The organism is Pandoraea oxalativorans, assembly GCF_000972785.3.
In the GTDB taxonomy this organism is placed as follows: Bacteria; Pseudomonadota; Gammaproteobacteria; order Burkholderiales; family Burkholderiaceae; genus Pandoraea; species Pandoraea oxalativorans.
In genome coordinates this window covers 2,124,958-2,182,628 of sequence record NZ_CP011253.3, presented here as the reverse complement: position 1 = coordinate 2,182,628, position 57,671 = coordinate 2,124,958, and the positions used below count along the sequence as shown (strand labels likewise).

The following is a 57,671-nucleotide window of genomic DNA, read 5'->3' as shown; positions in this document are numbered from 1 at the left end:
CGAGTGGCTGATGAACATCAACTTCTGGGGCGTGGTGCATGGCACACAGGCGTTTCTCCCCTACCTCACCGCGTCCGGCGACGGTCACATCGTCAACACATCGAGTCTCTTCGGCATCATCGCCATGCCGACGCAATCGGCCTACAACGCCAGCAAGTTCGCCGTGCGCGGCTTCACCGAAGCGCTGCGTATGGAGCTGGAACTGGCGGGCGCCCCCGTGTCATGCACGTGCGTGCATCCGGGGGGCGTGGCCACCAATATCGTGACGGCGTCGCGCATCGACGACAGCATTGCCGCGTTCACCGGCATCGACGCGCAAACGCATCGCCGCCGCGCCAACAAGCTGATCGACGTGACGAGTGCCGACGCGGCGGCGCGTCAGATACTCGCCGGGGTCCAGCGCAATGCGCGACGCGTACTCGTAGGCGCCGACGCACGCCGCGTCGACAAGCTTGCGCGCCTGCTCGGCGCAAGTTACCAGGCGATGGTCGTCTGGTTCTACCGGCGCTCGGCCATGTCGGGCAAACGGTCCGCGGACGCTGCAAGCGCGCGAACCGCTGCGACCGAATCATCCACACACTGAAGATTGACGGCCGGAGGATTTCGTCATGACGGCAAACACGACCGTTTCCGATATAGCCAGCGCGTCCCGCATCCGGAAGGATCCGGACGTCATCATTGTGGGCGCGGGACTCTCGGGCATCGCCGCCGCGCATTATCTGCGCGAGCGTTGCCCCGGCACCCGATTCGCGATGCTCGAAGCGCGTCAGTCGCTGGGCGGCACGTGGGATCTGTTCCGCTACCCCGGCGTGCGCTCCGACTCCGACATGTACACGCTCGGCTTCAGTTTTCGTCCGTGGGCGAGCGATCAGACTATCGCCGAGGGCGGCAAGATTCTCGACTATCTCAAGGAGACGGCCCACGCAGAAGGTCTCGACGACGCGATCCGCTATGGACATAAGGTGAGCGAAGCGCGCTGGGATTCCGGCATCGCCCGATGGACGCTCGACGTCGAGCGCACGCACGAGGACGGTCGTTGCGACACCGAAACGCTCACGTGCCGCTTCCTCTTCATGTGCAGCGGCTACTACGCATACGACGCCGGTCACGCCCCTACCTGGCCCGGTATGGAGACGTTCGGCGGCACCGTGGTCCACCCGCAGCATTGGCCCGCCGATCTCGACTATCGCGACAAGCGCATCGTCGTCATCGGCAGCGGCGCGACGGCCGTCACCCTACTCCCGAGCATGGCGACGTGTGCGTCGCACGTCACGATGTTGCAGCGCTCGCCGAGCTACATCCTGTCGATGCCGCAGCGCGATGGCATTGCCGAGCGTCTGCGCAAATGGCTGCCTGCAGGTGTCGCGCACCGGCTCGTGCGCACGAAGAACGTGCTGATCACACTCGGCTTCTACAATGCAGCGCGACGCTGGCCGAACGCCATCCGCCGCATATTGATCAAGCGCGCGGCTCAGCAAGCGCAGGGGCATGCGGACGTCGAGCGCGATCTCACCCCGCGCTACAACCCGTGGGATCAGCGGCTGTGCCTCGCACCGAATGGCGACATCTTCAAGGCGCTGCGCAGCGGGCGTGCCGACATCGTCACCGACGAAATCGCGGCGTTCACCCCTTCCGGTCTCGCGCTCAAGAGCGGCAAGACGCTCGACGCCGACATCGTGGTGACGGCAACCGGCCTGCGTGTGCAACTGATGGGCGGTGCGCGCCTGCGGGTCGACGGACAGCCCGTGACGCTCTCCGACACCGTCGCCTACAAGGGGATGATGTACAGCGGCGTGCCGAATCTCGCGTCGATCTTCGGCTATACGAATGCCTCGTGGACGCTCAAGGCAGAGCTGATCGCACAGTACGTCTGCCGTCTCATCAACCACATGAATGCGCATGACGCCGACACGTGCGTGCCCCATCTGCGCGACGGCGAACATGGCGAACTGCCCGCTATCGGCCTGACGTCCGGGTACATTCAACGCGCCGCCGGTGCGCTGCCCCGGCAAGGCGGACGCGAGCCGTGGGTGTTCTATCAGAACTATCTGCGCGACTTGCGACTGATGCGCTGGGGCAGTGTCGACGACGGGGCGATGCGTTTCGAGCGTCGCGCGACACAGACGGCACAGACCGCACAGACGACGGAGGCTGCCCGAGCGACAGGCAGCATGGCGAAGCAGGCTTGCGCGTCGCCTGCTTCGCCGGGTGACGTCAACGCTGTGGCAACACCGGCCTATCCGGATCGCTAAGCGCCGCCCGACCGCGGTCCACGCAACGCTGCGACGTGTCGTCGCATCGTCGGACCTCGCAACCCCTTGTTAGGATGCGTTTTGAGGCGCATGTTTTGCGCATCCCTCTTTGCCTGCCCTTCGGCCCGACACCATGCTCATCGTCTACTTGCTCGCCTGCCTCGTCATCGCCTTCGCCGCTGTGGTGCTCGTGCTAATGCGTTTCACACGTCGCGTCGCCCAACGCGCCGAAGCGGCCGTGCCGCCGGATGGGCAGTTTCTCGACATCGACGGCGAGCGCCTGCATTACGTCGATTTCGGGCACGGCCCCGCCATCGTGTTCATTCACGGGCTCTGCGGGCAGTTGCGCAACTTCGCTTATTTGCCGCTGGCCGCGCTGGCGCGCACGCATCGCGTGGTGCTCGTCGACCGGCCCGGCGCCGGCTACTCCACACGTGGACCGCAACACGACGCCGCCATCGCGTGGCAAGCGAACGTCGTCGCGCAGCTGATCGACACGCTCGCGCTGGATCGACCACTGGTGGTCGGCCATTCGCTGGGCGGAGCGGTATCGCTGGCGCTCGCGCTCGACCATCCGCAACGCGTGGGCGCGCTCGCATTGATCGCGCCGCTGACGCAGCCAGTGTCCGACGTGCCTGCGCCCTTCCGTGGCCTCGCCATTCGCAGTGCGTGGTGGCGCCGCTGGGTCGGACGCACGCTCGCCGTCCCCATCGGCATGATGACGGGGCGCACGACGCTCGCGTATGTCTTCGGCCCTGAAAACGCGCCCGAAGACTTTCTCATTCGCGGCGGCGGCGTGCTGGGCTATCGTCCCGGCAATTTCGAAGCAGGCAGCGTCGACATCCTCGCGGCGGAGCGGGACATGCCCGGGCTGGCCGCGAGATACGACGAGTTGACGGTGCCCGTCGATATTCTTTACGGTCGCAGCGACCGCGTTCTCGACTACCGCCAGCACGGCGAGACCCTGCCGGTGGCGAGCCCACGTGCGCAACTGACGCTCGTCGACGGCGGCCACATGCTCCCTGTCACGCAGCCCGAGCTGACCGCCCAGTGGCTGAGCGAGGTCGCGGCGCGCATGCCGTCTGCACACAACTATCGCCCCCGCCACGATGTGACGAGGGTGTCGACGCACGCCGCGAACGACGCCGCCTGATCGTCGCGAAAGCATCGCGATGCCCGTCCCGATTTCTCCGCTTCGATGACGTAACACACAGCGCGCCGCAAGTTCGGGATCGCCCCGCCTGCGGCGTCGCGATTCCGATGGCACACTAGGGACTTTCCGATATCGCGCGCCCTCGGTGCGCACGTCTCATGGCAGATCGTCCCGAAGCGCAATCGTCTCCGCCCGACGGCCAGCATCCTTCTTCTGCCCAGCCGCCCTCACGGCGCTCGCCAACGTCCCTGCGAATGGCGGCGAGTCTCGTCGTACTACGCGAGCGTCCGAGCGGTCTGGAAGTGCTGCTGCTACGGCGCGCCGTCCGGGCTGGGGATTTCAGCTCCGACGCCTATGTCTTTCCCGGTGGTGTCGTCGATGCGGCCGATCGGCAAGGGCACGCAGTGTGCATCGGGCTGGACGACGCCACGGCGAGCGAACGTCTCCTACTGAGCGAGCATGGCCTCGACTACTACGTCGCGGCCGTACGCGAATGCTTCGAGGAAACGGGGGTGCTGTTCGCGGTCGATGCTGGGGGGCGACCCATCGCTACCTCTGCGCTCGACGACATGCGCGCGCAACGTGACGCGCTGCACGACGGCAAGATCGATATCGCGTCGTTGTGCCGTGCGTCCAACGTTCGGCTCACGCCCGACCGACTGCACTATCTAAGTCACTGGGTCACGCCGCTCGCGTTGCCGAAGCGTTTCGACACGCGCTTCTTCCTGGCGATGCTCCCCGAAGGCCAATCGGTCGAAGTCGATCAGATCGAGACGGCGGCACACCGTTGGATGCGTCCACACTATGCGTTGAAGCACGCGGACCAACTCCGTCTGTTACCGCCCACACGCAAACTGGTTCAGTGGCTCGAAAGTATGGGCACTGCCGTGCGGGCGATGGCGACGGCATCGTCGCTGGCCGCGAGGCGCGAAATCCCGCGTATTCAGCCCCGCCTCGCCAACGGCAAACGCGGCCGCTGGCCCGTCACGCCGGACGAACCTGCGTGGGCTGAACTCGCGCTCACCGACCCACAGGAGCAAGGCGCCGGCAGCTACGACATCGTGCCGGGAAACGTCGTGACGCTTATGCCTGGCGTGCTTCGCGTCACCGCGTCGAATCCCGGGATGATGACTGGCCCCGGCACCAACACGTATCTGATTGGCGGCGGGCCGCAGAACGAATGGGCGGTCATCGACCCCGGCCCCGAGGATCCCGTGCACACCGAGACGATCCTGCGTGCAGCGCCGGGTGCCATCCGACAGATTTTCGTCACGCATACGCATCGCGACCATTCGCCGGGTGCGCGGCTACTGAAGGCGAAGACCGGTGCTGTGACGTATGGCATGCAAGCGCGTCATGACGAAGGGCAGGACACGGCATTCGTGCCGGACATTGCCCTTGCCGACGATGATGAAGTGACACTGCCGGATGGGCGCATGCTGCGCGCCATTCATACGCCGGGGCATGCGGCGAATCATCTGTGCTATTCGCTTGACGACGCAAAGCTGGTCTTCACCGGCGATCACGTGATGCAAGGCTCGACGGTGGTCATCAACCCGCCGGATGGACACATGGCGACCTATCTGGCATCGCTGGAAAAGCTGGCGGCGTTAGCGCCGCAGTGGCTCGCGCCGGGGCATGGCTTCGTGATGGATCGTCCGGCGCAGCGCATCGCGCGGCTGGTGGCACATCGGCTTGCGCGCGAAGCGAGCACGCTGGCGGCGCTCGCGGACGTCGGTCCGGCGAGCATCGACATACTCACACCGGTGGTCTATGCGGACGTGCCAGCGACGCGGCACGGTGTCGCGCGACGGTCGCTGCGCGCGCACCTCGATAAGCTCGCGGAGGACGGCCGTGCGGTCGTCTCGGCGGACGGGGTATGGCGTTTGCGTGGCGAGACCGAGGCTGGCTAAGGGCGCGCGATTCGCCGACAACGGGCGCTCGCTACACGATGGCGTTGCGCGCCGCAGCTAACCCCTCGGCACGCGAATGCCCGATGCGTGCGAAATGCCCGGAACGGTCACGCGTCCCCGTCACCCAGCAGTTCGTCGACGATGCGCTCACCGGCCTTGCGTCCGGCCATTTCGGCGTCGAGCCGATTGTCGCGATGACCGTCGGGAGAGCGCACTTCCGGCCCTTCCGGCTTGTCGTGTCGCAGCACTTGCACCAGATAGTCCCACGGCCCCGCGTACTCGTTCTGAAACGCCCGAACGCGGATTCGATAGCCTGCGCGGTAATCGTAGACCTGCTCATGCGATGCGTAGCTCATGAAGGACTCCGTGTTTCCGGTTAGCGAGATGCCGCCTGACTGGCGACAAGGTGCTGCAACGTTCCGTCCGAATATCAAACGCTCACTGCGTGCCGACTTCGATTGGTTCGACGTTCGCACCCTGCGCAATCGCCTTGGCGGCGAGGTCGACGATTTCGTCTTCGAAGTCGACGAACTGATCGAATAGCGCTTCGCCCCCGGCATCGATGCCTGACAGGCGATTGAGCGCCGCGCGACGAATCCGGCACGTCCAGACGCGGCCGTCGACATGCACATTGAAACGCACGGACTCGCCGTCACTCCCCAGGCCGAGGCCACCGTGCAAAAAGGTACTCATTGCTGCCTCCACACTGTCCTGAAAGTCGAAAACGCCCTGCATTGCCAAAAATCGTAGCACGTTCGTATTTCATAGGGGACGTCGTGGCGTTACGCAAAGCGCACATTCCGAATCGTTCGTGACATAAAAAAAGGTTCATCGCGCAATAGCGTGGAGGGATTTGACAAGTTTTCGTACTCTTGATGGCAGGAATTTGCCATCAGGAGTGCGTGGAGATGCTGGATCGCAAGCTGCTGGAGTCGCTGGGAGGCTGGCAGGGCTATGCCGTCGAACGCGTGGAGTGGCCCGAGGGCACAGGGCGCACGCTGTCGATCTATTTGAAGCCAACCGCCAAGGTGATGCTGTGCGAGCAGTGCGGCGCACGATGTCGCCAGGTCCATGAGACCACGGTGCGCCGGGTGCGAGATCTGCCGTTATTTGAGTACCGGGTTGTTCTTCATGTTCCACGCCGGCGCTTGTTGTGTGAGCAATGCGGTGGCCCGCGCCTGGAGCGGCTTACTTGGCTGGGTCGCTACCAGCGGGTGACGGATCGGCTTGCGGCGGCCTGCAGCCAATTGCTGCAATCGAGCAACGTGCAGGCGGTGGCGAGGTTCTTCGAGCTGGGTTGGCATACCGTCAAGACGCTGGACAAGGCCCGGCTCCGAGCGTCAGTGCGCGAACCGGATTGGTCCAGGATCGAGTATTTAGCGATGGACGAGTTCGCCCTGCATAAAGGGCATCGGTACGCGACGGTAGTCGTCGATCCGATCAGCAGGCAGGTGCTGTGGATCGGCCCAGGACGCTCACGCGAGACGGCTCGGGCGTTCTTCGAGCAATTGCCGCGTGGGGTCGCCCAACGCATCAAGGCCGTAGCCATCGACATGACTACGGCCTACGAGTTAGAAATCCAGGCCCACTGCCCACGGGCGGAGATCGTCTATGACTTGTTCCATGTCGTGGCCAAGTACGGACGAGAGGTCATTGATCGGGTGCGCGTGGATCAGGCCAACCAACTGCGCCAGGACCGTCCCGCGCGCCGGGTCATCAAATCGAGCCGCTGGCTGTTATTGCGCAACCGCGACAAGCTAGACCGGCAGCAGGCCGTCCGGCTCGACGAATTGCTGCAAGCCAACCAGCCGCTGCTGACGGTCTATGTCCTGAGGGACGAACTCAAGCGGCTCTGGTTCTACCGAAGACCTGCCTGGGCAAAACAAGCCTGGCACCACTGGTGCGAGCAGGCCGAGCAAAGCGGAATAGCCCCCTTGAACACCTTCGCTCAGCGTCTGAAAGGCTATCTGCATGGCATCCTGGCCAGATGCCGACATCGTCTAAACACCAGCATCGTTGAGGGCATTAACAACACTATCAAGGTCATTAAGCGGCGCGCCTACGGCTACCGAGACCAGGAATACTTCTTCCTCAAAATCCGCGCCGCCTTCCCCGGTAATGCTCAATGAACCTAAAAAAAGCCCGCCTGAGGGAGGCGAGCGTAAAAACCGGAACGCATGGGGCACCATGGGCACCGGGAAGACAGGGTCATGAAACATGACGAATCCATTATGGACGGCGCTGACCGACCCCGCGGCACCCTTCGAGCACGGAATTAGATGTAGATCAAACTTTGACGTCGCAATCGGTTCTGTAACAATTTTCGATCGATTTTGCGATACTACGCCATCGATTTGAACGGACATCCCAAATCGCCTGCCATCGAGGACATTGGGAGAATCCGGAGAGTTTTCAGGCTGGTTCACCACTCTATCGCCGGGCGTACACCGCCCGGGCAGGAGAATGATGCCGTGAGATCGCACAAAGAAACCCTGAAGCAAGCGCAGTCGAGGTTGCCAGAATCACATGCGATCTCTCGGGAGACGCCCTCCCACGGGCATCTTCCCGCCGACAATCGCTCGCAAGCGGGGCCTTCGGCGTCGATGCAGACGCTGGTCGATGCCAGTCCGCGCATGGTCGCGCAACGGCAGCGGATGCAGACATTATTCGGCGAGCAGGACACGTCGTCGGAACATCAGCCTGTACAGCGCGCGGCCTCGGCATCGGATCGAGCTGACGGTTTGCCAGTCGGACTCAAACAGGGCATCGAATCCCTATCCGGCCAGCGCATGGATCACGTGCGCGTGCATTACAACTCGTCCCGACCGGCGCAGATGCAGGCCCACGCGTATGCGCAAGATAGCGACATTCACCTTGCGCCCGGCCAGGAACAGCATTTACCGCACGAGGCATGGCACGTCGTGCAGCAGGCTCAGGGCCGCGTAAAACCCACGATGCAGATGGCCGACGGCCAATCGCTGAACGACGACGTCGGCCTGGAAGCTGAAGCGGACGCGATGGGAAGCCGTGCCGCAGCCGTCGGTCTCTCCGGTGCGTCGTCCTCTCTATCGGCGAACGTCGAGCATCCCGCCACTTCCGAGGGGGCTAGTGACGGCGCCCCGCGGCAACTCTCTATCGCCCGCCCCGATTCGGCAACGTCAGCGCTTGTTCAGCGCGTCAAGATCAAGAGCACCGAAGAGCCCAAGACCTTCGTTCCCACGAGCTACGCCACACTGATGGGAATTGAGGACTTCTCTCAAGCACTGCCAGTCACAAACTATCAACGTCGGTTCCCGGAGCCCGACGCCCTGAAAACACTGATCGATGAGACCTGGAAAGATCGCGAATTCCACAACATCAAGGCACTGACGGCCGCGATTAATGCCGAGATCCGTGGCGCTAAGGCCGAGGCGCGGGAAAAGCGCAATGAAGATGAGGCGCCGAAGATTCAGGAGAAGGTGACGAGGTATCAGTCGGCGACGTCGGAGGATGCGTGGGAAGGTGACTGGGAGGCCTTTGCGGCGGAAATGATTCCGCTGAGCAAATCGCTCGCAGGCATTGTCGAGGCTAGAAAGGCCTTGCTGATCTGCTACCGATTGGCGCTTGTTGCGAAATTTAATCGCGATATTGCCCGTGCGTTCATCCGTCGGGTCGTAGACATAGGACAAGCCTTCAAGACCCGGCAGCCATACGACTGGCACGGCATTGCCGCGACGCTCAGCATGATCACCAGCGATCTGCAAGGTACGCCGAAGGACTACAGCCCATTTGGCGGACCGCGCTTTGACGCTTTCTACGGCGTCTCAAAGCAAGGGGGGATTCCGCTGTCCTTCCTGGGCATTACGTCTGAGCTTGACGCCATCCTTAACGTTCACCCCGACGAACTTGCCGAAGGTGAGATGGTCTTCAGCGGCTCGAAGTACACCGATGCGGATAACGCCGAAATGAACAAGGATGTCGACGTGTCGTATATCGACGGTGCGGGGGTGCTGCATCTGATCGAGAACGGCAAAGACATGAATACGCTGAAAAACAAGACCTCGGGCAAGCAGGACCAGAAGACGATTTACAAGTACCTTTCGCAAAAATCGACGTCGCTGGTGCACACCGCGAAAGCACCGCTGACGCCCACGCAAGCATCTCGCAATCAGATTACCGGTGTGCGGTGGTGGTACTCGATCCCGCCTGAGGCTTTGAATTTGCACGACCTTTCGTCGGAAGACAAGGCGACGCTCGCGGCGGTGGCTGCCGCCGGAGCGGGATTGCGTAGCGGCGATATCCGCCTGACGCGGGACCAACTTTTCGGACTCAGCCGATCCTGAGCGATTCAAAGGTTCTTGCGGTACATGACGAAGCCCGGCTTCTCGGCGACGTCGTCGTAAAGCCGCATGGCGGTGAGGTTCGTTTCGTGCGTGTGCCAGTACACCCGCGACGAATTGGATGCCTTCGCGTGTGCGTAGACGGCTTCGATCAGCGCGCGGCCTACCCCTTGCCCGCGCGCCGCTTCGACGGTGAACAAATCTTGTAGGTAGCAGATCGGCCCTTCCATCGTCGTGCTGCGGTGATAGAGGAAGTGAACGAGACCGAGCATGTGTTGGCCACGTTTGGCGATGATCGCGTGCATGGGCTCATACCCATCGAAGAAGCGTGACCAGGTTGTGCGCGTAATGTGCTCCGGAAGCGCCGTTGCATCGAAGCGGCCGTAGAAGCGGTTGTAGCCATCCCACAGCGGCCGCCATGCGTCGAAATCTTCCCGCTTAATGGCGCGGACTTCAAGCGTCGAATCGGTCATGCCTAGTCTCCATTTGTCGGCTGATTCAAGCCGTCAAGCGTAAGGGACTCATGGTTTCCGTGTTAGTCCCAGGCAAGCCAAAAACTGTGGAGCCAGAGGTTGGGAGACGTCGGACCAATGCTGTACTCGTCACCAAACAACTGCCAGTCGATACGCGACAGCTCGTGTACATGTGAGGGCATTTATTGCACGACGAATTGGCATGATGTCTCCGCCGAAGAGGTAGCGGTCGTCCCTACAAGTTGCTCCAACCTCACCTCGTAGCGGTACTGCGATACCCCATCGATCTGGACCGTCTGGCTGCACTCTCCCTGCCAAGCCCCCTGGTACATTCGAACATTCTTGAAAGTATGCGAACCAGAGGGAAGATTCACGGAAACACTTTGGCCGTTTCCAAGAACTCCGACAGCAGATCCATCAACGAATACCTGATTCGAAACCGCCGACCCTCGCTCTCCCGCAGGACGGAACAACGTGACTTGGGAATCGCCTGACGCGGGTCTAGGTCCGGTGGTCGACTTATCTCCATTTCCATCCACTCGGCGACACACGCGGCAACTAATTTCGCTGACGGTTGAGCGAGTGATCGGCTTTTGTCCGAAAACCCTGTCCTCGCCCCGGTTTCCTTGACTCAGAATTGTGAAATACGGTGTCCCGTCAACGTAGTAGTCGACCTTCGAGCAGATGGGGGCACTGGACGTGAATTTAATGTCCGCCCCATAACTTCCTTTCGTCGATTCGGTAGGACTGAGGCTCACTGACACAGCGCATGTGCCGACAATTTGTTGACAGTCGCAGTTGGTGCCCTGCCCAAAGGCAATCGTCGACACGGCCAATAGGCTCCCCCCGATAAGTCCTCGCATTCGATCGCCCCCCGCCTGTGTTTTCGCAGATTCTACGACGCAGCAACCGGCCTTCACATCATCAAATTGAAGGACACGAATACTGTTTTCTTATACAGAATTTATGCTAGTTCACCGCCCTCACCAGCGCCACAAGGGAGGCCGCCATGCAAGACCCACGCGCAACCAGATTTATCGTCGCCACATTCCGCACGGAGTCCGGCGACGAGTTGCAGCCCATTGAGATACGGCCAGCCAGCGCGTGCGTCGGCGCGGTGCGGGTTGCGCATTCGATGTTGGAACAATGGCGTGCAGAGCGTGATAGTGCGCAACGTCGTGCGCAGCCAGGTGATCCGTTCTTGTCTATGGTCGGTGAAACAGAAGCAGGACTTCCGCACGATGGGCGCGGCTGGATGGGTAATGCCCCCTGAAATCCACCGCTAGGAGAAGTAGAATTTTCTCGTTAAGAGGGAGTTCTGCAGATGAAGAAGTCGAGATTCACGGACAGCCAGATACTGGAGGCGCTCAAGCGCGCGGAGGCTGGGCTGGCGGTGCCGGAGCTGTGCCGAGAACTGGGCATCAGTTCGGCAACGTTTTATAAGTGGCGCTCGAAGTACGGCGGCATGGACGCGTCGATGATGTCGCGCATGAAGGAGCTGGAGGCGGAGAATACCCGGCTTCGCAAGATGTACATCGAGGAGAAGCTCAAGGCTGAGATTGCCTCGGAGGCCCTGCAAAAAAAGTTCTGAAGCCATCTCGTCGGCGCGAGATGGCAAAGCAAGTTGTGCAACAGCGGCGCGTGTCAATTCGTGTGGCGTGCGCGGTGCTCGGCATCAGCGAGTCGTGCTACCGGTACGCGGCGAAGTTGAACACGGAGAACGAAGAGATTGCCGACTGGCTACTGCGTATTACGGGCTGCCATCGCAACTGGGGTTTTCTGCTGTGCTACTTCTACCTGCGTAATGTGAAGGGATTCGGCTGGAACCACAAGCGCATTTACCGGATTTACCGGGAGCTGGAGCTGAACCTGCGCATCAAGCCGAAAAAGCGGCTGGTGCGCGAAACGCCGCAGCCGCTATCGGTACCGGAGGCCATCAATGAAGTGTGGTCGATGGACTTCATGCATGACCAACTGGTTGACGGGCGCAGTATCCGGACGCTGAACGTGATTGATGATTTCAACCGCGAGGCGCTGGGCATCGAGGTGGATTTCTCGTTGCCATCCGAGCGGGTGATTCGCACGCTGAAGCAGCATATGGAATGGCGAGGCAAGCCGAAGGTCATCCGGTGCGACAACGGCCCGGAATATTTGAGTGCGGCCATCGTGACATGGACGCAGAAGCAAGGCATCCGGCTGGAATACATCGAGCCGGGCAAGCCGCAGCAGAATGCGTATATCGAACGGTTCAACCGGACTGCGCGATACGAATGGCTGTCGCAGTACCTGTGGGAGGACCTGGAGCAGGTTCGCGAAGCGGCGGCCGACTGGATGTGGATTTACAATCACGAGCGCCCGAATATGGCATTGGGCGGTTTTACCCCGAAGCAGCGGCTTGCCATGGTCGCTTAGTTTCTACTTCTGCTGACCGTGGAAAACGGGGGCATTACCCTATAGCCGACTTGGCGCTTCAACTCACGAAGCATCCGGCATACTTCTCGTGGCTCGACATCCACCCCACTGCCATCACTTCGATGCTCGAACAGCGCGCCGCAGACGCGTACGATTTCGCAGCACACACGACCCCGTCGACAACGCATCGACGCTACGATCGTCGCAAAACGAAGGTCGCAGGCTACCGAATAAATTCCGAATTTGGGATTTTCGTTCCGAATTTCGCTTTGTGGAACGAAGAGTGTGCGCGTAACGCTTTGAACTACAAGGGGATTTTGGGGTGACCGATGGGACTCGAACCCACGACGACTGGAATCACAATCCAGGACTCTACCAACTGAGCTACGGCCACCGCCGTGATCAGCGCCTTGACTTGCTCGCTGAACAGAAACAAGATTATAGCGACGTTTTTATCGCGTTGCCAACTCTTTTTTCGTTTCTTCGAAATATTTCTTCTCTCACGTGCATGATCGATGCGCGACATCGTCATCTCACGCGGCGAACGCTCGTTACCGAACGTCGCCATTCACACGCCACATGTCACGCAGCAACGATCGAATGCGCTTCGTCACGCTCCGAGAATGCACCTGCACGCGACTGAGCGCGTGCTTCTTCGAATGCGCTCACGCCAGCCTTCAAACGCTTCGGATCCGACAATACGCGACGCCATCCCCGTGCGCCCGGCATGCCACGATATAAGCCCAGCGCGTGACGCGTGATCGCGCCGAGATACTGCCCCTTCTCCACTTGCGACGCCGCGTATTCGATCAACGCATCTTCCACTGCTTCACGCGACTTCACCGGCGACGCGTCGCCATAAAAGCGCGCGTCGACCTCAGCCAGTACATAGGGGTTGTGATACGCCTCGCGGCCCAACATCACGCCATCGACGTGCTGCAAGTGCAGTTCGACTTCATCAAGTGTTTTGACGCCACCGTTGATCAGGATTTCAAGCTGCGGGAACGCTTGCTTGAGACGGTAGGCATAGTCGTACTTCAGCGGGGGAATTTCGCGGTTCTCTTTCGGACTCAGGCCTTTGAGAATCGCGTTACGTGCGTGGACGATGAATGTCGAGCATCCGGCTTCCGCGATTTTGCCCATGAAGTCCTCGACGAACGAGAACGACTCGACGTCGTCAATGCCAATGCGATGCTTGACCGTCACCGGCACTTGCACCACGTCGCGCATTGCCTTCACGCAATCCGCGACCAATGTCGGCTCAGCCATCAGACACGCACCGAATGCGCCGCGCTGTACGCGCTCCGAAGGGCAACCGCAATTCAGGTTGATCTCGTCGTACCCCCACTGCTCGCCCAACTTCGCCGCGCGCGCCAGATCCTGCGGCTCGCTCCCGCCCAATTGCAACGCGACGGGATGCTCCACAGCATCGAAATCGAGATGACGCGCGACGTGGCCGTGCAACAGCGCACCGGTCGTCACCATCTCGGTGTACAGCCACGTGTGTCGCGAAAGCTGACGGTGAAAGACACGACAGTGCCTGTCCGTCCAATCCATCATCGGCGCGACGCTAACGCGGCGGGGAGGTAAATTCATTGAAAATCTCTTACAAAACAGTCGATTACAGCAAAAAGCGTAGTGCCGAATTTCCCAATTTTAGACGCCATTTAGGCTCGTTTCAGCACCCAAGTGCTACGGTGTAGCACCGAAAAAAGCCGTGTAGCACCGACGAAAACCTATGGGAACAATCTCAGTACGGGAACGAAAGGACAAAAGTATAGGGTATACGGCTCAGATCCGCCTGAAGCGCGGCGGACGGGTGGCCTACACCGAGGCGAAGACGTTTGACCGCAAGCAGGCTGCGGCTGCGTGGATCGTTAAGAGGGAGAAGGAGTTGGCGAGGCCGGGAGGAATAGAAGCTGCGGCGCAGGTCGACCCACTATTTAGTGAGGTGATTGAGAAGTACGTCCGCGAATCGATCAAGAAGATCGGGCGGACGAAGGCTCAGGTGCTGAACGCCGTCGCGCGAGCGCCCATCGGGGAAAAGCGCTGTAGCGAACTCGGCAGCACTGACTACGTAGACTTTGCCAAAAGCCTCGACGTCCTTCCGCAGACCGCGAGTAACTATATGTCCCACATCGGGGCCGTTGTGAACGTAGCTCGTCCTGCGTGGGGCTATCCGCTGTCTGAGCAAGCATTGAAAGATGCGCGGCGGGTTCTCTCACATCTAGGCCACACCGGCAAGTCGGCGAAAAGGGAACGACGCGTGAGTTTTGCCGAGTTAGATCTGCTGCTCGAACATTGAGCTATTGTCGAATCTGGTGTACGGAGTGCTTTGGGAAATATGAGAAGGCGGTGGCGGTTTAGCTGAGAATGTTGCTTGTCGAAGGCACACCGAGCAAAGCCGGCGCGAGCCGGCCCCGACCACCATGAAGAAGATTATGAAAGAAACGAACGGCAGAAAAGCACAAACGAAGAGCGCGCTCGATGAACTGATCCAGCAAGGCGCGCGGCAGATCATCGAGCAGGCAGTCGAAGCGGAACTGGCGAGCATGCTTGAACAGTACAGCAACGTGAGGTCGATCGACGGTCGGCGTGCCGTGGTGCGCAACGGCTACCTACCAGAGCGCGAAGTCGTCACGGCCATCGGTCCGGTGCCGGTTCGGGTACCGAAGGTGCGTGATCGCTCGGGTTCGGGCATCCGCTTCAATTCGGCGGTCGTGCCGCCGTACGTTCGCAAATCCGCACGCGTGTCGGCCGCACTACCGTGGCTGTACCTGCGAGGCATCTCGACGGGCGACATGAGCGAAGCCATGGGCATCATGCTGGGCGGCCAGGTCAGCGGCCTGTCGCCAAATGTGGTGAGTCGTCTGAAGGCGCAATGGGCCGATGAGCATGCTCAGTGGAATCAGCGTGAGTTGTCGTTGGCGCGCTGGGTGTACTGGTGGGCTGACGGCATTCACACCGGCGTGCGCAGCGACGATTCCGACGGCCAGTGCCTGTTGGTGATCATTGGTGTCAAACCGGACGGAACGAAAGAGCGTGTGGCGATCAGTGACGGGTATCGGGAATCGAAGGCGTCGTGGGCCGAACTGCTGCTCGATCTGAAAAAGCGCGGTCTGCAGTCAGGGCCGCTGCTGGCTTGCGGAGATGGTGCGATGGGATTCTGGGCAGCGATGGAAGAAGTGTTCCCGCAGACCAAGCATCAGCGCTGCTGGTTCCACAAGATGGGCAACGTGCTCAACGCGCTGCCGAAATCGCAGCAGGCCCGCGCCAAAAAGGCGATGCAGGACATTTGGATGGCCGCCACGCGTGCCGAAGCGCTGGTTGCCTTCAATCACTTCGTTGATACCCACTCGGCAAAGTATCCGAAGGTGGTCGAAAAGCTGACGCAAGATCGCGACGAGCTGCTGGCATTTTACGATTTCCCGGCCGAACACTGGCAGCATCTGCGCACGACGAATCCGATTGAATCGACCTTCGCGACGGTGCGTCACCGCACCAAGCGCACGCGTAACTGCGTCTCGCGCGCGACGTTCCTCGGCCTGGCATTCAAGCTGATCGAGTCGGCCGAAGACTCGTGGCGGCGCATCCGCGCCCCCGAAAAGATCGCGACGATGCTTGACGGGATGACGTTCAAGGATGGAGAGCCGGTGACCGACAGCACACCGGCTCAGCAGCCCCTGGCCGCCTAATCTTGCTCACGCCCCGTACACCAGATTTGACTTTAACTCTCGAACATTTCGCGGGCATCCGCAATCGTTATCCAAATAGCGTGCCAATGCAATACATAGTGCCCTTCGCGATCTTCTCGACCCGACGCCAAGAAGAGATCGTGACGATCAAGTGGTCGAACTTGGACAGGGACGGCTCACGGATATTGGTACGGGACATGAAACACCCTGGACAAAAGATCGGCAACGACATCTGGTGCGACCTTCCGTCGGAAGCGATACGCATTCTGTCGGTGATACCGCGACGCGAAGGCGAAGGCGAAGGCGAAGACCGAATCTTCCCCCACACCACCGATGCGGTAGGCGCAGCGTTCACACGGGCATGCCAGTTTCTACAAATTCAGGATTTAAGATTTCACGACCTGCGCCACGAAGGCACCAGTTGGCTCTTCGAGCAAGGCCTGTCCATACCTCGCGTGGCAGCCGTAACCGGCCACCGAAGTTGGACAAGCCTAAAGAGGTATACGCATATCCGCGAGACCGGCAATCGATTCGCTGACTGGCCGTGGCATACGAGGCTAGGTCCGGTAACTCCGTGAATCGATATGCATCATCAAAGTTCTCGCAATCCATAATCAGTGAATCGCCCCGGCTTTCGAGGAGGCCGGTTGGTTTAAGTTAACGCAGGCGCTTCAGCAGTATTTCTGAGTTGCCTGTAGTAGTTTGCCTCAGCCTCGGCTGGCGGGATATAGCCCAGCGGTTCCATCAGCCGATGATGGTTGTACCAGGCTACCCATTCCAGGGTGGCGAGCTCGACGGATTCCTTCGTTTTCCAAGGCGCTCGCCGGTGAATCAGTTCCGTTTTGTATAGACCGTTGATCGTTTCCGCCAGGGCGTTGTCATAGCTGTCGCCGCGGCTGCCGACCGATGGCTCAATGCCCGCTTGGGCAAGTCGCTCGGTGTACCGAATGGAAACATATTGCGATCCCCTGACGCCCTTCTAAAGGTCAAGAGGTAAATTGGGTCTGCGCGATCTGGCGGTAACGTTGCCGGATGGCGTAGAAGACCTCTCGTGCGATATAGCGCTTGAGGCATCGAATCGCTTCAAGCTTTGAGTGGCCCTCGCTGACGCGTTTGGCGACATAGGCTTTTGTGCGATCGTCGGTTCGCAATCGACCGATGGCGATAATGTGCAGGGCGCTGTTGGCCGCGCGATCTCCACCGCGATTCAGTCGATGTCGTGTCACCTTGCCAGAAGACGCCGGGACGGGACTCACTCCACAGAGGGCGGCGAAGCTGGCCTCTGACTGAAGCCGGTCGCTGTTGTCGCCAGCGGTCAGTAGCAGTTGCGAAGCGGACTCATAGCCAATTGAATACCGGGAGACCAGATCGGGGGCGAGTTCATCGACCAGAGCCGCGATCATGACATCGAGGTCGGCGATCTCGTCGTGCAACTCGAGATACCGACGCCCCAGTGATTTTAATGCAATCCGGTTGGCAGAGATCAGGCTCCGATAGTCAGACAGATCGGGACGCCACGCGGCCAATGTTCGAATAAGCTGCATCCGTGTCATCTTGCGCAGCGATTCGCGTAACTCGTCAGGCGCGCTGATGATGGTACTGTGAATTAGTTGCAATGCAACGCGCCTCGCGGAGATGGCGGTCTTCCGGCAGACTTTCAGAACGCGCAGCGATTCAATCATGCCGTCGCGTGTCTTGGGCGTGACTGTACGCACACCAGCAAAGGCAGCATGCGCCGCGTTGCAAGCGTCCAGCGTGTCGTCCTTGCCGCGTTTGCGCCGGTCGCTCCTGTCGGGTGCCGTGACCTCAAGCACCGTTACGTGGGCCAGTTGAAGGTAGCGAAGCAAGCCCGCTCCGTAGGAGCCGGTGCATTCGACGCCAACCCGGGCAAGCTCTCCGAATGAGCGCATCCAGAGCAGCATCTGTTTGTAGCCATGCCGCGTGGTAGGGAAGCATTCACTGCCGAGCAGACGATCGTGTTCGTCAACGACAGCTGCAACATGCACGTCCTTATGGGTATCCACGCCGCCCACAACGTTGCGATATCCAGAAATAGCCGGTTCTTCTTTCATGAGCCTTGCTCCGGTTGCCGATGAGATTGAGGCGATTTCACCGGCATCGAGTACCTGGACAAGACAGTAAAGCGACAGAGCGTCAGGCCCTTCTTGAGTCACACGTATCGACGAGGCGAAACCTCGCCGCTCGGCGGTTCCGGACGATCGACAGGTCAGGGGAAAGACACTACGTCGATCGGAATGTGGGTCAGGTCGCCCGGAACGCTTTACGGCACCAAAAGTCGCCGGACAGCCCTCATTGAAAGCCGCGAGAAGCCCGGAAACATCTGATACCCGTATTCTTACTGTCGGAGTGATGGATCAGCGTCCCGTCGTCGCCCGGTTGGCGGGCATACAGCGCTTGTTCAAGCGCATCGAGTACGAAGTCGGTGCGCATGGTACGACTCACCCGCCAGCCAACGATGCGTCGTGCAAACACGTCGATGACGAACGCCACGTACAGCCAGCCCTGCCACGTCGAAACGTAGGTGAAATCGGAAACCCAGAGCTGATTCGGCCGGTCGGCTTTGAATTGGCGATTGACCCGGTCCAGCGGGCGAGGTGCCGAGACATCGGGAATCGTTGTGCGAACCCGTTTGCCGCGCACCGCGCCTTGCAATCCCAGCCGCTGCATCAGTCGCTCGACCGTGCAGCGGGCCACCCGAATTTGCTCCCGGTTCATCTGCCTCCAGACCTTGTCTGCGCCGTAGACCCGCATGTTGGCGTGCCAGACACGCTGGATTTCCGGGCACAGCACGTCGTCACGCTTGACTCGGGCGCAGCGCTTGGATGGATCGCGAAGCTGGGCAGCATGGCGCCAGTAACCCGACGGGGCAATCCGCAAAACCTTGCAGATCGACTCGACCCCGAAGGTGTCGCGATGCTGATCGATGAAGGCTTTCAGGACTTGATACGGCGGTCGAGCTCCGCCTGGGCGAAAAACGCGCTGGCCAGTTTGAGAATCTCGTTGGTCTTGCGCAATTCCTTGTTCTCGCGCTCCAGCGCCTTCAGGCGATCACGCTCGCTCGCGCTCAGGCCGGCACGTTCGCCGTTATCGATCTCGTCGCGCTTGACCCAATCGTTCAGCGTTTGCGGCGTGCAGCCGATCATCGGCGCAATCGACTCGACCGCCGCCCACAGCGACGGATGCTCGCTACGCTGCTCGCGCACCAGGCGCACTGCGCGCTCCCGGACTTCCGGGGAAAACTTGCTCGATCTCTTGTTCATGGCTCCATTCTCTCAAGAGTTGGAGCCTTGTATCTTCGTCTTCGTGATGGTTAGCTACCGTCACATGAGGTGAAGTGAGCATGTTTGGAGCCTGAAGGCTTGGACCTTGCTGTGGAGATAATGCCCTTCGCCTCGCCCTCACCAGCACAGACACTGAACGGTAGCCAAGGGCGTGGACCCTGTATGTACAAGGCAAGTGGGTGAGTTGGTATTGATTCCTCGATTAAGGATCAAATTGATGTTCTACCTCGGTATTGATGTTGCCAAAGCCAAGCTGGATTGCTGCCTGCTGGACATGACAAACGGCAAGCGTAGTACGAAGGTTGTTGCCAATAGCCGCGCCGGCCTAACCGATCTGTTGGGCTGGTTGGGCAAGAGACACACCGAGCCGAGCCACGTACATGTCGCGCTCGAAGGTACCGGCGTCTATCACGAGATGGCCGCGTGTGGCCTGCACGATGCCGGGCTCTCCGTGTCTGTCGTTAATCCTGCGCAGGTGCGTGCTTTTGCGACGGGAATGGGCGTGCGCACGAAGAACGACATGGTAGACAGCCACGTGTTAGCGCGCTTTGCGATGCACGCACAGCCAATGCGCTGGAGTCCTCCAGCGCCCGAGGCTCGCATACTTCAAGCACTGATGGCGCGCCGTGAAGCGCTTGCACAAGATCTTCAGCGTGAGCGCAACCGGCATGAGAAAGCGGAAATCACGGCTCCAACGGCGCTAGTCCTGCATTCGATTCTCGAGACGATCGAGTTTTTGGAGCGCCATTTAGCCAGCCTGCAACGCGAGATCGATGATCACATTGCTGCCCATCCGGGCCTTAAAGCAAACTTGATGCTGCTGCAAAGTATCCCGGCAGTTGGCCCTCAGGTAGGCCGCACGCTGCTTGCCATCATGCACGCGCGCCACTTCGATTCTGCAGAACAACTTGCGGCGTATCTCGGCCTGGTGCCGGTGCAGAGGCAGTCGGGATCGTCGATCCAGGGCCCTTCACGTTTATCGAAGGCCGGGCCGCCCAAGGTACGGGCAACTCTCTACATGGCGGCCGTCGTCGCTAAACGCTATAACCCCCACATCAAGGCATTGTGTGAACGCTTGGCAGCGCGTGGCAAATCCACCATGTCTATACTCGGCGCTGCAATGCGTAAGCTTGTGCATCTGTGTTTCGGCGTTCTGAAGACACGACAGCCTTATCGGGCGAACTACGTCGCAATCGCTTGACGGGCAAGACGGTATCTCCACAAAATCCGGGGCGGTTCAGACAGCCAACTTATCTAAGATTTCGCTCCCGAACGGATACGATATAGCAACGAGATCCCTCTGGAGCATATTTCGTTACCGCTCGGAAACGAAATCAGAAAAATCGCACTCATATCACGATTTCGTTCCCGACCAGGTACGAAATTGCTCAACTTTGGAGTTTTAAGAGTTTCTTGTTCCCGCTCGGATACGACGCGGCGGCACTGGTTTGCTTAGGCTCGCTCTCAAATTTCCGAGAATTGGCTGCCGCTCACCTGCGCGCCGGACGGGAGTTACGCATGCGGCGACATCCCGGTACGAAAGCGATTCCCACAGCACACACTGCTCGAAGTGCCCGCCGTCGCATGCCCGCCCCATGCATCGCGGGCAGCATTACTCCGCATCGACTGATAGCATGCGGACCGCCGTAAGAACTCGAAGATACGAATGGAGCGAACCATGTACGCGACACCAGCGCGGAAGAAACTTGCAGCTAGCTCAGCGAAAGCGCGCACCATTCCTAAGACTCGCTTCAAACATCGCAGCACTCCGCATCAACGTCGCCCACAGGCTTCTAGCGGGTTGATAAAAGTGGCCTCCGCTCTCGCCGGAACAGTTTCAGTAAGCCTCGCGGTAGCGACTATGACACCCAGCGTAACCACTACGGTGATTGCCACGATCGCGGGACTCGTCGCTAGCGGGCTGCTGGTCAAACGGTACGGATAAAGTCGCCTGTGCGCACAAGTCAGCGGAGCCTTTTGGCTCCGTTTCCGTTTCTGCGCGCATTGCGACAACGCACCCCGTCGACCGAGTTAAAGTCAAATCTGGTGTACGGGGCGTGAGCAAGATTAGGCGGCCAGGGGCTGCTGAGCCGGTGTGCTGTCGGTCACCGGCTCTCCATCCTTGAACGTCATCCCGTCAAGCATCGTCGCGATCTTTTCGGGGGCGCGGATGCGCCGCCACGAGTCTTCGGCCGACTCGATCAGCTTGAATGCCAGGCCGAGGAACGTCGCGCGCGAGACGCAGTTACGCGTGCGCTTGGTGCGGTGACGCACCGTCGCGAAGGTCGATTCAATCGGATTCGTCGTGCGCAGATGCTGCCAGTGTTCGGCCGGGAAATCGTAAAATGCCAGCAGCTCGTCGCGATCTTGCGTCAGCTTTTCGACCACCTTCGGATACTTTGCCGAGTGGGTATCAACGAAGTGATTGAAGGCAACCAGCGCTTCGGCACGCGTGGCGGCCATCCAAATGTCCTGCATCGCCTTTTTGGCGCGGGCCTGCTGCGATTTCGGCAGCGCGTTGAGCACGTTGCCCATCTTGTGGAACCAGCAGCGCTGATGCTTGGTCTGCGGGAACACTTCTTCCATCGCTGCCCAGAATCCCATCGCACCATCTCCGCAAGCCAGCAGCGGCCCTGACTGCAGACCGCGCTTTTTCAGATCGAGCAGCAGTTCGGCCCACGACGCCTTCGATTCCCGATACCCGTCACTGATCGCCACACGCTCTTTCGTTCCGTCCGGTTTGACACCAATGATCACCAACAGGCACTGGCCGTCGGAATCGTCGCTGCGCACGCCGGTGTGAATGCCGTCAGCCCACCAGTACACCCAGCGCGCCAACGACAACTCACGCTGATTCCACTGAGCATGCTCATCGGCCCATTGCGCCTTCAGACGACTCACCACATTTGGCGACAGGCCGCTGACCTGGCCGCCCAGCATGATGCCCATGGCTTCGCTCATGTCGCCCGTCGAGATGCCTCGCAGGTACAGCCACGGTAGTGCGGCCGACACGCGTGCGGATTTGCGAACGTACGGCGGCACGACCGCCGAATTGAAGCGGATGCCCGAACCCGAGCGATCACGCACCTTCGGTACCCGAACCGGCACCGGACCGATGGCCGTGACGACTTCGCGCTCTGGTAGGTAGCCGTTGCGCACCACGGCACGCCGACCGTCGATCGACCTCACGTTGCTGTACTGTTCAAGCATGCTCGCCAGTTCCGCTTCGACTGCCTGCTCGATGATCTGCCGCGCGCCTTGCTGGATCAGTTCATCGAGCGCGCTCTTCGTTTGTGCTTTTCTGCCGTTCGTTTCTTTCATAATCTTCTTCATGGTGGTCGGGGCCGGCTCGCGCCGGCTTTGCTCGGTGTGCCTTCGACAAGCAACATTCTCAGCTAAACCGCCACCGCCTTCTCATATTTCCCAAAGCACCCCGTACACCAGATTCGACAATAGCTCTGGTCCGTCGACCAAGGAGAATCCCTATTGAGGCATCGGAATGATCTGAATCTCAACGAGTGACCTAGAATGCGACTCCGAACGCGTGGTGCCCATAACGTCGGCTCGATAATCTTGTTCCCGTCGCGCTCCAAACGCGACCGGGTTTAGCGACCCGAATGATGAATACCAGGGCACACAGCCGCAGAACATTGCGGCTTTCGTGTGCGATTTGCCACGCACATCCAATCTATGGGTGGGCCTGGATTGGGACACCTTCGGGTGTGCCGCTTTAGCCTGGTACATCAGCGGTTCGCTAACCTAGTCCAGTGCCCGCCCACCCCTGCGCAATGCAGCGGGTGGCGGGAATCTCAGATTGGCTAGTTAGAGGTGCCCAGCATGACGCTTCATCTTCCCGCAGCTTCCTTGGTCCACGCGTCCGTCGACAAACTCAACACACTCTCCGAACGCATCCTCGCGCTCACGACCTGTACGACCACGGACACCGGCAACGAAATACCTCATCGGTTCCTCGTCGCGATCTTCGAAGAGCTTGGCGAAATGACTGTAGAACTCGTCTGTGAGTGCCACAAGTTGAAAGCTGACTGCCTCGACGCATAGTCTTCCCAGCAGTTCACCTGACTCTGCCAACGGCATGGCCCCCCACATATTTCGGCCGCCCTTACTGCATCGCGCAGCCCTCAAGCGCGCGAGCCGTTTCAATTTCATGCCAAGCCTTTCGCCATGCACATCATCGGCCGCCGGGACCACAGGCACCGAGGGAAGCACGCCCACCGTCCGACCTGCTAGCCTTCCGACAGGTTTTTTCGCACGACACGTCGACGCACCGGGAGTACACTTTCGCCTTCCGTCGATAACAAATTAACTATTCGGCAACTGGAGACGCCACCATGGCACCGAAGGATCTCTTGCAGGCTCTGATCGTCGTACTCGCCTGGGGCGTGAACTTCGTTGTCATCAAAGTCGGCCTGCATGGCGTGCCGCCCATGCTGTTGGGCGCCCTCCGATTTCTGCTCGCCGCATTCCCCGCCATCTTCTTTATCAAGCGCCCGCAAGTGCCGCTGAAATGGCTCATCGCATACGGCGCCACCATTTCGTTTGGCCAGTTCGCGCTGCTGTTTACAGCGATGTACGTCGGCATGCCGGCAGGGCTGGCGTCGCTCGTGTTGCAAGCTCAAGCCTTCTTCACCCTGGGGCTTGCCGTCATTTGTCTGGGAGAGCGCTTCCGCGCGCAAAACGTCGTCGGCCTGCTGATCGCAGCCGTCGGCCTCGCGGTCATCGGCATGCAAGGGGGTGGCGCCATGACACTCGTCGGTTTCGTACTCACCCTGTGCGCGTCGCTTAGCTGGGCGACCGGCAACGTCATCACGAAAAGGATCGGCAACGTCGATCTGGTCGGACTCGTCGTCTGGGCAAGCCTGATTCCACCGATCCCGTTTGCACTGCTGTCCTACTGGTTCGAAGGCCCCGAGCAGATTTCGAATTCATTGATCCACATCTCGGGATCGTCGATCTTCGCCATCGCCTATCTCTCCTTCATCGCCACACTCGTGGGCTACACGTTGTGGGGCCGCCTGATGACCCGCTACCCCGCCAGTCAGGTTGCACCGTTCTCGTTGCTCGTGCCGATCATCGGGCTGGCGTCGGCGGCATTGCTGCTCGACGAACAACTCACCGTCCCACAGATTGCGGGCGCGGTACTCGTCATGGCTGGCCTCGCCGTCAACGTCTTCGGCGCACGCATCAAACAACGTCTGTTGCCTTCCGCTCGCTGAGCCCGTATGACGACGACGGCGGCGGCGCAAGCGGCCGCTGCGTGGCCGCTTGCTCGCCGCGTCCTCACCGCCTTCTCACGCCCCCTCTTGCCGCCGCTTCGTCGCTTGCTCGTGGCGGCCACACCGCCACCTGAGACTGCTTCCCGCGCCACCCCTTACGCCCCTCCCTGCCTCGCATCACGGCACAATCGCGCCTACGCAGCGCTCACCCACCTTCGGTACCAATGAATGACGGGCTCGTCCCCGTCTGACGCCGGAACATCGCAATGAACGCGGATGGCGTGCTGTAGCCCAGGTCGTCGGCAATGCGTTGCACAGGCTTGCCCGCTTCGATCTGCGACAGCGCGACGACCAGCCTCAGACGCTGTCGCCACTCATTGAACGAAATTCCCAGACACGACTGAAAGCGGCGAGAGACGGTTCGCTCCGTCGCGCCGAAACTCTCCGCCCAGTCAGCCAAAGAACGCCGATCGCTCGGGTTCAATTGAAGCGCGTCGGTGATCGACTTCACCAGCGGATCGTCCGAGACAGGCAAATAGCTATCGCGCCGCGGCGCCTTTCGCAGTTGGTCCATGAGCACATGCGCAAGACGCAGGTCGTCGTCACCCTGCGGGGTCATGACGTCACGGGACAGAAAGTCCGAGAAAATCGCGCGTATCAGCGGGCTCAATACCAGCGTGCACGCAGCGTCCGGCATTTCCCGACACCACTCGCGATCGATATAGATCGTGACGAATTTGACGCTGTCCCGGTTATGACACCGATGCGATGCGTCTGCAGGTATCCACGTTGCATAGTGAGGCGGCGATAGAAAACGTTTCCCCTCGACACTCACCTCCATCACCCCGGTCAAGGCAAAGCCGACCTTTGCCCACGGTTGACGTCGCGCCTCGAAGACCTCGCCGCCCTCGAACGTCGCAGTTCGAAATGAGATGGGGGCCGGGGCCACCAAAGCGCCAGCCGCTCGCTCAGGCATCGTCTGTCCGGTTCGCTTCATAATTGTCTGAAAGTCGTTATATAACGATTAAACGATATTCGCTATTCTAGCCTCACTCTGCTTTCGAGGCGTTTCGATGAACCCCGGATATCTCTTTTTGTGTCTGCTCGCCGTGTGCATCTGGGCAGGCAATGCCATCGTCGTGAAGCTCGCCGCCGGCGCCATTCCGCCGGGGGTGATTGCGTTCGATCGGTGGTTCGTGGCGTTCGTCGCGCTGACACCCTTTGTCGCGACGCACGTCTGGCGACATCGCTCGACGATTCGCACCCATCTCCCGAAACTCGCGCTCATGGGATTGCTCGGCATGGCGGCATGCCAGGGCATCGCGTACTACGCCGCAGGCTTTACCTCGGCCACGAACATCGGGATCTTGTTGTCGCTGGTGCCGATGCTGACCCTATTGCTGGGCGCGACCCTCTTTCGCGACGTGCCGTCGCGGCGCGCGATGCTCGGAGTAGCCATCTCGTTCGCAGGCATTCTTCTCGTCATCGGCAAGGGCGACCCGCGCATCCTGCTCTCGCAAGGCGTGGGACATGGCGACCTTCTGATGCTCGTTGCGGCACTGTCCATCGCCGGGTACGGCATTCTTCTGAAACGTTGGGCGAATTTGCTGCCGACCTTCACATCGCTTTACGTCCAGATGGCGTTCGCATTGGTCTTTCTGATGCCGGGGTTTCTGCTCGAACCCGCGATGACATACTCCGCGCCGAACGTTGCGATGGTGCTTTATGCGGCCATCCCGGGCTCGATCATCGCGCCATACGCCTGGATGCTTACAGTCGGCCATCTAGGCGCCAATCGCGCCAGCATCTTCATGAACCTCATCCCCGTCTTTACCGCCATCGGCGCAGCGCTCGCCTTGCACGAGACGCTCCACGCCTATCACCTGCTGGGAGGCGGACTGACGATCTTCGGCGTGGCGCTAAGTCAGACCCGGCAGCGACGTATGCCGCACGATGGCGCACCGGACACAACCGCAATCGCGGTCGAGAGATAAGTCGTTCCCCAAAAACACATGCGACAGGAGAAAGCGATGCAGCACGTAATCGTGAAGTTGTCCGAAGGCCGTAGCGAACACCAGAAGCAAACGCTGGCAGATCGCATTGTCGAGACGTTACAGATTGTCCTCGACGTCGACGCCAACGCGGTTTCCATTGCCGTTCAGGACGTCCCGCCAGACATTTGGTATGAAGCCGTCTATCGGCCCGAAATCGAGGAAAAGAAGGGTTACCTCTATAAGAAACCGGGCTACTGCCCGCGGTAACGTCGTTTGCCGCGGTCACTCACGGCGTTACTGCCCCGGCTTCGCCGTCGCGAGCCGCATGTGCAGTAGCGGGAACGGACGTCCCTGAGCATCGAGCGCAGAGCGCCCCGTCACCTCGAATCCCTCACGCTGGTAAAACGCCAGCGCTTGCGGATTCTGCTCGTTGACGTCGACACCGGTGCAATCCAGCTCGCGAACGGCGTACGCGAGGAGTGCAGCGCCAATCCCCTGCCGACGCGCTTGCGGCGCGACGAACAACATTTCCACGTTGCCCGGCGACACGCCGAGAAATCCTCGAATGACGCCAGCGTCGTCGCGGAACACCCGCAATGTCACTGCGCCGAGATATTCGTTGCGAATGCGCGGACGTAGCCACGCGATATCGTCATCGCTAAGGAAATCGTGCGTCGCGCGCACCGACGCTTCCCAAAGCTCGGTGATGGCGTCGAATTCGTTCTCGCCGGGAGTGAAGATGCCAGACATAGGGACCCGTGGTTGGATTTCGTTAGCGTGAGCGTTCGAGTTGCGCCGCTTTGCCAACGATCCCTGGCGCATTCGCGTGCCCCATCGTGGGCATCGCGCAAAGCGGAAGCCGGAACGCAAAAAGCCTGATTTCTTTTGGAAATCAGGCTTTCGAATTTGGTTGCGGGGACAGGATTTGAACCTGTGACCTTCGGGTTATGAGCCCGACGAGCTGCCAGACTGCTCCACCCCGCGTCTGAAGAATTAGATTATATGACAATTGCCATCGCAGTGCAACATGACGCGACGAATATTTTTCCTGCGGTGCGTTCGCACCTCCCGCGAGCGTCATTGCAAACCGCTGTATATCGTCAACACCGGGGTTATCCCGGCAGCCGGTGCGCGTCGCCGCACAGCGCGCGTCGCCGGTGATACACTCGCAGCAACCATGAACCGACGTCCTCCCATCCAATTCTGTTCCGCCTGCGGCCATACGGTCGAGTTGCGCATTCCGCCCGGTGACAACCGCGAGCGGCACGTGTGTACCCATTGCGGCACCATCCACTATCAGAACCCGCGCAACGTGCTCGGCACGGTGCCTGTGTGGGGCGATCAGGTGTTGCTGTGCAAGCGCGCCATCGAGCCGCGACTCGGATACTGGACGCTTCCCGCCGGATTTATGGAAATCGGCGAGACGACGTCGCAAGCCGCCGCACGCGAGACACTGGAAGAAGCCGGTGCCATCGTCGAAGTCGGTGCGCTGTTCTCGCTGCTCAATGTGCCGCACGTCGATCAGGTGCATATCTTCTATCTGGCCCAGATGCGCGAGCCGCAGTTTTCCGCCGGTGAAGAGAGCCTGGAAGTCGCCCTCTTCTCGGAAGACGAAATCCCGTGGGACGACATCGCGTTTCCGACCGTCGCCAAGACGCTGCGCTTTTTCTTCGAGGATCGCCGTGCGGGTGCCTTCGGCGTGCACGTCGAAGCTTCGGCAGACGCCGCCGTTCCGGGCGCGCCGGCCCCCTCGCTGCCCGTGCATACGGCGCATACCGAGGACATTCTCACGCCGATGCTGCGTGTCTGAACGCACCGTCGCCCGCTGCGTCGACATCTGCGCCTGGCCTGCGATGTCGACGAAACCCCCGCAAGGTTGACGTCGTCATGGTCGTCTGGCTCGAAGCAAACGATCCCTTCCCTTCCGTAGACGAAGCGCTCGACGCATCGAGCGACGCGCCGGGATTACTCGCGGCCGGACTCGACCTCTCACCGCAACGCCTGCTTGCCGCGTATCGGCAAGGCATCTTCCCGTGGTATTCGCAAGGCCAGCCGGTACTCTGGTGGAGCCCCGATCCGCGCATGGTGCTGCGGCCCGAGCACTTCGTCGTCAGTCACAACTTTCGAAAATTGCTGCGCCGCGTACTGCGCGACGACGCCTGGGAAATTCGCCTCGACGTCGACTTCCCCGCCGTCATGCAGGCGTGCGCCCAGGCCCCGCGTCGCGGTCAGGACGGCACGTGGATCACCCCCGCCATCGTCAACGCCTACCGCGCGCTGCACGACGCCGGACTCGCACACAGCGTAGAGACGTACTACGAAGGGGAGCGCGTCGGCGGCCTGTATGGTGTTGCGCTCGGGCGCATGTTCTACGGCGAGTCGATGTTTGCCAAACGCACCGACGCCTCGAAAATCGCGCTCGCCGCGCTCGTCTCGTTTGCACGCACACACGCAATAGAGGTGATAGACTGCCAGCAAAGTACCGCGCACTTGGCGTCACTTGGCGGCGGTGAAATCCCCCGTCAGGCCTTTCTGACGCATGTGCAAAAGGCGGTCGTGGCCCCCGCGCCGGTCTGGCGTCTGAACAAACAGATGCTCAGCGCACTGGCCTACGGTAACGCAGCAGACAAGGCTCACGAGGTTTCGCAGTGACCCATCCGAACGAACTGCCGCTCTCTCCGCTGTCCGCCCTTCAGTTCTACGCAACGGCGCCGTACCCCTGCAGCTATCTCGACAATCACACCGCACGCTCGCAGGTCGCCACCCCAAGCCACCTGATCAATTCGGACGTCTATAGCGAACTCGTGCGCTCCGGCTTTCGTCGCAGCGGCGTGTTCACTTACCGCCCGTACTGCGACGGCTGCCGCGCCTGCGTTCCCGTGCGCGTGCCCATCGCCCGCTTCGTCCCCAACCGAACGCAACGTCGGATCTGGAAGCGCCATGCGGCACTTGCCGTCAACGTCTCCGGACTGCACTACACCGAAGAGCACTACCAGCTCTACATGCGCTACCAGTCGCGACGCCACGCTGGCGGCGGCATGGATCACGATAGCCGCGAGCAGTACGAGCAGTTCCTGTTGCAAAGCCGCGTGAACTCGCGTCTGGTGGAATTTCGCGAGCCGCCGGGCCATCAGGGGGCCGGCACGCTGCGCATGATCAGCATGGTCGACATCCTGAGCGACGGCCTGTCGTCGGTCTACACGTTCTTCGATCCGGATGTCGAAGGGGCATCCTATGGTACGTACAACATCCTGTGGCAGATCGAACAGGCGCGCGCGCTCGGCCTGCCGCACGTCTACCTCGGTTACTGGATTCAGCAAAGCCGCAAAATGGTCTACAAGGCCAATTTCCGCCCGCTGCAAGGCCTGCTCGACGGCCAATGGCAAGACATGTCCGAGGCCATGCTCGACGCTGCCGGTCAGTCATCGGGTCAATAGTCCGTCCGCCCGTCGCACGGGTCGCTTCGCGTCAGTGCGCATCGCGCTCATCCGCTATCCGCAACTACGCAAGACAGGAGTACGCAGAGCGTAGAAAAAGACGCGCTCCGCGCCCGGGATACCGGTAAAATGGCGACTTTCCGATTCTGCCGAACCCGACATCGTGCTTGCGCCTCTCTACCCTCTGGCCCGTCGCGCCCTGTTCTGCCTTGACGCCGAACAAGCCCACCATCTGACGCTGGCCACGCTGCGCGGCGCCGCCTCGCTCGGCCTGGCCGGTCTCATCGGCCAGACACTCCCCGAATCGCCGCGCACGGTTATGGGTATCCGCTTCCCGAACCCCGTCGGCCTCGCGGCCGGTCTCGACAAGGACGGCAGTTGCATCGACGGTCTCGCCGCCCTCGGCTTCGGTTTCGTCGAAGTGGGAACGGTGACGCCACGTCCGCAGGCGGGCAATCCGAAGCCGCGCATCTTCCGCCTGCCGCAAGCCGAAGCCATCATCAACCGCATGGGCTTCAACAACGGCGGCGTCGAGCAATTCCTGCAAAACGTGCAGTCCGCGCGCTACAAGGGGCCGCTGGGCCTGAACATCGGCAAGAACGCCGATACGCCCATCGAGCGCGCCGTCGACGACTATCTGATCTGCCTCGAGAAGGTTTATCCGTATGCGACCTATGTAACGGTGAACATCTCGTCGCCGAACACAAAGAACCTGCGTCAACTGCAAGGCGGCGACGAACTCGACGCCCTGCTCGGCAAGCTCAAGGACAAGCAGCGCGCGCTGTCCGACCGCCACGGCAAGTACGTGCCGATCGCCTTGAAGATCGCACCGGATCTCGACGACGAGCAGATCAAGGTGATCGCCGGTACGCTCACCCGTCACGGCTTCGACGGTGTGATCGCAACGAACACCACGCTCTCGCGCGAGCCCGTTGCAGGCCTGCCGTACGCCAACGAAACGGGCGGGCTGTCGGGACGTCCGGTGTTCGACGCGTCCAACCGCGTCATCCGCGCGCTGGCCAGCGAGTTGGGCGGCGCACTGCCGATCATCGGTGTCGGCGGCATTTTGTCGGGCGCGGACGCACAGGCGAAGCTCGATGCAGGCGCCAGTCTGGTCCAGGTGTACAGTGGCCTGATTTACCGCGGCCCCGAGCTGGTGCGAGAATGCGTGCAAGCGCTGCGTACGGTCTGACAGACCGAATGTCAGCGTCCCCTTCATTTGACACAGGGAAAACCAGACATCATGAAAACCTGGCTCAAGACGCTTTGCCTCGTACCGCTGGCCGCCGCGGCCCTCATCGACACGTCGCCCGCCCGCGCCGCTGACCTGCTCGACACCGTGAAGTCTGCGGGCGTGCTGAAGATCGGCATCGAAGGCACCTACCCGCCGTTCAACTATCGCGACAAGTCCGGTCAGCTCGACGGCTTCGACGTCGATGTCGCCAAAGCCGTGGCTCAGCGCCTCGGCGTGAAGCCTCAGTTCGTCACGACCGAGTGGAGCGGCATCATCGGCGGTCTTCAGGCAGGCAAGTTCGACGTCATCGTCAATCAGGTCGCCATCACCGACGAGCGCAAGAAGTCGCTCGACTTCAGCGAGCCTTACACATACTCGGCGGCGCAACTGATTCGTCGCAAGGACGACAAGCGCGAATTCAAGACGCTTGACGCGCTCAAGGGCCATAAGCTCGGCGTGAGTCTCGGCAGCAACTACGACAAGATGGCGAAGGCCGTGCCGGGCATCGACGTGCGTACCTATCCGGGCGCCCCCGAGTATCTCGCCGACCTCGCTGCGGGCCGTGTCGACGCTGCGCTCAACGACCAGTTGATGATGGCGTATCTGCTCCAGAACGCTAAGCTCCCGCTCGAAGCCGGTGCCGTATTGCCGGGCACGAATCAGGCGGTCGGCATTCCGTTCCGCAAGGGCAATCCGGCATTCGCCAAGGCCATCGACGATGCGCTGACCGGCATGAAGCAGGACGGCTCGCTCGCCAAGATCGCGCAGAAATGGTTCGGCAAGGACACGTCCAAACCGGCGCAGTAATACGGTAACGACGGCGATAGAGACGACAATCGCGTCGGACCACGGCCGGCATCACGCCCACGTTGCGGATGCCGGCCGTTGTCTATCCGTCGCAAGACATCCCCTAAGACACTCCCCCCATGAATCCATTCGAACTCGCTGCCCAATCCTTGCCAGTGCTGTTGCAGGGCACCGTGCTCACCATCAAGTTCGCATTGATGTCGATGGTGTTCGGTCTGGCGATCGGCATCATCGTGGCGGTCATGGGCATCGGCAAGGTACGCGTGTTCCGAGCCATTGCGCGCGCCTACGTCAGCATCATGCGCGGCACGCCGCTGCTGGTGCAGATCTTCGTCATCTATTACGGTCTGCCGGGCGTCGGCATCTCGCTCGAACCGACGGCCGCCGGCGTACTCACGCTCAGCCTGAACGTCGGCGCCTATCTGTCGGAAAGCATGCGCGGCGCGCTCGAAGGCATGCCGCGCGGACAATGGCTCGCCGCTTACAGTCTCGGACTGTCGTACTGGCAAACGCTGCGTTACATCATCGGGCCGCAAGCGCTGCGCATCGCCGTGCCGAGTCTTGGCAACAGTCTCATCAGCCTGATCAAGGACACGTCGCTGGTCTCCGTGATTACCGTGACGGAGTTGCTGCGCTCGGCGCAGGAAGTCATCGCGTCCACGTATCAGCCGTTGCCGTTGTACCTCGCATGCGCTGCTATCTACTGGGTGCTGTCGACGGGACTCTCGGCATTGCAACGTCGCATTGAAAAGCGCCTCGCCCTGCCCTCACGTACCTGAGCGCACCTGAACGCACCTGGGCACAGCCGAACACCGCCGACTTCGGCGGAACGTAAAAAAAGCTGGCGCTCCGCAGGGAGGCCAGCTTTTTCATTGGCTGTCGACGCGATCAGCGCGGCGCGCGACGCTCGCGATACATCGCGCGGAAAGTCTTACCGCTCGGCGCGGGCATCTCACGCGTGTCCGACCATCCGCCACCGAAAGGCAGCTTCGAGATACTCCCGCGATCGCGGCCCATGCGCTTTAACGCCCACGAACCGAGGCCCGACAGCGTCGCGTACAGACGCGGTCGACGCGCAGCAAAGGCCCACGCCGCCAGCGCCGCCCGCTCGCGCCACGGACGCAGACCGCGATCCACCTGACGCTCGCGCAGCTTGCGCAGCAGATCCGAAATCGGAATCCCCACAGGACAAACGCGATTGCACTCACCACACAGGGTCGCAGCCTGCGGCAGATCAAGCGTCTTCTCCAGCCCGACGTAGCTCGGCGTGAGCACCGAACCCATCGGCCCCGGATACACCCATCCATACGCGTGGCCGCCGATCTTCTGATACACTGGGCAGTGGTTCATGCACGCGCCGCAGCGAATGCAGCGCAGCATCTCCTGAAACGCGCCGCCGATCAGACCGGAGCGCCCACCGTCGACAATCACGAAGTACATGTGATCGGGCCCGTCGACCTCACCCTCGGCGCGCGTCCCGGTGAGCAACGAGAAGTAGTTCGACGTGCCCTGTCCGGTGGCCGAGCGCGGCAGCAGACGCATTGCCGTGGCGAGATCCTCCAGCGTCGGCAGCACCTTCTCGATGCCAGTGACAGCCACGTGCACGCGCGGCATGATCGTGCACATGCCTTCGTTGCCCTCGTTGGTCACGACGGCCACCGAGCCGGTTTCTGCGATGAGGAAGTTACCGCCCGTCACGCCCATGTCCGCCGACAGAAACTGCGGGCGCAGCATCTCGCGCGCTTCGCGGGTCATCAACGGGATTTCGGTCAGACGCGGCTTCTGGTGCACGCGCGCGAACAGATCGGCGACCTCGTCCTTATCCTTATGCACGACCGGCGCGATGATGTGCGAAGGCGGCTCGTTGTCGTTGATCTGAAGAATATACTCGCCAAGGTCGGTCTCGACCGACTGCACGCCCATATCGGCGAGCACCTTGTTGAGTTGCAACTCTTCGGTGACCATCGATTTCGACTTGATCACCTTCTTGACGTCGTGCTTGCGCGCGATCTCGGCGATCAGACGCGCTGCGTCCTGCGTCGATTCGGCGAACAGGACGGTCGCGCCGCGTCGCGTGGCTTCGCGCTCGAAGATCTCCAGCCAGACGTCGAGATTCTCGATCCCGCGATTACGGCGCTCCTTGAGCGCCTCACGCGTCGCTTCGAAATCGATCTCTTCCATGGCGCTCGCGCGCGCCGTCACAAACTTGGTCGAGAGCTTCTTGAGGTTGGCTTGCAGACGCTGGTCGGCAAGCTTCTGCCCGGCACGCGCCTTGAATTGCATCGATTGAACTTGCATCGCGACTCACGTGAAGTGATGACGGCCTGGGCGCGCAACGGTGTCGGCGCGCTCAGGCCTGAAGGTCGGGAAGACGGCGGCGCGCTCAGGCATCGCCGGCGAGCACCTGCGCAATGTGCAGCACACGCGTACGCGTGTCGCCGGTGCGGCGCAGTCGCCCTTCGATGTTGAGCATGCAGCCCAGGTCGCCCAGCACGACGGCGGGCGCACCGCTGGCGGCAATATTGGCGCACTTCTCGTCGACGATCGCCGTCGAGATATCGCCGTACTTGAGCGCGAACGTACCGCCGAAGCCGCAGCATGCCTGACAGTCCTTCATCTCCGTCATCTTCACGCCGGGCATTTTGGCCAGCAACGCGCGCGGTTGCGTCTTCACGCCAAGTTCGCGCAGACCGGAGCAGGCATCGTGATACGTCACCTCGCCGTTGTAGTCGCCGGGCACCGTGTCGACGTGCAGCACATTGACGAGGAAGTCCGTCAGTTCGTACACGCGCGGACGCAGACGTTCATAACGGCCCATCAGTTCGGGATCGTCGGCAAAGAGGTCGCCGTAATGCGCCTTGACCATGCCGCCGCACGAGCCGGACGGTACGACGACGTAGTCGAACGATTCGAATTCGTCGAGGAATTTCTGAGCGAGGTCGCGAGCGATGGCACGCTCACCCGAGTTGTAGCCCGGTTGGCCGCAACAGGTCTGGGAATCGGGGATCACGACCTCGCAGCCGGCTGTCTCGAGCAGCTTGAGCGTAGAAAAGCCAATCTCCGGCCGCATCATGTCGATCAGACACGTGACAAACAGTCCGACGCGCATTGGGGGAATCCTCTTTTCGGGAATAATGCGCCATTATAAGTCGCCGGGCCGAACCGGCCCAGCGTGGATTCCCGTATTCACCGCTCACAGGCGGTCGCGCTTCACGCTCTGGGCTGCCCCTGTATCTGCCGTGGGCGGAACGTTTCGAGCGACGTGGCACGCTCCATTGGGACACGGGGTGGCACCTCGCCATGACCAGGCGACACGGGCCTTCCTTCAGGAATCCCCGGATGGCGAGACGATTTATCAAACAGGATCGTGTTGCGCAACGCCTCAAAATCCTTGCGCAACGTCGACACCTCACCGCTCAAGTTCGAGAAGTCGCCGTGCAGCGACGTCGCAGTTTGCGCGAGCTCCTGCCTGATCGAACTGACGTCGTCCTTGATGCTGCGCAGATCTTCCGAGTGCCGATTCAGCGTTGCCGAATGCTGCTTTAGCGTCGTCGAGTTTTGCTGAAGTGTCGCCGAGTTCTGCTGAAGTGTCGCCAAGTTCTGCTGAAGTGTCGCCGAGTTCTGCCGAAGTGTCGCCGAGTTCTGTTGAAGTGTCGCCGAGTTCTGTTGAAGTGTCGCCGAGTTCTGTTGAAGTGTCGCCGAGTTCTGCTGAAGCGTCGCCCAGTTTTTTTGCAGTTGCTGCCACACCAATTGGTCTTGATTGGCCTGCACTGTCGAGATTCGTCCAGCTAACGTTGTGTACATGGTGGTCTCCTGATTATTAATGAATTCCTTCGCCTGATCGAGAAGGCCTTCTACGGCCTTGGGGGTGTCAGAAATTCCGTGTTCAAGGCGGGGTTGAGGTTTACACGGATGGCCGGACGAAACGATCCTCGTAAAGGATAGCGAATTGGTTCATAGCTGTCTTCCAATCTTGAGCGGCGCGGCCCCAATCTGCGGTGATGTTACGCAGCGCCAGCCAGATCAGCTTTGTTGCCGCATCATCGGTTGGGAAATGGCCTCGGGTCTTGATGATCTTGCGAAGCTGCGAGTTGATGTTCTCAATAGCGTTCGTTGTGTAGATCACCCGGCGCACAGCGGGCGGGAACGCGAAGAACGGAATGACACGATCCCAGGCATTGCGCCACGCGGCACTGACCGGCGGGAATTTCTGGCCCCACGGGGGTGTCAGAAATTCCGTGTTCAAGGCGGGGTTGAGGTTTACACGGATGGCCGGACGAAACGATCCTCGTAAAGGATAGCGAATTGGTTCATAGCTGTCTTCCAATCTTGAGCGGCGCGGCCCCAATCTGCGGTGATGTTACGCAGCGCCAGCCAGATCAGCTTTGTTGCCGCATCATCGGTTGGGAAATGGCCTCGGGTCTTGATGATCTTGCGAAGCTGCGAGTTGATGTTCTCAATAGCGTTCGTTGTGTAGATCACCCGGCGCACAGCGGGCGGGAACGCGAAGAACGGAATGACACGATCCCAGGCATTGCGCCACGCGGCACTGACCGGCGGGAATTTCTGGCCCCACGGCCCTTGGGAAAATGCGTCCAATTCGGCCAGAGCCGCCTCGGCGCTTGGTGCCGTATAGATCGGCTTGATTGCGGCGGCCAGCCCCTTACGATCCTTCCAGCTCGCGTAATCCAAACTGTTGCGGATCAGGTGGACGATGCACGTTTGCAACGTCGTCGCTGGAAACACCGCGGCTAACGCCTCGGGCATGCCTTTGAGGCCGTCAGTCACAGCAATCAGGATGTCGCCCACGCCGCGCGTTTTCAGATCGTTGAACACTTTCATCCAGAACTTGGCCCCCTCGGTGTTCTCGATCCACAGGCCCAGGATGTCGCGCGTGCCGTCGGGCAGAATGCCCAGCGCGAGATAAATGGCCTTGTTACGCACGACGGCATCCTCGCGGATCTTCACGCGCAGCGCGTCGAAGAACACGACCGGATACATCGGCTCAAGTGGCCGAGCCTGCCACGCCGTGACTTCAGCCATCACTTCGTCAGTGACTGAGCTGATGAACTCGGGCGAGACCTCGGTGCCGTACTGCTCCAGAACAAAGCCCTGAATCTCGCGCACGGTCATACCCCGGGCGTACATGGCGACTATCTTGTCGTCGAAGCCTGTAAAGCGTCGTTCGTGTTTGGGGATCAACAGTGGTTCGAAGCTGCCATCACGGTCGCGGGGCACCCCGATGCGAATCGGGCCGCCTTCAGTCAGAACCGTCTTGGCGCCTTTGCCATTGCGCTGATTGGTCACGCTGGCCGGTTTGGCCGCGCCAGGCGCGTAGCCGAGATGGTGATTGAGCTCGCCCCCCAGCGCGCGTTCTATGAGCGCCTTCTTGAGCGCAAGCGTCGCGGCGTGGATGGCTTCGGCCGTCATCGGGCCGTTACCGAATTGTTCAAGCAATTCAGCGGGAATTGCCGGTAGCTCTACCGGCGGGGTCTTCGGTTTGCGAGGCATAGTCACTCCTTGGCGACATGTTATGCCTCAAACACGAAATTAATGACAGGCCCGGCCCCACGGCCCTTGGGAAAATGCGTCCAATTCGGCCAGAGCCGCCTCGGCGCTTGGTGCCGTATAGATCGGCTTGATTGCGGCGGCCAGCCCCTTACGATCCTTCCAGCTCGCGTAATCCAAACTGTTGCGGATCAGGTGGACGATGCACGTTTGCAACGTCGTCGCTGGAAACACCGCGGCTAACGCCTCGGGCATGCCTTTGAGGCCGTCAGTCACAGCAATCAGGATGTCGCCCACGCCGCGCGTTTTCAGATCGTTGAACACTTTCATCCAGAACTTGGCCCCCTCGGTGTTCTCGATCCACAGGCCCAGGATGTCGCGCGTGCCGTCGGGCAGAATGCCCAGCGCGAGATAAATGGCCTTGTTACGCACGACGGCATCCTCGCGGATCTTCACGCGCAGCGCGTCGAAGAACACGACCGGATACATCGGCTCAAGTGGCCGAGCCTGCCACGCCGTGACTTCAGCCATCACTTCGTCAGTGACTGAGCTGATGAACTCGGGCGAGACCTCGGTGCCGTACTGCTCCAGAACAAAGCCCTGAATCTCGCGCACGGTCATACCCCGGGCGTACATGGCGACTATCTTGTCGTCGAAGCCTGTAAAGCGTCGTTCGTGTTTGGGGATCAACAGTGGTTCGAAGCTGCCATCACGGTCGCGGGGCACCCCGATGCGAATCGGGCCGCCTTCAGTCAGAACCGTCTTGGCGCCTTTGCCATTGCGCTGATTGGTCACGCTGGCCGGTTTGGCCGCGCCAGGCGCGTAGCCGAGATGGTGATTGAGCTCGCCCCCCAGCGCGCGTTCTATGAGCGCCTTCTTGAGCGCAAGCGTCGCGGCGTGGATGGCTTCGGCCGTCATCGGGCCGTTACCGAATTGTTCAAGCAATTCAGCGGGAATTGCCGGTAGCTCTACCGGCGGGGTCTTCGGTTTGCGAGGCATAGTCACTCCTTGGCGACATGTTATGCCTCAAACACGAAATTAATGACAGGCCCACCGCCTTCCAGCCCTTTTCTCTATCGAAACCGCGAATACTCCCCAAGCTCACACACCGAATCACCATGGTGACGCAAAAGCCAATGATCGCCACCACCCAGCCCGAAACGAGCAAAGCGGCACCCGAGACGATCGCCCCAACGGCGTAGAGTCCCCCGTTGATCCCTTCACGCTTCCCGTGATGCTTCCTGTCCGGCTTCACACGTGAGCGAGCTACATCCACGGCGCGCCGCATGTGTTCGATAAGCGGTGCCGTTTGGGAACGAAACGTCATGCACCTGCGCTTTGTGTCTTCCAACGCCTCCCAGGTGGCTACGACACCGTCAATCGTGTCATTCTGAAGATCACCGGTCTTGGACACGAGCGACGCATACTCGCGCAACATCGTTTGCTCGTGCTCAAGCGCCTCGCTAAGCGACGTCAGAATCGTCAGCAATCGCCTGGCAGATGACGTCATGCACTCCACGGACTGTTCATCGAGCTGGTCTGCGACCATCGAGCAAAAGAATCCCGGCGCATCCGGCACAGTGAGGCATCGCCAAAACGGATCCCGTAGGCCACCTCGCCAGTATCCGGACGTTGACTTGGTGTACGACTTCTCGAAGGCCGATGACAGCCTGTCAACCGCATAGGTGCTCACCCCCATAGCCCGCTGTGCATTTCGAATTTGTGTGAGTTGCGATGCAATTTCCTGGCGCCTCTGTGCGATCGATAGCCCCTTTTTGTACATCCTCCCAGGCAGCACCGATTGATCGGCCGCCATCGAGAAGATCGAATACCCCGGATAATTTAAATATTCGCCATGCATGCACTCCCTCCTTGTTGGTGTCGGCACCTTCCCTCGCTGCGCCAAGGGCCAGACATCGTCGCGGAACTGAAGTGCATGGTAATGAGGCGAGCGACCGCCCACTTTAGATTTCCGTCACCGAATGAACGCTACTCGTCACTCGATGCATGTTGTGGTGGAGGCACTTTGTATGCGTGGTAGCCAGTGGATGTCAGGCTTTTTTGCAGGAATCGTCTACCCGAAACCTGCGAATTTTTCACCATATGATATAGAATCGACGCTATACGAAACTCGGCCCTACCTCATGAAAGACGACACCAGTCAAGGCGCGGAGTCGCGCACGTCCATTCAGGTGATCGAGCGCATGATGCGTTTGCTCGACGCCCTAGCCGGACATGCCGATCCCGTGAGTCTCAAAGAGCTGGCGCAAGCCACCGAACTTCATCCGTCGACCGCGCACCGCATCCTGAACGACATGGTGGCGTGCCGCTTCGTCGATCGCTGCGACCCGGGCACTTACCGCCTCGGCATGCGTTTGCTGGAGCTCGGCAATCTGGTCAAAGCGCGCCTGTCGGTGCGTGACGCGGCACTCACCCCCATGCGCGGCCTGCACCGCATCACCGGACAGACGGTCAACCTGTCGGTACGTCAGGGCGACGAAATCGTCTATATCGAACGCGCTTACAGCGAGCGCTCCGGCATGCAGGTGGTGCGCGCCATCGGTGGCCACGCGCCGCTGCACCTCACGTCGGTCGGCAAGCTGTTCCTGGCTGCCGACGAGGCATCGCGCGTGCGCGCTTATGCCACGCGCACCGGACTCTCGGGCCACACGCGTAACAGCATCACCGATTTGCAAAAGCTCGAACGCGAGCTGACGCACGTGCGCAAGTCAGGCTACGCGCGCGACAATGAAGAGCTTGAGTTAGGGGTGCGATGTATCGCGGCGGGGATCTATGACGACAGCGGCAAGCTCGTGGCAGGCCTGTCGCTCTCAGCGCCGGCCGATCGCCTGCAAGACGCCTGGCTGGCGAATCTGAACGAAACGGCGCTGCAAATCTCGTCGTCGCTCGGCTTTCATTCGCCGGACCCGGATGTGGGTGGCGGCATGTCGCAGGCCGCAACGGCGGAGTGATTCGCCGCAGGGTGTAAGGCGCGATGCGCTTGCGCCCCACGCCGACGCCCATTCCGTCACACAAAAAGAAAGGCGCTCCCGACGGAGCGCCTTTCTTTTGCCTCTGCCGCGTAAGGTGAATTACAGCGGTGAATTACAGCGGTGAATTACAGCGCGTGTCCGTTGTTAGTCGCCACTTGGGCCGTCGGCGTGGTACCGGCCGTACGTTGCGGCGTAACGCCGCCTCCTTCCAGCAGCCACTTGCGAACGCGCGTGGCGTCGGCGAAGCGCGAATACTTGCCGGTCGAATCCAGCAGAATCATGATCACCGGACGGCCTTCGACGTTGGCTTGCATCACGAGGCACTGCCCCGCTTCGTTGATGTAACCCGTCTTCTGCAGACCGATCTCCCAGCCCGAATGGCCGATCAGATGGTTCGTGCTCACGTAGTGCAGTTCGCGACGACCGGTGTGCACGTCGTAATTGCTGTCCGTCGAGAAACGGCGAATCATCGGGTACTGATAAGCCGCCTTGACCATCTTGACGAGGTCACGCGCACTCGACACGTTCTGGCTCGACAGACCCGTCGGATCGTTGAAGTGCGTGTCGTTCATGCCCAGTTGCTTCGCCTTGGCGTTCATCGCGGCGAGGAACGCCGGACGGCCACCCGGGAAGTAACGCGACAGCGCTGCGGCCGCACGGTTCTCCGACGACATCAGCGCGATATGCAGCATGTCTTCACGCGACAGACGCGAGCCGACCGACAGGCGCGAACCCGTACCCTTCTCGTAGTCGCGATCTTCGTCCGTTACCTCCATGACGTCGGTCATCGGCACGCCGGCGTCGAGCGACACCATCGCCGTCATCAGCTTCGAGATCGAGGCGATCGGCAGCACGGCTTGCGAGTTCTTGTCGAACAGCGATTCGCCGGTGCGCTCGTCGACCACGTAGGCGACCGAGGAACGCAGCGCAAGCACGTCCGGCGTTTCATGCAGACCGAACGCACGGCCCGTCGAGAGACGTTCGGGCGCTTGCGGCGCAAAATTGACGGTGCGATACGACGTCACGACACGGCGCTTGCCGTTCTTGTAGACGACGCGTTTGACGGCGACCTTCTTTGCTGCGGGTCCATCGTCTTCGACGGCAGCGAGCTTACGGGCTTTGCCGCCAGCCTTGGCGCTCGTAGTTTCACGAGCGACAGGTGTGGCGGCAGCGCGTTTGGCACCGGATTTGGATGTGGCGACGGCTTTCGTCGCCTTGGGATTCGCGCACGCGCGTTTCTGAGCAGCAGTCTGGGCCGCCTTCGGCGAGCATTCGCTCGTCTTACCGGCGGCGTGAACGACTGCCGGGGCACCGGCGGCGAGCGAGATCGCCACGACGGCAGCACCCCAGAGACGGGAGCGGCACAGACGCGCAAGGGTGGTGATCGCGTACATAGATTGGGAGTAGCGTAAGGTTGGCAGGCAACGAGTTTGGGAGAAGTTTAGTAACTTCCGAAAAAATAAGCAATATGAATGACTTAGCTGAAATACTTAAACCGGCATCTGGCAGTTTTGTGCGGCGCAACGCGCCAAATTACACATTCGCCAAATTTTGCCAAATAATGCCAACCTCTTGATATCCGTCAGGTCAAAAAGTGCGCCCACTCGTCGAGGGGCGCGCGGTCGGTGACGAGACTGTTTTCCACCGCAGCAGGGTCTGCGTAACCCATCGCCATACCGCACACGACCATTCGGGTCTCCGGCAGATTTAGTTCCGCACCAATGACCTGATGAAACGTGGCAAAGGCCGCCTGCGGGCAGGTATCCAGACCCCGCGCCCGCGCCGCGACCATCACGCTTTGCAGGAACATGCCGTAATCCAGCCAACTCTCCTGCTCCAGATGGCGGTCGATCGTGAAGAGCAACCCGACCGGCGCATCGAAGAACGTGAAGTTGCGGGCGTGCTGACCGTGCATGCGCGCCTTGTCGGCGCGACCGATGCCCAGCAAGCCGTACAGATCCCAGCCCACCTTGCGACGCCGCGCCTGATACGGCTCGGTCCACTCGCGCGGGTAGTACGCGTACTCCTCCTGATGCATCAGCCGCTGCGCCGGATCGTTGAACGCATCCAGCAAGCGCGACGTCAACCGTTTCAACGCCCGCCCTGTGAGCACATACGTTTGCCACGGTTGGATGTTGCTGCCGGAGGGCGCTCGCGATGCCACCGACAGGATGTCCGCGATGGTGGCTTGCGGCACCGGCGTCGGCAAGTAGGCTCGGATCGAACGTCGACTGCGAATCGCCTCGTCGACATATTTCACGCGCAGCCCGGCGTTCTCGTTGACAGACGACGGATGCGTACTTTCCCCAGCGAGTTGCGTCGGTGCCGATGTCGCGGCTGGCGCGGCCGACGCGCCTTCGGTGTGCGGAGGGTGATGCTTCATAGCCAATACGCTCACTACAAATCGTGAATGGAAGGCGACGCCCTGCCCTGAACGATCATGCCAGGTACGAGGCTCAAGTCCCCGACGACGTCGCCCGCCGTTCGATGACGAGCGCGACGCCAAGGGCTGCGACGACCATACCGGCCGCACTCAGGGGCGAGAGGGTCTCGCCGAACAAGAGCCACGCCATGACGGCGGTGGTCGGCGGCGTCAGATACATCAGGCTGGAAACCTTGGTCGCCGCGCCGTGACGGATCAGTAGAAAAAGCAGCGAAATCGCGCCGATAGACAGCGCCAGCACCGACCAGGCGAGCGCCCCGATCATCTCGAGATTCCATCGCACCTGCATCGTCTCGAGCGCCCATGCTGCGGGCAGTGTCACCGCAAAGGCCGCACCGAATTGCACGACGGTGCCCACACGCAAATCGAAACGCGCACAGAAACGCTTCTGGTAGAGTGTGCCCGCCGTAATCGCGAACAGGCTCAGCACGCACAGCATGACGGCGCCAGCGCCGACGCCGCGAACGCCCACCTTGTTCGCCACCACGAGGCCGACACCGATAAAGCCGCAAAGCAGCCCCAGCCACTGGCGACGCGATACAGGCTCGCCGACAACGCGTGCGAAGATCGCCGTCAGGAGTGGCTGAATGCCGACGACCAGTGCCGCCAGTCCTGCGGGTGCCCCTTGTTTGATCGCCGCCCAGACGCCGCCGAGATACACCGCCTGAATCAGGATGCCGGAAACGGCCAAGTGTGCAAGCAGCGGCCAGTCGATGCGTTGTTGGGGAGTCGCCATCGTCGCAGACACGCGTGCTACGTCACCCTCCATCGCGACCGGACGCATCGGCCACGGGGGGGTGCGTGTCAGCAGCGCAATCGGCAACATGACAACCAATGTAAAGCCGAAGCGCCATGCGAGGAACGTCAGCGGTTCGGCATTCGGCATGCCGTACTTCGCGACGATGAACCCGGTACTCCAGATCAACACGAACCACCACGGCATGGTCGCGCTCCAGATCGCCATGGCCGAGCCGGCCGATGTCGTTGGTGCGCGCACTGAACTCGATGCCGAAGTGGCCGACGGGGGCTGCGCAGGCGGGGCCGCTCGATGCTCACTCATACGAGCACACCGCCAGCGCTTGCGTGAAATCTGCCGCGCACGGTCCGATGGAACCGACTGGCGAGACGAATCGTTGCGAAATGCGCGGCAACCGTCTGATCGATATCGCGACCGTACCCGCCCGCCATCGCGATCGCCACCGGCAACCCGCGCTCGGCGCAAGCCGTCAGCACACGGTGGTCACGTGCGAGCAGGCCGTCGTGCGTCAGTGAGAGACGGCCGAGCCTGTCGTTTTCCAGAGGATCGGCGCCAGCGAGGTAAATGACGAGCGTCGGCGTGAATTGCGCGAACAGATCCGTCAGCGCATGACCGAGCGCGACGAGATATTCGTCGTCGCCGCAACCGTCGGGCAACGCCACGTCGAGGTCGCCCGTCGCCTTATGAAAGGGGTAATTGTGTTCGCCATGCAGCGAGAGCGTGAAGACGCTCGGATCGTGCTCGAAAATGGCTGCGGTGCCGTTGCCCTGATGCACGTCGAGGTCGATGATCGCCACGCGTGTCCCGCGCCCCAGCTCGACTTGCATCGTTCGCGCCGCAACGGCGGCGTCATTGAAGACGCAGAAGCCCTCGCCGCGATCGGCGTAGGCGTGGTGCGTGCCACCGGCCAGGTTGGCCGCCACGCCGTCGATCAATGCTGCGCGGCACGCTGCCACCGTCGCCCCGGCGGAGCGTCGGGAGCGCTCGACCATCTGCGGCGACCATGGGAACCCGATACTGCGCTGCTCTTTCGGATCCAACTCACCTGCACTTACGCGCTCGACGTATCCCCGCGAGTGGACTCGCCCGAGCATCACGTCATCTGCGGGCAACGCCTCAGTCAATTCGACGTGCGGCAGCTCTCCGGCTACGCGTTCGCGCAGCCGAGCGTACTTTTCCATCGGGAAACGGTGTCCGGGGGGAAGCGGCAGAACGAAGTGATCGCTATAAAACGCTTGCATCGATGCGAGAGGCCGACCGAACGGCACGCGAAAAAGCGTTGAATGACAGCGGCACTGGAGAACGGCAGTCGCGAGGCATTCCTCTAATCGCAAGCATGCCAGACGCACGTGACCGCTCCGCCAGTGCCGGAACGAACCGATAGTACCATCGGCCGCCGGGGTCCGCCCCAGCGCCAAAGTGGTGCAAGATCCGATGTCGCATACGGTGCAAAGCCGCGCCACGACAGGATTTGCGTCTTGACGAAGGTTTGCCGCGACGCGGTGTCATTCATCCTTAACGGGATCCCAAGTTGCTGATTTTGTAAGTTTTTATAGAATTGCTGCAACGCACAAAAATGTCTTGACAGCCACAAAAATATCTCTAAACTTGCAATTGTGCGATGCACAAAAGAGATCGCACTTACTGAGAAGGCCCCAACCGTGTTTTCACCGGGATAAGGTGAGAACCAACGAGCGAACACGGAGTGGGTCGATATGTTGTGTATGACACCATAGGAGAACGCCATGTCGTTTCTGACCCCCGAGCAACTCGCCGCCGCACACAAAGCCAATCTGGAAACCCTGTTCGGTCTGACCAACAAAGCCTTCGAAGGCGTTGAAAAGCTGGTCGAATTGAACCTGCAAGCCGTGAAGGCATCGCTGGCCGAGTCCGCATCGACCGCACAAAAGGCTTTCGCTGTGAAAGATGCGCAAGAGCTGCTCGCCCTGCAAGCCAACCTGGTTCAGCCGGCTGCCGAAAAGGCACTCGCGTATGGCCGTCATCTGTATGAAATCGCTTCGTCGACGCAAGCCGAAGTGACCAAGGTGGCTGAAGCCCAACTGGCCGAAGGCTCGCATAACGTGCAAGCGCTGTTCGACAACCTGGCCAAGAACGCCCCGGCCGGTTCGGAGTCCGCCGTTGCACTGGCCAAGTCGGCCCTGTCCGCTGCCAACAGCGCGTTCGACAGCGTCCAGAAGGCCACCAAGCAAGCCGTCGAGATCGCCGAAACGAACTTCGCTGCTGCGACGAACGTCGCCTCGAAGGCAGCGGCTCAGGCTTCGCGTGCCGCGACCGCCAAGAAGTAATCGATAGCGTCCTGCCAGTCGTTACCCAGGACGCCAACCGTTTGTCGCTGCACCCCAAGTTGTAGCAACACCCAGTTGTCTCCTCGGTACCGCAGGTACCTTTCGAACCCGGCCTTGAGCCGGGTTTTTCTTTTTGTGCGGCCTCATTCGCGGAAGTACGAGGCACGCTCCCCCCCGCTTGCGACACCCAATAAAAAACCGCCACTCCCGAGGGAATAGCGGTTTTTTGTTTCTGCGCGCTCGCGTGCGCGGTATGCCGAATGCGCGGTCTTACTTCTTGCGCGGCGGCGGAACGTCGGTGCAAACGCCTTCGTAGATTTCGGCGGCCATACCGACCGACTCAGCCAACGTCGGGTGCGGGTGAATGGTCTTGCCGATATCGACAGCGTCCGCGCCCATCTCCACGGCCAGGCAAAGTTCTCCGATCAGGTCGCCCGCATGTGTGCCGACGATAGCGCCGCCGAGAATGCGGTGCGTCTCTTCGTCGAACAGCAGCTTCGTGAAACCTTCGTCGCGACCGTTTGCAATCGCGCGGCCCGACGCGGCCCACGGGAACACGGCCTTGCCGAACTTGACGCCTTCCGCCTTGAGCTGGTCTTCCGTCTTACCGGCCCACGCCACTTCCGGATCGGTGTAAGCCACTGAGGGGATCTGGATCGCGTCGAAGTAAGCCTTCTCGCCGTTCGCGGCTCCGGCAGCGACGTGCGCCTCATGCACCGCCTTGTGCGCCAGCATCGGCTGACCGACGATGTCGCCAATCGCGAAGATGTTCGGCACATTGGTGCGCATCTGCTTGTCCACCGAGATGAACCCGCGATCACCCACCACCACACCGGCCTTCTCGGCGCTGATCTTCTTGCCGTTCGGGCTGCGACCCACGGCGACCAGCACGAGGTCGTAACGCTGCGGCTCTGCCGGCGCAGCTTCGCCTTCGAACTTTACGTAGATGCCGTCGGCCTTGGCTTCCGCGCCCACGGTCTTGGTCTTGAGCATGACACGGCCAAAACGCTTGTCGTTCATCTTTTGCCAGACCTTGACCAGATCGCGGTCAGCGCCCTGCATCAGGCCATCGAGCATTTCGACGACGTCGATCTCCGCGCCCAGCGCGCTGTAGACCGTGGCCATTTCCAGACCGATGATGCCGCCACCAATCACCAGCATCTTCTTCGGAATCTGGCGCAGTTCAAGCGCGCCGGTCGAATCGACGATGCGCGGATCTTCCGGCAGGAACGGCAGCTTCACGGCTTGCGAGCCCGCAGCGATGATGGCCTGCGCGAACTTCACGACCGTCTTCTTGCCGTCCTTGTCTACGACTTCGACGTGATTCGCATCGAGGAATGCGCCGACGCCAGTTACGACTTCGACCTTACGCATCTTCGCCATACCGGCCAAACCACCGGTCAGCTTGCCAACGACGCTTTCCTTGTAGGCGCGCAGCTTGTCGAGATCGACCTCGGGCTTCGCAAACGAAATGCCGTGGTGGCCCAGCGACTGCGCTTCTTCAAGCACGGCGGCCGTGTGCAGCAAGGCCTTCGATGGAATACACCCCACGTTCAGGCACACACCGCCGAGCGTTGCATAGCGCTCGACGAGCACCGTCTTGCGCCCCAGGTCCGCGCTACGGAATGCAGCCGAGTACCCGCCCGGGCCTGCGCCCAGCACGAGCACATCACACTCGATGTCGGCGCTGCCGCTATGCTTGGCGGCGACCGGAGCCGGTGCGCTCGCAGCAGCAGCAGCAGCAGCAGCAGCAGCAGCAGCAGGTGCAGGTGCAGGTGCCGACGCTGCGGCCGGTGCGGCGGCGGGCGCGGCGGCCTTGGCGGCGCCGGCATCTTCCGCTTCCACGATAGCGATCAACGTCCCTTCGCTGGCCTTATCGCCCACCTTGATCTTCACTTCCTTGACCGTGCCCGCCACTTCGGACGGCACTTCCATGGAGGCCTTATCGGATTCGAGCGTGATCAGCGACGCATCCTTGGCAATCTTGTCGCCGGGCTTGATCATCACTTCGATGACGTCTACGCCCTCTGCGCCGATATCCGGCACCTTGACTTCAATGAGACTCATGCGGGGTCTCCCTGTCGCATTTATGACTTGATGGTGGTATCGATCGGAAACTCATGTACCTGAAACGGACCGGCCGAACTCTTGTCGAATTCCGCCCCCGCCTTCACGCCGGCTTCGGCGATGGCACGTGCGCTCAGATCCTGGTCGTAGAGGGCATACATGGCGCCGAGCGCGAAATTGCGCCCCGAGCCGATCCCCCAGAACCGATCGAAAACGAACACTTCCCGGTAGGAATAGACCCCGTAGATTCCAGTCGGATTCGCAATCACGCTCGTGATCTGCGACGACTCGTACGGGTCGTCTTCCTCTTCCTTGGTGTTGAGGAAATACTCTTCCTTGAGCTTCTGATGGACCCGGCAGAACGTGCGGAAAACTTCGTCTCGCGAATGGAGACGGCACTCATCCGCCATACCGGAAAGAATGGCGCGCATGACCGGGAAATGTGCCGTCGTGCCGGCCAGACCGACATAAGAATCCCCCACGTGAAAAACCTTGCGGTTCTCTTCGTAGGATTGCGACAGCCGGGTATCGCCGAACGTGACGAGCGAATCGGCGGCAATGGCGATTTCCCCTGCCTTCTTGACGACTACCACGGTGGTCATAATGCCCTCCCCGTCCAGAATCCTGAAGCTTGCGCGAGTGCCGCCGGCGCGCTTACGCGCCACCGGCGGCAACAGCCATTAAAGCATCGCGCGACGGAAGTCCGCCAACAACTGGCCCAGGTAGGCGTTGAAGCGAGCGGCTTCTGCGCCATCGATCACGCGGTGATCGTAGGACAGTGACAGCGGCAGCGTCAGTTGCGGCAGGAACTGCTGCTTGCGCTCATCCCACACCGGCTTCTGATAAGAACGCGACAGACCCAGAATGGCCACTTCCGGTGCGTTGATGATCGGCGTGAAGGTCGTGCCACCGATGCCGCCGAGCGACGAAATCGAGAAGCAGCCACCTTGCATCTGATCCGGCTTCAGCTTGCCTTCGCGGGCGAGCTTTGCCAGTTCCGACGTTTCGCGAGCGATCTCGAAGACGCCCTTCTTGTCCGCGTCGCGAACGACCGGCACCACGAGACCGTTCGGCGTGTCGGCGGCGAAACCGATGTGGAAGTACTGCTTGAAGACGAGATTGTCGCCGTCGAGGCTGGCGTTGAACGTCGGGAATTTCTTCAGAGCCAGCACGCAGGCCTTGATGACGAACGCGAGCATCGTGACCTTGATGCCAGCCTTTTCGTTTTCCTTGTTCAACTGCACGCGGAACGCTTCGAGTTCACCGATATCCGCTTCGTCGTTGTTCGTGACGTGCGGGATCATGACCCAGTTGCGATGCAGGTTCGCGCCGGAGATCTTCTTGATGCGCGAGAGCGCCTTCGGCTCGACCGGACCGTACTTGGCAAAATCGACCTTCGGCCACGGCAGCAGATTCAACTCGCCACCCCCTGCCGGCGCAGCGCCTGCAGCGGCCGGGCGGTTGCCGGAAAGCGCGCTCTTGACGAAATTGCGCACGTCGTCGACGACCACGCGTCCCTTCGGACCCGTGCCCTTGACCTGCGTGACATCCACGCCCAGTTCGCGTGCGAACTTACGCACCGACGGACTAGCGTGGCTGATCGGCTGATGGCCTTGTGCTGCTGCAGGGGCAGGAGCAGCGACCGGTGCAGGTGCTGCTGCCTGAGCCGGAGCCGGTGCCGGAGCGGGCGCTGCGGCGGCGGGTGCCGGTGCGGCGGCCGGGGCTTCTGCCTTGGCAGGCGCCGCAGCCGGAGCCGCACCTTCGAGCACGAGGATCAGCGAACCTTCGGAGACCTTGTCACCGACGTTCACCTTCAGTTCTTTTACGACACCTGCGGCCGGGCTCGGCACGTCCATCGACGCCTTGTCCGATTCCAGCGTCACGAGCGATTGCTCGGCGGTGACGGTGTCGCCCACCTTCACCAGCACTTCGATCACGGGCACGTCGTCATAACCGCCGATATCCGGCACCTTGACGTCGATCTTGCTGGTACCGCCGCTGGCGACCGCGGGCGCTGCCGGAGCGGCGGGCGCTGCCGGGGCGGCAGTCGGTGCAGCAGCTTGCGGTGCCGCGGCCGCAGCGGCAGGTGCAGCCGCGCCATTCGCCTGTGCGCCCGAGCCGTTGGCGGTCTCGAGCGTCAAAATCACAGAACCTTCGGACACTTCATCGCCGACCTTCAGGCTCAGCGCTTTAATGACACCTGCGACCGGGCTCGGCACGTCCATCGTGGCCTTATCCGACTCCAGCGTGATCAGGGCCTGCTCGGCGTCGATCTTGTCGCCCGCCTTCACCAGCACTTCAATTACGGGCAAGTCCTTGAAGTCACCGATATCCGGGACTTTCACTTCGATCACTTGACTCATTTTCCACAGTCTCCTCGAGGCTGCGCTTGACGTGCGGCACACGCCGGACTGTCGCTGGGGGGCGACTGACCGGCACGCTCACCGCACGCAGCGGCCTTTAGACGGTCATCGGGTTGGGTTTGTTCGGATCCAGGTTGTACTTGGCAATCGCCTCGGCAACCTTGCTGGCCGGCAGCGTGCCTTCGTCGGCCAGCGCCTTGAGCGCAGCCACCGTGACCCAGTTACGATCCACCTCGAAGAAGTGACGCAGCTTTTCGCGCGTATCCGAACGGCCATAACCGTCGGTGCCGAGCACAACATAACGGCCACGAACGAACGGACGGATCTGATCGGCGTACGTACGAATGTAGTCGGTCGATGCGATGACCGGACCACGCGTATCGTTCAGGCACTTCTCGACGTGCGACAGGCGAGCCGTCTCGGTCGGATGCAGCAGATTGTGACGCGCCACGTCGTTGCCTTCGCGAGCCAGTTCCGTAAAGCTCGGGCAGCTCCACAGATCCGATTCGACGCCCCAGTCGTTCTTGAGCATTTCGGCAGCGGCGATCACTTCGTTGAAGATCGTACCCGAACCCAGCAGTTGCACGCGGGGTGCCTTGCTGTTGTCCGTGCCGCGACGGAAGGCGTACATGCCCTTCAGGATGTCGTTCTCCACGCCTTCCGGCATCGCCGGGTGCGCGTAGTTTTCGTTCATCACGGTGAGGTAGTAATACACGTCTTCCTGATCCTGCACCATGCGGCGCAGACCGTCCTGAACGATCACGGCGAGTTCGTAAGCGAACGTCGGATCGTATGGCAGGCAGTTCGGAATCGACGACGCCCACAGCAGCGAATGACCGTCTTCGTGCTGGAGACCTTCGCCGTTAAGCGTCGTACGACCGGCCGTACCGCCCACCAGGAAACCGCGCGCGCGCATGTCGCCAGCCGCCCAGGCCAGATCGCCGATACGCTGGAAACCGAACATCGAGTAGAAGATGTAGAACGGGATCATCGTCTCGCCGTGCGTCGAATACGACGTTGCGGCAGCGATCCAGTCGCACATACCGCCGGCTTCGTTGATGCCCTCCTGCAGAATCTGACCGCTCTCGGATTCCTTGTAGAACATCAGTTGGTCCTGATCCTGCGGGATGTAGCGCTGGCCGACCTGGCTCCAGATACCGATCTGGCGGAACAAGCCTTCCATACCAAACGTGCGCGACTCATCCGGCACGATCGGCACGATGCGCTGACCCAGCGCCTTGTCCTTGAGCAGCACGTTGAGAATACGCACGAACGCCATCGTCGTCGAAATCTCACGGCCTTCGGCAGTCGCCTTGAGCAGTGCGTCGAATGCGTTCAGCGCGGGCACCGGCAGCGAAGCCGCCTTGGTGCGGCGTTGCGGCAGGTAGCCTCCCAGTTCCATGCGGCGGGCGCGCATGTATTCCAGTTCCTTCGAACCTTCCTCGAACTTGATGTACGGCACGTCGGCGATCTGATCGTCCGAGATCGGCAGCTTGAACTGGTCGCGGAATTTCTTGAGCGACTCCACCGGCATCTTCTTCTGCTGGTGGGTGATGTTCATGGCCTGACCGGCCTCGCCCATGCCATAGCCCTTGATGGTCTTGGCCAGAATGACGGTCGGCTGACCCTTGTGCGTCGTGGCCGAATGATAGGCCGCGTAGATCTTGTGCGGATCGTGGCCGCCACGGTTCAGCGCCCAGATATCCTCATCCGACCAGTCGGCGACCATCGCCTTCAACGCCGGCGTGTTGAAGAAATGCTCGCGAACGTAAGCACCGTCCTTCGACTTGTACGTCTGATATTCGCCGTCCACGCATTCCATCATGCGCTTCATGAGCAAGCCCTGCTTGTCACGGGCAAGCAGCGAATCCCAACGGCTGCCCCAAACCACCTTGATCACGTTCCAGCCAGCACCACGGAATTCCGATTCGAGTTCCTGGATGATCTTGCCGTTACCGCGCACCGGGCCGTCCAGGCGCTGCAGGTTACAGTTGATCACGAACACGAGGTTGTCGAGCTGTTCACGGCCGGCCATGCCGATCGCACCCAGCGATTCCGGCTCGTCCGTCTCGCCGTCGCCGAGGAACGCCCAGACCTTACGGCCTTCGGTCTTCACGATATTGCGCGACTCGAGATACTTCATGAAGCGAGCCTGGTAGATCGCCATGATCGGGCCCAGCCCCATCGAGACCGTCGGGAACTGCCAGAAGTCCGGCATCAGCCACGGGTGCGGGTACGACGACAGACCGCCGCCGTCCACTTCCTGACGGAAGTTCTCGAGCTGCGTCATTTCCAGACGGCCCAGCAGGAATGCGCGGCTATACACGCCCGGCGACGAGTGGCCCTGCACGAAGACCAGATCGCCGCCGTGCTTGTCGGACGGGGCGTGCCAGAAGTGGTTGAAACCGACGTCGTAAAGAGTCGCGGCCGAGGCGAACGAGGCGATGTGGCCGCCGACGTTCGTGTCCTTACCGGCACGCAGCACCATCGCGATCGCATTCCAGCGGGTGTACGAGCGGATCTTGTGCTCGATGTCCTGATCGCCCGGAATACGGGCCTGCTGGTCGACGGGGATGGTGTTGATGTAGGGGGTATTTGCCGAGAAAGGCAGATGCTCGCCGTTGATGCGGGCGAATTCGATCAGCTTCTCAAGCAGGTAATGCGCGCGCTCCGGGCCTTCGGCAGCCAGCACGCCTTCGAGCGAGGCCAGCCATTCTTGCGTTTCTTGGGGATCGGCGTCCGCAGGGGATACGATCTTCAGGGCTTCTTCAGGTACGGCGGACATGGTGTCTCCTTGTCTGTCGTTAGCGGGTTGGCGTAACGGTCGTAACCCGCTTCATGGACGGGCCTACCGGCATTTTTACCGGGGCATTGTACGAAGGTTATTCCCGCCTTCGCAAGCGAAATTTCAGATTACGATAGCAATTTTCATAATGCGGAAATCTGCTGCACTGCACATAAAATCAATGGGTTGCCGACACCATCAGATCACGATTCTTGGGCGTACCGATCGGTCTCAACCGTGAATTGAGCGGCCGTCTTACGAAAAATATCGGACGCTTCCGAAAAGCAGCGCCTGACGGACTCCGACAGCGGGAAACCGGTCGGCCTGCGCTACAATCTCGCCATGCTTTCGCCACGCCTCGCAAACTCATCCCCGCCGTCCCGGTCCGCTGCTACGCCAGCCCGCTCCAACCGTTGGTTGCAGGGGTTTGCGGAGTCGCACTACTACTTGCTGGTACCGCTCGTCTCCATTGTGATCTTTCTGGTGGTGATGAGTTTGATTCTGTGGAGCCTGAACCGTCGCGAAACGGAGCAGCAGCAGGACACGCTTTATCGAAACGTCGCTTGGGCGCAGCAGCAGATCCGCCTCAATATGCTGGCCATTCAGGACCAGGTCAGTTCCCTTGCGCGCGACACGGCGGCCAAACCGCAGGACGTGGCGCACTTCCAGAACACGGCAAGCGAGTTGATGCAAAATCATGCAGACATCGTCTTCATGAACTGGCTCGATGCATCGCAGCGGCCGAGGTGGGCAGCTCCGGCGGACTCCCCCTTCGCTTCACGGCTACAAGGCTCGGCCCAGCATCCCATGGAGGACGAGCTGTTAGTGGCGTTTCGCGCGGCGCGCGACTCGCGTCGCTCCGCCTACTCCACCCTGATCTACGACGCCTCGGGGGCCAGCTACATCGTCGTTCAGGTGCCCGTGCTGCGTGAGCGCGAGTTCCTCGGCACGATTAGTGCGGTGTATTCGGTCGAGGGCTTGCTCATTCATGAGTTGCCCCAGGAACTCGGCGACAAGTTCAAGGTGTCGTTCATCGACACGCACAACAACGAACTGGCGACGACATCCACGCGACCACCGCTACCACGCGACGTGTCGTACGAGTTGTTGCTCGACCCGCCCGGCCACAGTCTGGCTGTGCGCATCTACTCGTATCCGGCGGTCGGCAACTTCGTCAACAACACGCTCGTCTGGCTGATTGCCGGGTTGTCCTGCTTCGTGCTCTGGAGTCTCTGGAGTTTGTGGCGCCACACGCGCCAGCGATTCGAAGCGCAGCAGGCGCTGTTTAATGAGACGTCATTCCGCAGGGCGATGGAGAACTCCATCGTGATCGGTATGCGGGTCCTCGACCTGCAAGGCCACATCACCTACGTAAATCCGGCATTTTGTCGGATGACGGGCTGGGACGAGCCGGATCTCATGAATCGTGCGCCGCCCTATCCGTACTGGCCGAAGGACGATATTCACGAAATGCAGCGCCGCATCGATATGACGCTGCGCGGCAAAGCCCCGTCGCACGGTTTCGAAATTCGGGTGCAACGCAAGGACGGCACGATTTTCTATGCGCGCATGTTTGTCTCGCCGCTGGTCGATGCCCATGGCCGCCAGACCGGCTGGATGTCCTCGCTGACGGACATCAGCGAGCCCAAACGGGCCCGTGAAGAGCTCGCCGCCGCGCACGAACGGTTCACGACGGTGCTCGAAAGCCTCGACGCCTCGGTATCGGTGCTGGCCGTCGACAAGGCAGAGTTACTCTTCGCCAACCGCTATTACCGGCAACTGTTCGGCACGCGCCCAGAAGGCCACCTCGAACTGTCGGGCGGGGGCGAATTGTCGCCGACGTCGCTCGACCACATCGACATGGTCGATGCTTTTGCCGGACTGCCCGCAGCGTCGCTGACCGATACGGCGGCGGAAACGCAGGAAATCTACCTGCCGACGCACCAGAAATGGTTCGAAGTTCGACGTCAGTACATTCAGTGGGTGGACGGCCATCTGGCGCAATTGCAAGTGGCGACGGACATTACGGCCCGCCGTCACGCGGAAGAGCTGGCCCGTCAGGAAGAAGAACGCCTGCAATTCACGGGTCGTCTTACGACGATGGGTGAAATGGCGTCGTCGCTGGCGCACGAACTGAATCAGCCGCTCGCGGCCATCAACAACTACTGCATGGGCACGGCCGCGCTGGTGCGCGCCGGCCGCACGTCCCCTGAAACACTGTTGCCGGCATTGGAAAAGACCTCTCAACAGGCGGTGCGGGCCGGGATGATCATCAAGCGGATTCGGGCCTTCGTGAAACGAAGCGAGCCGAAGCGACAACCGTCATCCATTTATGAGATTGTGGCGGACGCCGTCGGCCTGGCGGAAATCGAAGCGCGTAAGCGTCGCATCCGTATCGTCACGGAGCTTCCGGCAGGACTGCCACAGATCAACGTCGACCCGGTGTTGATCGAACAGGTCCTCATGAACCTGCTCAAGAACGCCGCCGAAGCGATGCACGGCTACACGCCTCCGCCGGGACAACGACGCGACCCGACGGTGCGTTTGCATGTGGAACGGCGGGATAAATCTATTGAATTCCAGGTGTCCGATCACGGCCCTGGGGTTGACGAAGCGACTATCGAACGATTGTTTGAACCGTTCTTTAGTACCAAGTCGGACGGCATGGGCATGGGCCTGAATATCTGCCGTTCGATCATCGAATCGCACCACGGCCGTCTGTGGGTAGAAAACAATGAAATCGACGGCGTGCGGAATGGTTGTACTTTTTGTATTCTGTTACCGTTAGAAAGCGATACGACATCCGGATCCGGGGGAGGACTATGACGACACCCAATATCAATACCGATCAAGAAACCGTCTTTGTTGTCGATGACGACGAAGCTGTCCGCGACTCGCTTCGCTGGCTTCTGGAAGCCAATGGATATCACGTGCGAGGGTTTGGCAGTGCAGACGATTTTCTGCAGTTTTGCGCAGACGTTACGCAAAGCAACCGCCAGAACAACCTGATTGGCTGCCTGATTCTCGACGTCCGCATGCCGGGCATGAGCGGACTGGAGCTTCAGGACGCCCTGATCGAGCGCGGTATCAACCTGCCAATCATCTTCGTGACGGGCCACGGCGACGTGCCGATGGCTGTCGAGACGATGAAGAAGGGGGCGACGGACTTCATCGAAAAGCCGTTCGACGAGGGCGAACTGCGCAAACAGGTCGAAAACATGCTGAGAACCGCACGCGAGGAGGCTGGCCGCCATCGCGAACAGCAAGCGGCGGAAGAACTGCTCAGGAAGCTGACGAGCCGCGAGCACCAGGTGCTCGAGCGCATCATCGCCGGTCGCCTGAACAAGCAGATTGCCGACGATCTGGGCATCAGCATCAAGACGGTCGAGGCGCACCGCGCCAACATTATGGAGAAGCTCAACGTTAACACCGTTGCCGATCTACTCCGCCTCGCGCTGTCCAAGCGATAAACCGGGTCACCCTGCACCTTAGGGTGCAGGGTAGCGAGCCTTCGGACACGCGCCGACGCCAAGTCCGGTGCCTCACTGCGCCCTTCCGCCGACCAACCACCGGTCGCGCCCGTCGGGTTGCGCTCTTTCTCCCTCTCCCCAACGGCACTTGCGATAACGCTGGCACTAGTGCTGCATTAACGCTCGCATTAGCGCTGACATTAACGCTGGCATTAACGCGTACACCCCACACCCCGCTCCCGTGAGCTCCGACGCGCCGGTATAATGTGGTCTTTGCGCTGGTCGCCCGCCCGACCCGCGTCGCCGTACACGGCCCTTTGGGCCAGCCCCCTTCCTTCATTCGATATCCACGCATCATGACCGCCACCCTCATCGACGGCAACGCCCTCGCCAAACGTATTCGTTCCGAAGTCGCCACACGCGCCGCTGCACTCACCGCCCGTGGCCCTCAACCCGGCCTCGCCGTGGTTCTGGTTGGCGAGGACCCGGCCAGTCAGGTCTATGTGCGCAACAAGGTGAAGGCTTGCGAAGACAACGGCCTGTATTCGTCGCTCGATCGCTACCCGGCGGATCTGACCGAGAGCGATTTGCTTGCACGAATCGATGAGCTGAATCGCGATCCGAAGATCAACGGCATTCTCGTGCAACTGCCGCTGCCGAAACACATCGACAGCCACAAGGTGCTCGAAGCCATTGCACCGGAAAAGGATGTCGACGGCTTCCACGTCTCGAACGCCGGGGCACTCATGACGGG

General features: G+C 60.9%; 46 protein-coding genes, 2 tRNA genes, 5 pseudogenes and 1 other annotated feature (2 of these 54 only partly in view). Of the genes and pseudogenes, 26 read left to right on the top strand and 27 right to left on the bottom strand.

Features of this window, described 5'->3' with window-relative positions:
- The 4 genes and pseudogenes from MB84_RS09870 to MB84_RS09855 all read left to right on the top strand — a co-directional run.
- On the top strand, positions 1–583 hold the 3' portion of the coding sequence (locus MB84_RS09870; protein ID WP_046293623.1) for an SDR family NAD(P)-dependent oxidoreductase. 320 nt of this gene lie to the left of the window's left edge; only the last 583 of its 903 coding nucleotides appear in the window; the start codon falls outside the window, past its left edge; the stop codon is at positions 581–583.
- Between the two features lie 25 nt (positions 584–608).
- Positions 609–2,156 (top strand): annotated as a pseudogene (locus MB84_RS09865) (flavin-containing monooxygenase); the annotation flags it as partial.
- A gap of 229 nt (positions 2,157–2,385) precedes the next feature.
- Positions 2,386–3,405 carry an alpha/beta fold hydrolase gene (locus tag MB84_RS09860; RefSeq protein WP_046291644.1) on the top strand — a complete coding sequence of 340 codons (1,020 nt, stop codon included), beginning with the start codon at positions 2,386–2,388 and terminating at the stop codon, positions 3,403–3,405.
- A 158-nt stretch (positions 3,406–3,563) separates the two neighbouring features.
- Positions 3,564–5,318: an MBL fold metallo-hydrolase gene (locus tag MB84_RS09855; protein ID WP_084009697.1), complete on the top strand. Its 1,755-nt coding sequence runs from the start codon at positions 3,564–3,566 to the stop codon at positions 5,316–5,318.
- A 107-nt stretch (positions 5,319–5,425) separates the two neighbouring features.
- On the opposite strand, the gene MB84_RS09850 is transcribed toward MB84_RS09855, so the two are convergent.
- Both MB84_RS09850 and MB84_RS09845 read right to left on the bottom strand, forming a co-directional pair.
- A complete protein-coding gene (locus MB84_RS09850) occupies positions 5,426–5,674 on the bottom strand; it encodes a hypothetical protein (RefSeq protein WP_046291642.1) in 249 nt (82 codons plus the stop codon).
- Between the two features lie 82 nt (positions 5,675–5,756).
- A complete protein-coding gene (locus MB84_RS09845) occupies positions 5,757–6,011 on the bottom strand; it encodes a DUF1488 family protein (RefSeq protein WP_169834996.1) in 255 nt (84 codons plus the stop codon).
- A 215-nt stretch (positions 6,012–6,226) separates the two neighbouring features.
- Here MB84_RS09845 and MB84_RS09840 point away from each other — a divergent pair, with 215 nt between their 5' ends.
- Both MB84_RS09840 and MB84_RS09835 read left to right on the top strand, forming a co-directional pair.
- Positions 6,227–7,447, top strand: a complete 1,221-nt coding sequence (locus tag MB84_RS09840) for an ISL3 family transposase (protein WP_046289972.1) — start codon at positions 6,227–6,229, stop codon at positions 7,445–7,447.
- 474 nt (positions 7,448–7,921) lie between these two features.
- Entirely contained in the window at positions 7,922–9,640 is a 1,719-nt protein-coding gene (locus MB84_RS09835; RefSeq protein ID WP_065225772.1) for an eCIS core domain-containing protein, read from the top strand.
- A 5-nt stretch (positions 9,641–9,645) separates the two neighbouring features.
- On the opposite strand, the gene MB84_RS09830 is transcribed toward MB84_RS09835, so the two are convergent.
- Entirely contained in the window at positions 9,646–10,110 is a 465-nt protein-coding gene (locus MB84_RS09830; protein ID WP_046291640.1) for a GNAT family N-acetyltransferase, read from the bottom strand.
- Positions 10,111–11,434: 1,324 nt separating this feature from the next.
- On the opposite strand from MB84_RS09830, the gene MB84_RS09820 reads away from it, so the two are divergent.
- Positions 11,435–12,522, top strand: a protein-coding gene (locus MB84_RS09820) for an IS3 family transposase (RefSeq protein WP_157122635.1) whose coding sequence is annotated in 2 segments (ribosomal slippage) — positions 11,435–11,684 and positions 11,684–12,522 — 1,089 coding nt in all. Because the reading frame shifts where the segments join, the coding sequence is not laid out codon by codon here.
- A 318-nt stretch (positions 12,523–12,840) separates the two neighbouring features.
- Here the strand turns inward: MB84_RS09820 and MB84_RS09810 are convergent.
- Together MB84_RS09810 and dusA are read right to left on the bottom strand one after the other, a co-directional pair.
- Positions 12,841–12,916 (bottom strand) — tRNA-His (locus MB84_RS09810).
- 188 nt (positions 12,917–13,104) lie between these two features.
- Positions 13,105–14,118, bottom strand: coding sequence for a tRNA dihydrouridine(20/20a) synthase DusA (dusA, locus tag MB84_RS09805; protein WP_084009696.1), 1,014 nt, complete (start codon positions 14,116–14,118; stop codon positions 13,105–13,107).
- A 142-nt stretch (positions 14,119–14,260) separates the two neighbouring features.
- Here dusA and MB84_RS30915 point away from each other — a divergent pair, with 142 nt between their 5' ends.
- The 3 genes from MB84_RS30915 to MB84_RS09790 all read left to right on the top strand — a co-directional run bounded on the left by MB84_RS30915 (position 14,261) and on the right by MB84_RS09790 (position 16,795).
- Positions 14,261–14,827: a hypothetical protein gene (locus tag MB84_RS30915; protein ID WP_046293620.1), complete on the top strand. Its 567-nt coding sequence runs from the start codon at positions 14,261–14,263 to the stop codon at positions 14,825–14,827.
- 124 nt (positions 14,828–14,951) lie between these two features.
- Positions 14,952–16,217 carry an IS256 family transposase gene (locus MB84_RS09795; protein ID WP_046290953.1) on the top strand — a complete coding sequence of 422 codons (1,266 nt, stop codon included), beginning with the start codon at positions 14,952–14,954 and terminating at the stop codon, positions 16,215–16,217.
- 26 nt (positions 16,218–16,243) lie between these two features.
- Positions 16,244–16,795 carry a site-specific integrase gene (locus tag MB84_RS09790; protein WP_245725522.1) on the top strand — a complete coding sequence of 184 codons (552 nt, stop codon included), beginning with the start codon at positions 16,244–16,246 and terminating at the stop codon, positions 16,793–16,795.
- Positions 16,796–16,869: 74 nt separating this feature from the next.
- Here MB84_RS09790 and MB84_RS28900 read toward each other — a convergent pair.
- The 3 genes and pseudogenes from MB84_RS28900 to MB84_RS28895 form a co-directional block, all read right to left on the bottom strand.
- Positions 16,870–17,187 (bottom strand): annotated as a pseudogene (locus MB84_RS28900) (integrase core domain-containing protein); the annotation flags it as partial.
- 16 nt (positions 17,188–17,203) lie between these two features.
- On the bottom strand, positions 17,204–18,289 hold the full coding sequence (locus tag MB84_RS09785) for an IS110 family RNA-guided transposase (RefSeq protein ID WP_046289963.1): 1,086 nt from the start codon (positions 18,287–18,289) through the stop codon (positions 17,204–17,206).
- 289 nt (positions 18,290–18,578) lie between these two features.
- Positions 18,579–19,498: pseudogene (locus MB84_RS28895) on the bottom strand (IS3 family transposase); the annotation flags it as partial.
- Positions 19,101–19,217, bottom strand: a sequence feature (AL1L pseudoknot). It overlaps the preceding pseudogene by 117 nt.
- Before the next feature lie 238 nt (positions 19,499–19,736).
- Here MB84_RS28895 and MB84_RS09770 point away from each other — a divergent pair.
- Positions 19,737–20,720: an IS110 family transposase gene (locus tag MB84_RS09770; protein WP_046290016.1), complete on the top strand. Its 984-nt coding sequence runs from the start codon at positions 19,737–19,739 to the stop codon at positions 20,718–20,720.
- A gap of 866 nt (positions 20,721–21,586) precedes the next feature.
- Here MB84_RS09770 and MB84_RS09765 read toward each other — a convergent pair.
- Entirely contained in the window at positions 21,587–22,852 is a 1,266-nt protein-coding gene (locus tag MB84_RS09765; RefSeq protein ID WP_046290953.1) for an IS256 family transposase, read from the bottom strand.
- A gap of 504 nt (positions 22,853–23,356) precedes the next feature.
- Here MB84_RS09765 and MB84_RS09760 point away from each other — a divergent pair.
- Complete coding sequence (locus MB84_RS09760) at positions 23,357–23,578, top strand: hypothetical protein (protein ID WP_046291638.1); 222 nt, start codon at positions 23,357–23,359, stop codon at positions 23,576–23,578.
- Between the two features lie 290 nt (positions 23,579–23,868).
- Positions 23,869–24,753, top strand: a complete 885-nt coding sequence (locus MB84_RS09755) for an EamA family transporter (protein ID WP_046291637.1) — start codon at positions 23,869–23,871, stop codon at positions 24,751–24,753.
- Positions 24,754–24,958: 205 nt separating this feature from the next.
- Here the strand turns inward: MB84_RS09755 and MB84_RS09750 are convergent, their stop codons facing one another.
- Positions 24,959–25,729, bottom strand: a complete 771-nt coding sequence (locus MB84_RS09750; protein WP_052653613.1) for an AraC family transcriptional regulator — start codon at positions 25,727–25,729, stop codon at positions 24,959–24,961.
- A 97-nt stretch (positions 25,730–25,826) separates the two neighbouring features.
- Between MB84_RS09750 and MB84_RS09745 the strand changes: the two genes are divergently transcribed.
- A complete protein-coding gene (locus tag MB84_RS09745; protein WP_046291636.1) occupies positions 25,827–26,747 on the top strand; it encodes a DMT family transporter in 921 nt (306 codons plus the stop codon).
- A 36-nt stretch (positions 26,748–26,783) separates the two neighbouring features.
- Complete coding sequence (locus MB84_RS09740) at positions 26,784–27,014, top strand: tautomerase family protein (RefSeq protein WP_046293617.1); 231 nt, start codon at positions 26,784–26,786, stop codon at positions 27,012–27,014.
- A 27-nt stretch (positions 27,015–27,041) separates the two neighbouring features.
- Here MB84_RS09740 and MB84_RS09735 read toward each other — a convergent pair whose 3' ends face one another.
- Positions 27,042–27,497, bottom strand: coding sequence for a GNAT family N-acetyltransferase (locus MB84_RS09735; protein WP_046291635.1), 456 nt, complete (start codon positions 27,495–27,497; stop codon positions 27,042–27,044).
- A gap of 157 nt (positions 27,498–27,654) precedes the next feature.
- A tRNA-Met gene (locus MB84_RS09730) sits at positions 27,655–27,731 on the bottom strand.
- A gap of 211 nt (positions 27,732–27,942) precedes the next feature.
- Here MB84_RS09730 and MB84_RS09725 point away from each other — a divergent pair.
- From MB84_RS09725 to MB84_RS09700, 6 genes are all read left to right on the top strand, one after another.
- Complete coding sequence (locus MB84_RS09725; RefSeq protein WP_046293616.1) at positions 27,943–28,557, top strand: NUDIX hydrolase; 615 nt, start codon at positions 27,943–27,945, stop codon at positions 28,555–28,557.
- Between the two features lie 77 nt (positions 28,558–28,634).
- Positions 28,635–29,399: a leucyl/phenylalanyl-tRNA--protein transferase gene (gene aat, locus MB84_RS09720; RefSeq protein WP_046291634.1), complete on the top strand. Its 765-nt coding sequence runs from the start codon at positions 28,635–28,637 to the stop codon at positions 29,397–29,399.
- Positions 29,396–30,184 carry an arginyltransferase gene (locus MB84_RS09715; protein ID WP_046291633.1) on the top strand — a complete coding sequence of 263 codons (789 nt, stop codon included), beginning with the start codon at positions 29,396–29,398 and terminating at the stop codon, positions 30,182–30,184. The genes aat and MB84_RS09715 overlap by 4 nt, the downstream gene beginning before the upstream one ends.
- Before the next feature lie 163 nt (positions 30,185–30,347).
- Positions 30,348–31,376, top strand: coding sequence for a quinone-dependent dihydroorotate dehydrogenase (locus MB84_RS09710; protein ID WP_046291632.1), 1,029 nt, complete (start codon positions 30,348–30,350; stop codon positions 31,374–31,376).
- A 51-nt stretch (positions 31,377–31,427) separates the two neighbouring features.
- Entirely contained in the window at positions 31,428–32,225 is a 798-nt protein-coding gene (locus MB84_RS09705) for a transporter substrate-binding domain-containing protein (protein WP_046291631.1), read from the top strand.
- 119 nt (positions 32,226–32,344) lie between these two features.
- On the top strand, positions 32,345–33,004 hold the full coding sequence (locus MB84_RS09700; protein WP_039399031.1) for an amino acid ABC transporter permease: 660 nt from the start codon (positions 32,345–32,347) through the stop codon (positions 33,002–33,004).
- Positions 33,005–33,113: 109 nt separating this feature from the next.
- Here MB84_RS09700 and MB84_RS09695 read toward each other — a convergent pair whose 3' ends face one another.
- The 7 genes and pseudogenes from MB84_RS09695 to MB84_RS09665 form a co-directional block, all read right to left on the bottom strand.
- On the bottom strand, positions 33,114–34,523 hold the full coding sequence (locus tag MB84_RS09695) for a lactate utilization protein B (RefSeq protein WP_046291630.1): 1,410 nt from the start codon (positions 34,521–34,523) through the stop codon (positions 33,114–33,116).
- An 85-nt stretch (positions 34,524–34,608) separates the two neighbouring features.
- A complete protein-coding gene (locus tag MB84_RS09690) occupies positions 34,609–35,334 on the bottom strand; it encodes a (Fe-S)-binding protein (protein WP_046291629.1) in 726 nt (241 codons plus the stop codon).
- Positions 35,335–35,634: 300 nt separating this feature from the next.
- A complete protein-coding gene (locus MB84_RS30735) occupies positions 35,635–35,970 on the bottom strand; it encodes a hypothetical protein (protein WP_157122680.1) in 336 nt (111 codons plus the stop codon).
- A gap of 159 nt (positions 35,971–36,129) precedes the next feature.
- A pseudogene (locus MB84_RS09680) lies at positions 36,130–36,447 on the bottom strand (transposase); the annotation flags it as partial.
- A gap of 38 nt (positions 36,448–36,485) precedes the next feature.
- Positions 36,486–37,736 carry an IS256 family transposase gene (locus MB84_RS09675; RefSeq protein ID WP_046290551.1) on the bottom strand — a complete coding sequence of 417 codons (1,251 nt, stop codon included), beginning with the start codon at positions 37,734–37,736 and terminating at the stop codon, positions 36,486–36,488.
- Between the two features lie 51 nt (positions 37,737–37,787).
- Positions 37,788–38,732, bottom strand: a pseudogene (locus MB84_RS09670) (IS256 family transposase); the annotation flags it as partial.
- Positions 38,680–39,594 carry a hypothetical protein gene (locus MB84_RS09665; protein WP_157122679.1) on the bottom strand — a complete coding sequence of 305 codons (915 nt, stop codon included), beginning with the start codon at positions 39,592–39,594 and terminating at the stop codon, positions 38,680–38,682. The pseudogene MB84_RS09670 and the gene MB84_RS09665, both read right to left, overlap by 53 nt.
- A gap of 283 nt (positions 39,595–39,877) precedes the next feature.
- On the opposite strand from MB84_RS09665, the gene MB84_RS09660 reads away from it, so the two are divergent.
- Entirely contained in the window at positions 39,878–40,705 is an 828-nt protein-coding gene (locus MB84_RS09660) for an IclR family transcriptional regulator (RefSeq protein ID WP_046291625.1), read from the top strand.
- A gap of 146 nt (positions 40,706–40,851) precedes the next feature.
- On the opposite strand, the gene pbpG is transcribed toward MB84_RS09660, so the two are convergent.
- From pbpG to MB84_RS09640, 4 genes are all read right to left on the bottom strand, one after another.
- Positions 40,852–42,120, bottom strand: coding sequence for a D-alanyl-D-alanine endopeptidase (pbpG, locus tag MB84_RS09655; RefSeq protein WP_046291624.1), 1,269 nt, complete (start codon positions 42,118–42,120; stop codon positions 40,852–40,854).
- Positions 42,121–42,308: 188 nt separating this feature from the next.
- Positions 42,309–43,109 carry a nitroreductase gene (locus MB84_RS09650; protein WP_084009694.1) on the bottom strand — a complete coding sequence of 267 codons (801 nt, stop codon included), beginning with the start codon at positions 43,107–43,109 and terminating at the stop codon, positions 42,309–42,311.
- Positions 43,110–43,182: 73 nt separating this feature from the next.
- Positions 43,183–44,133, bottom strand: a complete 951-nt coding sequence (locus tag MB84_RS09645; RefSeq protein WP_046291623.1) for a DMT family transporter — start codon at positions 44,131–44,133, stop codon at positions 43,183–43,185.
- 92 nt (positions 44,134–44,225) lie between these two features.
- Complete coding sequence (locus tag MB84_RS09640; protein ID WP_046291622.1) at positions 44,226–45,167, bottom strand: histone deacetylase family protein; 942 nt, start codon at positions 45,165–45,167, stop codon at positions 44,226–44,228.
- A gap of 504 nt (positions 45,168–45,671) precedes the next feature.
- Between MB84_RS09640 and MB84_RS09635 the strand changes: the two genes are divergently transcribed.
- Positions 45,672–46,232, top strand: a complete 561-nt coding sequence (locus MB84_RS09635; protein WP_046291621.1) for a phasin family protein — start codon at positions 45,672–45,674, stop codon at positions 46,230–46,232.
- A 270-nt stretch (positions 46,233–46,502) separates the two neighbouring features.
- On the opposite strand, the gene lpdA is transcribed toward MB84_RS09635, so the two are convergent.
- From lpdA to aceE, 4 genes are all read right to left on the bottom strand, one after another.
- The gene (gene lpdA, locus MB84_RS09630) at positions 46,503–48,299 is read right to left on the bottom strand and encodes a dihydrolipoyl dehydrogenase (protein WP_046291620.1); all 1,797 of its coding nucleotides are present in this window, start codon (positions 48,297–48,299) and stop codon (positions 46,503–46,505) included.
- A gap of 20 nt (positions 48,300–48,319) precedes the next feature.
- A complete protein-coding gene (locus tag MB84_RS09625) occupies positions 48,320–48,901 on the bottom strand; it encodes an Ntn hydrolase family protein (protein ID WP_046291619.1) in 582 nt (193 codons plus the stop codon).
- Positions 48,902–48,979: 78 nt separating this feature from the next.
- On the bottom strand, positions 48,980–50,662 hold the full coding sequence (aceF, locus tag MB84_RS09620) for a dihydrolipoyllysine-residue acetyltransferase (protein ID WP_046291618.1): 1,683 nt from the start codon (positions 50,660–50,662) through the stop codon (positions 48,980–48,982).
- Positions 50,663–50,759: 97 nt separating this feature from the next.
- Positions 50,760–53,447: a pyruvate dehydrogenase (acetyl-transferring), homodimeric type gene (gene aceE / locus MB84_RS09615; RefSeq protein WP_046291617.1), complete on the bottom strand. Its 2,688-nt coding sequence runs from the start codon at positions 53,445–53,447 to the stop codon at positions 50,760–50,762.
- Between the two features lie 342 nt (positions 53,448–53,789).
- Between aceE and MB84_RS09610 the strand changes: the two genes are divergently transcribed.
- From MB84_RS09610 to folD, 3 genes are all read left to right on the top strand, one after another.
- On the top strand, positions 53,790–56,273 hold the full coding sequence (locus MB84_RS09610) for a PAS domain S-box protein (protein WP_046291616.1): 2,484 nt from the start codon (positions 53,790–53,792) through the stop codon (positions 56,271–56,273).
- Complete coding sequence (locus MB84_RS09605; RefSeq protein WP_046291615.1) at positions 56,270–56,917, top strand: response regulator transcription factor; 648 nt, start codon at positions 56,270–56,272, stop codon at positions 56,915–56,917. The genes MB84_RS09610 and MB84_RS09605 overlap by 4 nt, the downstream gene beginning before the upstream one ends.
- A 356-nt stretch (positions 56,918–57,273) precedes the next feature.
- On the top strand, positions 57,274–57,671 hold the start of the coding sequence (folD, locus tag MB84_RS09600) for a bifunctional methylenetetrahydrofolate dehydrogenase/methenyltetrahydrofolate cyclohydrolase FolD (RefSeq protein ID WP_046291614.1). It continues 454 nt past the right edge of the window; the window shows 398 of its 852 coding nt (coding positions 1–398); the start codon lies at positions 57,274–57,276; its stop codon lies beyond the right edge, outside the window.

What these genes read in the sequence shown, in the direction of transcription:
- MB84_RS09860 (WP_046291644.1), top strand. Translation starts at nt 2,386, where the DNA reads ATGCTCATCGTCTACTTGCTCGCCTGCCTCGTCATCGCCTTCGCCGCT.
- MB84_RS09740 (WP_046293617.1), top strand. Translation starts at nt 26,784, where the DNA reads ATGCAGCACGTAATCGTGAAGTTGTCCGAAGGCCGTAGCGAACACCAG.
- MB84_RS09755 (WP_046291637.1), top strand. Translation starts at nt 23,869, where the DNA reads ATGGCACCGAAGGATCTCTTGCAGGCTCTGATCGTCGTACTCGCCTGG.
- MB84_RS09625 (WP_046291619.1), bottom strand. Translation starts at nt 48,901, where the DNA reads ATGACCACCGTGGTAGTCGTCAAGAAGGCAGGGGAAATCGCCATTGCC.
- MB84_RS09785 (WP_046289963.1), bottom strand. Translation starts at nt 18,289, where the DNA reads ATGAAAGAAGAACCGGCTATTTCTGGATATCGCAACGTTGTGGGCGGC.
- MB84_RS09850 (WP_046291642.1), bottom strand. Translation starts at nt 5,674, where the DNA reads ATGAGCTACGCATCGCATGAGCAGGTCTACGATTACCGCGCAGGCTAT.
- MB84_RS09635 (WP_046291621.1), top strand. Translation starts at nt 45,672, where the DNA reads ATGTCGTTTCTGACCCCCGAGCAACTCGCCGCCGCACACAAAGCCAAT.
- MB84_RS09855 (WP_084009697.1), top strand. Translation starts at nt 3,564, where the DNA reads ATGGCAGATCGTCCCGAAGCGCAATCGTCTCCGCCCGACGGCCAGCAT.
- MB84_RS09690 (WP_046291629.1), bottom strand. Translation starts at nt 35,334, where the DNA reads ATGCGCGTCGGACTGTTTGTCACGTGTCTGATCGACATGATGCGGCCG.
- MB84_RS09770 (WP_046290016.1), top strand. Translation starts at nt 19,737, where the DNA reads ATGTTCTACCTCGGTATTGATGTTGCCAAAGCCAAGCTGGATTGCTGC.
- MB84_RS09760 (WP_046291638.1), top strand. Translation starts at nt 23,357, where the DNA reads ATGACGCTTCATCTTCCCGCAGCTTCCTTGGTCCACGCGTCCGTCGAC.
- MB84_RS09605 (WP_046291615.1), top strand. Translation starts at nt 56,270, where the DNA reads ATGACGACACCCAATATCAATACCGATCAAGAAACCGTCTTTGTTGTC.
- MB84_RS09795 (WP_046290953.1), top strand. Translation starts at nt 14,952, where the DNA reads ATGAAGAAGATTATGAAAGAAACGAACGGCAGAAAAGCACAAACGAAG.
- MB84_RS09700 (WP_039399031.1), top strand. Translation starts at nt 32,345, where the DNA reads ATGAATCCATTCGAACTCGCTGCCCAATCCTTGCCAGTGCTGTTGCAG.
- MB84_RS09665 (WP_157122679.1), bottom strand. Translation starts at nt 39,594, where the DNA reads ATGCATGGCGAATATTTAAATTATCCGGGGTATTCGATCTTCTCGATG.
- dusA (WP_084009696.1), bottom strand. Translation starts at nt 14,118, where the DNA reads ATGAATTTACCTCCCCGCCGCGTTAGCGTCGCGCCGATGATGGATTGG.
- MB84_RS09610 (WP_046291616.1), top strand. Translation starts at nt 53,790, where the DNA reads ATGCTTTCGCCACGCCTCGCAAACTCATCCCCGCCGTCCCGGTCCGCT.
- MB84_RS09695 (WP_046291630.1), bottom strand. Translation starts at nt 34,523, where the DNA reads ATGCAAGTTCAATCGATGCAATTCAAGGCGCGTGCCGGGCAGAAGCTT.
- MB84_RS09845 (WP_169834996.1), bottom strand. Translation starts at nt 6,011, where the DNA reads ATGAGTACCTTTTTGCACGGTGGCCTCGGCCTGGGGAGTGACGGCGAG.
- aceE (WP_046291617.1), bottom strand. Translation starts at nt 53,447, where the DNA reads ATGTCCGCCGTACCTGAAGAAGCCCTGAAGATCGTATCCCCTGCGGAC.
- MB84_RS09645 (WP_046291623.1), bottom strand. Translation starts at nt 44,133, where the DNA reads ATGGCGATCTGGAGCGCGACCATGCCGTGGTGGTTCGTGTTGATCTGG.
- MB84_RS09640 (WP_046291622.1), bottom strand. Translation starts at nt 45,167, where the DNA reads ATGCAAGCGTTTTATAGCGATCACTTCGTTCTGCCGCTTCCCCCCGGA.
- MB84_RS09660 (WP_046291625.1), top strand. Translation starts at nt 39,878, where the DNA reads ATGAAAGACGACACCAGTCAAGGCGCGGAGTCGCGCACGTCCATTCAG.
- aceF (WP_046291618.1), bottom strand. Translation starts at nt 50,662, where the DNA reads ATGAGTCAAGTGATCGAAGTGAAAGTCCCGGATATCGGTGACTTCAAG.
- MB84_RS09830 (WP_046291640.1), bottom strand. Translation starts at nt 10,110, where the DNA reads ATGACCGATTCGACGCTTGAAGTCCGCGCCATTAAGCGGGAAGATTTC.
- MB84_RS09650 (WP_084009694.1), bottom strand. Translation starts at nt 43,109, where the DNA reads ATGAAGCATCACCCTCCGCACACCGAAGGCGCGTCGGCCGCGCCAGCC.
- pbpG (WP_046291624.1), bottom strand. Translation starts at nt 42,120, where the DNA reads ATGTACGCGATCACCACCCTTGCGCGTCTGTGCCGCTCCCGTCTCTGG.
- MB84_RS09750 (WP_052653613.1), bottom strand. Translation starts at nt 25,729, where the DNA reads ATGCCTGAGCGAGCGGCTGGCGCTTTGGTGGCCCCGGCCCCCATCTCA.
- MB84_RS09840 (WP_046289972.1), top strand. Translation starts at nt 6,227, where the DNA reads ATGCTGGATCGCAAGCTGCTGGAGTCGCTGGGAGGCTGGCAGGGCTAT.
- MB84_RS09675 (WP_046290551.1), bottom strand. Translation starts at nt 37,736, where the DNA reads ATGCCTCGCAAACCGAAGACCCCGCCGGTAGAGCTACCGGCAATTCCC.
- MB84_RS09765 (WP_046290953.1), bottom strand. Translation starts at nt 22,852, where the DNA reads ATGAAGAAGATTATGAAAGAAACGAACGGCAGAAAAGCACAAACGAAG.
- MB84_RS09835 (WP_065225772.1), top strand. Translation starts at nt 7,922, where the DNA reads ATGCAGACGCTGGTCGATGCCAGTCCGCGCATGGTCGCGCAACGGCAG.
- MB84_RS09705 (WP_046291631.1), top strand. Translation starts at nt 31,428, where the DNA reads ATGAAAACCTGGCTCAAGACGCTTTGCCTCGTACCGCTGGCCGCCGCG.
- MB84_RS30915 (WP_046293620.1), top strand. Translation starts at nt 14,261, where the DNA reads ATGGGAACAATCTCAGTACGGGAACGAAAGGACAAAAGTATAGGGTAT.
- MB84_RS09735 (WP_046291635.1), bottom strand. Translation starts at nt 27,497, where the DNA reads ATGTCTGGCATCTTCACTCCCGGCGAGAACGAATTCGACGCCATCACC.
- lpdA (WP_046291620.1), bottom strand. Translation starts at nt 48,299, where the DNA reads ATGAGTCTCATTGAAGTCAAGGTGCCGGATATCGGCGCAGAGGGCGTA.
- MB84_RS09745 (WP_046291636.1), top strand. Translation starts at nt 25,827, where the DNA reads ATGAACCCCGGATATCTCTTTTTGTGTCTGCTCGCCGTGTGCATCTGG.
- aat (WP_046291634.1), top strand. Translation starts at nt 28,635, where the DNA reads ATGGTCGTCTGGCTCGAAGCAAACGATCCCTTCCCTTCCGTAGACGAA.